This is a genomic window from Marinovum sp., from assembly GCF_034669705.1.
Lineage (GTDB): Bacteria > Pseudomonadota > Alphaproteobacteria > Rhodobacterales > Rhodobacteraceae > Marinovum.
In genome coordinates, this window is sequence record NZ_JAXMOR010000004.1 from 55260 (window position 1) to 111442 (window position 56183).

A 56183-nucleotide genomic window follows, 5' to 3' on the forward strand; every position below is an offset into this window, starting at 1 on the left:
TTCCGCCAGGGTCTGGTAGCGCCGCGCCGGCAAGCCGGGCGTCGCGCCGACGATCGACGGCGGGTTGAGCGTGCAGGCCGCGAAGCTCTCGGTCGCCAGCGCCCGCGCGCCCTCATCCGCCAGCTGACGGGCGCGGATATAGGTCGATACACGGGCCAGGTCGGGACGGACCTGATGGTAATAGCTGCCGACCTGCACGAAGCGCCGGACCCCTGCGTCGCGCGCCAGCGCCGCAAAAACCGGCACGCTGTCGGACTGGGTGCGGCGATAGAAGTCCTCCGGGTCCTCGCCAGCGGGCATGTGCCGCGGATCGTTGCCTGCGGCAAAGACCACCGCATCGAACGGCGCCAGATCGGCCTTGGTGAACTCGCCCCGGGTGAAATCGCGGGTCAGGATCGGGAATTGCGCCGCCGGGTGATCGACTTCGGGCGTGTTGCGCGCCGCCAGGGCCACGTCATGGCCGCGCGCCTGCAGATGCAGCGCGGAGTTGATGCCGATCATACCGGTGCCGCCGACGATCAAGATATTCATGGGGTCGTCCTCCTTCGTTTTTCAGGTTGTGGTGCGGCCCGCCGCCGCAGGGTCCGCCAACAGCCGGTCGATCGCGACGCGGGTTTCGGAGTCGAGCCGCCAGCCCGCCGCCCGCGCGTTGGCCTTAACCTGCTCGGGGCGCGTGGCCCCGGCCATCACCGAGGCCACCTGCGGCTCGGACAGAAGCCACGCGAAGGCCAGTTCAAGCAGGGTCCTGCCCCGGTCTTCGGCAAACGTGGCCAAGGCCTCGATCCGCGCCAGACGCTCGGCGGAGAGGCCGTCCTTGAAATACGGCAGGTCGATGAGTCTTCCCTCGCTGGGTAACCGGCTCGCGCGGTACTTGCCGGTGAGCAGCCCGCTCGCCAGCGGGAAGTAAGGCAAGAGGCTCAGGCCGGTGGCCCGCAGGGCCGGCAGCAGCGTCTCTTCGGCGGTCCGGTCCAGAAGGTTGTATTCCGCCTGCGTCGCGGCAAAGCCGCCGATCCGATTGTATCGTGCCACCCAATGGGCTTCGACCAGCTGCCAAGCCGGCAGGTTGGAGCAGCCGATGTAGCGCACCTTGCCCGACCGCACGAGGTCCTCGAGCGCGCGCAGCGTCTCTTCGATCGGGGTGTCGGGATCGGGGAAATGATATTGGTAGAGGTCGATGTGATCGGTACCCAGCCGGCGCAGGCTGTCCTCGACCGCGCGCAGGATGTGGCGGCGCGAGCCGTCGTAGCCGCGCCTGCCGCTGCCGCCCAGCGGCGAGGCGAACTTGGTCGCCAGCACCACCTCGTGACGCCGGCCCTGCAAGGCACGGCCTAGCACCCTCTCTGACCCGCCGTCGGTGCCATAGCTGTCGGCGGAGTCGAAGAGCGTTATCCCGGTATCGAGCGCGGCATGGATTACGTCTTTCGCCGCGGCCTCGTCAAGGCCCGCCACCATGCCGCCGAAGTTGTTGCACCCCAAGCCCACGACCGAGACACGCAAGCCGGTCTGCCCCAGGCATCTGCTCTCCATCTTCGTCCTCCTATCCGGTCCCTGCGCCGGCGTCCTCGGCAATGAAGGCGGCGCCGCGTTCGGCGATCATCACGGTAGTGGCATAGGTGTTGGCGCTGACCACCCGCGGCATGACCGAAGCGTCGATCACCCGCAGCCCATCGACGCCCCGCACCCGCAACTGCGGATCCAGCACCGCGCCGGCGTCGTCGCCCATGCGACAGGTGCCGGCGACGTGGTAATTCGCCATGATCTCGCGCTTTATGGCGGCGCGCAGCGCCTCCGGCGTGTCGGTGTCGGGCCCCGGCGCGATCTCGCGCTCGATGATACCGCCGATCGGTGCAAGGCGCATCATCGCGCGCATTTGACAGGCCGCCTTGACCAGGATGTCGAGATCGCGCGGGTCGGCGAAGACCCCGGCTTCGATCACCGGATCGGCAAAGGGATCGGCGCTGGCAAGCCCCACGCGCCCCCGGCTGAACGGCACCGCCTGGTAGAGCAGCACCGAAAACCCATGCGCGCGCGGCAACATGTCGAGCACGCCGGGACCGCGGCGGATGGTGAGCGCCGGCGCCATGCAGAACTGCATCAGCGTGTCGGGATCGCCCGGGTCGGCCTCGAAGTAGCCGCCGATCGGGAACAGCCCGCTGGCCAGAACCCCGCGCCGCGCCAGCAGATAGGACAGTCCGGCCCGGAGCGCCGCCAGCGGTCTCAGATGCGCATAGGCGCTCAACGGGGCGTCGAGCGCAAACATCATCTTGAACATCGGGTGGTTCTGGTAGTTCTGCCCGACCTCGGGCGCGTCGACGATCACCGGGATGCCCAAAGCGTCCAGCCTCTCGGCATCGCCGATCCCCGAACGCAGCAGCAGCGCCGGGGAATTGATCGCACCGGCCGCGACGATCACCTCACGCCGGCACGACAGATGACGGTCTTGCCCAGCCTGCCGATAGGACACCCCCGTGGCGCGCCCGTCCCGCACCGCAATCCGGGTCACCTGCGCATTCCGGATCACCCGCAGCCCGTCGCGGCGCGCCACGCCTTTGAGGTAGGCTCCAGCGGTCGACACCCGCCGCCCCTTGCGGATCGACAGATCGACGTAGCCGGCCGAAGCGGGCCCGGCGCGGGTGACGTCTTCGCCAAGCGTCAGCCCATGGGCCTCCGCCGACGCGAGAAAGAAATCGCAGACCGGGGCCGTCGCTCGCCCGCGGGTGAGCGTGACCGGCCCCTCCGTCCCGCGCCCGGGTTGCGCGTCGGCCGCAAGCGTCTCGATCTTGCGAAACCACGGGCGCACCTCCTCGGCCGACCAGCCGGTCGTCGCCCAGGCATCGAAGTCCCGGTCCCAGCCGCGCAGGAACATCATGCCGTTGATCGAGGCCGAGCCGCCCATCACCCGGCCCTGCGACATGTACAGCCGTCGCCCGTCCAACGCCGGCTCGGGCGCGGTCTCGAAGTTCCAGTTCAGCGAGGGGTTGGTGCCGGTGGCGAAGTTGGCGCCGGGGATGTGGACCAGCGGATTGCGGTCGGCGCCGCCTGCCTCAATCAGCGCCACCCGGACCCCCGGCATCCGCGACAGCCGCGCCGCCACGACACAGCCCGCCGCGCCGGCGCCGACCACGATGTAATCCACCGCCTGCCCATCCTGTCCGCTTCGCCGCACTGTGCTGCCTTTCGTCCTGCCTGCGCGGACGAGGATGGACTGGGGGCCGCGATGGCGTATCGTCCAAACGGATCATGCCGCCCGGTCCCGGACGGCTATCCTGCGAAGAGCCCGCCGCGCGGGACCTGCGGTGCGCCGCCGCGGAAAACCGGCTATCCAGGGATCACCATCGCGAGGAATACGTCTATGTCTCTGGTTTCAAATGATTACCTTACGACGAGCGACATGCAGGAAAAGTTCGGGGTCACCGCCCGCACCCTGCGGTACTACGAATTCCTCGAGTTGCTCGCGCCGTTGAAGCACAAGCGTCAAAGGTTCTACACGGCGAAGGATCAGGCGCGCATGGCCCTGGTGCGGCGCGGCCGCCAGTTCGGCCTGCGGCTCGAGGAAATTCGGCAATGGCTGCAAATATACGAAGAACAGGGCCAGGAAAGCCAGCTACGGGAATGGCTGCGCATCGCCGAACGGCAGGTTCCGGTTCTCGAACGCGAGCTTGAGGACCGCCGGGACGCGCTGACAGACCTGGTCGCCTCGATGAAGCAGGCCGAGGCCGAGCTGACCTGGCGCAAGAGACAGTCGGCATAGGGCGAGGCTGCCCGGTGCTGCTGCCCGTTCGGCTTGACCCTGTTCACCCCTGCGCGACGGCCTCCGGATCAGGGTAGCCGTCGTCAATCGCTTCGAGTCGGCGCCCTAATCCATCAGCCCCGGCAAGCCCGTTGCGAGGATCGGGAAGGTGCACACAAGGATCAGGACCACGATGGGCGGCAGCAGCCAGGGCACGATGGCGCGGGCGAGGTTCTGAAACGGGATGTCACCGACTTGCGCCACCACGAAAAGCGCCATGCCCATCGGCGGCGTCAGGATCGAGATCATCAGGTTCAGCACCACGATGATACCGAAATGCACCGGGTCGATGCCAAAGCCCATCGCCACCGGAACCAGCGTCGGCACAACAATTAGCAGGATCACCAGCGATTCGACGAAGGCGCCGAGCACGAAGATCATCAGATTGACCGCGATCAGGAACGCCAGCTTGCTGTCGGCAATCGACAGGAACAGCTGGGCGATCTGCTGTGGCGCCTGTTCGCGCGCCAGCACCCAGCCCAGCAAACCAACACCTGCGATGATCGTGGCAATCGCCGAGGCGGTGATAGTGGTTTCATAGATCGCGTCCCAGAGCCTGCGGAAAGTCAGTTCGCGATAGAACAGAAGGTCGATAAGGATCGCATAGAGCACCGTGACCGCCGCCGCCTCGGTCGGTGAAAACCAGCCCGAGAAGATGCCGCCGACAATCACAGCAGGCGTCAGCAGCGCGGGCAGTGATCCAGCCCCCGTTTCACCGAACACTTAAGCGGTTTCGGTTTTGGCCCTGATGAACTCGCGGGGCGAGCGCCATTTCAGGCCGCTGTGTGGGTGGTTCTCGTTATAGTCTTCGATCCAGTCTCCTATCAATGGCAGCACGCGTGTTGCGTCCGGCAAGGGGTTCACGCGGACGTAGTCGCGCTTGAGGGTCTTCACGAACGCCTCTGACATGCCGTTGGATTGCGGGCTCTTGACCGGCGTAAAGCAGGACTTGAGACCAAGCTGCTGGGTGAAGATGCGGGTGTCCTTGGCCGTGTAGGCGCTGCCGTTGTCCGACAGCACCTCGACCTTTTCCGGCGCGCGGTGGGTGCTGAACCTGGTCTAGACGGCTTCGAGCAGCATGTCGCGGACATCGGACCCGCTGATCCCGGCATTTGCCACGGCCCGCCAGGAGATGATCTCGCGGTCGTGGGCGTCGATCAGGAAAGCCAGACGGATTACGTCACCATTCCAGCAGGTGAACTCCAAGCCATCGCTGCACCAGCGTAGGTTCGACCGCATCATGATGACCTTGCCGTCATGACTGCGCTCGGGCCGATCGAACCCGGAGCGCTCCAGCAGCAGGCTGTTTCTGGCCATAATGCGATAGACGCGCTTGTGGTTAACAGGCGGTAAACCCTGCGCGCGCAGTTCCCGGTTCAACAACGCGGTGATCCGGCGATAGCCATAGGTCGGGCGCTTCGCCACCAGCCGCTCGATGCGTGGCAGGACCGCCGCATCTTGGGCTTTGTGATAGCCCCGACGCGGCTTCGTGCTCCCGTTCAGCCGGTCGTGCAGGTTGGAGCGGGACACGCCCAGGGCGGTGGCGACCGCCTTCATCGGGAACCGTCCGGTTTCAGCGACTGCGCAAGCAAGGTCGGTTTTTTTGCCCGCGACTTGTCCAGAGCTTCCTTCAGGATCTCGACTTCCAAGGTCTTGCGCCCGAGCTGGCGCTCGAGCTCCCGGATGCGACTTTCCATCTCGCGGACGGTCCTGTTGCTGGTCACACTGTCGTCTTCGGCCACAGCAATACTTCCCCCTTCCAGCATCAACTTTCGCCAACGATACAGAAGATTGGGCGCCACGCCATTGCGCCGCGCGACAGCGGAAATGCTCTCGCCGTCATACAGGGTCTCCTCGACGATCCGCAGCTTCTCCGTCGCAGGCCAGCGTCGACGGCGGCCGCCATCGGTGATGATTTCAATCTCAGACATATGCACGTGCTTAAGGCTGTCCTTAAGCCTCCTTGGTCAGGCCAAGGTGTCCGGTCGAAATGGGGGCCAGTTCAGGCAGAGACTTGATGAACAACCTACCAATCTCGGGCAGCGGCGTGACCACGTCGCGCGGGTAACCGCGTTTGCGCGCGATCAGGTAAACCATGACCATCAGCGAAAGCGCACAGAGCACTCCGGGGATGATTCCGCCGAGAAACAGCTTGCCGATCGAGGTGTTCGAGATCACGCCATAGAGGACCATGGTGATCGACGGCGGCACCAGCGGGCCGATCATCGACGAGGCGGCGGTGACGGAGCCTGCGAATTCATCGTCGTAGCCTGCGTTGCGCATGGCCTCGATCTCCATCTTGCCCAGGCCCCCCGCATCGGCGATGGCCGAGCCGGACATGCCGGAAAAGAACAGCGAGGCCAGCACGTTGACATGGCCCAGCCCGCCTGTGAACCGACCCACGAGCGCGCGGGCGAAACCGAACAGGTGGTTGGTGATGCCGGCCGAGTTCAGGATCGCGGCGGCGAGGATGAAGAGCGGCACCGCCAGCATAGGAAAGCTGTTCAGCCCGTCCACCATGCGCTGCGATGCAAACGCAAGGCCCAGGCCCGAGTAATAGAAATACCCCATGGACACCATGATCATGGCGATGCCGATCGGCACGTTCAAAAGGACCAGCAGAAGCCAGCCGATGACGACGGAAGCAAGCACCATGGATCAGGACTCCGGTTCGGGGCGCGGCCCGGCCAACGTGCCGTAAAGGCGGCGCAGGATGCGGTGCACGATAAGGATCATGGCAACAAGGGCCGAGGCATAGAGCACCGCGTCGGTTGTAGGCAGCGACACGGATTCGTAGTTCCAGGTGCGCAGCACGGATTTCCACGCGATCCAGATCAGATGCCCGGCAAGGCCGAGGTAGACAAGGTCGGTCAGCACCGAAAGGCCACGCTGCGCGGCCTGAGGCAGAAGTGCGGTCAGAAAACCCATGCGCAGATGCGCGTCGCGCTTTTCGACCGCGCCGATGCCGATCAGCGCCATCCAGACCCAGAGCCAGCGGGCCAGTTCCTCGGTCCAGACCGGGCCGGTCAGGATCGGCGTGCGGCCAAAGACCTGCCACAGGATGATGAAGAACAGCACGATGAAGATCGCGGAGGCGACAACCGCCTCGGTCACGTATTTTCCGAACATCTTGCCCCCCGGTATGAAAAGTGGGGGCCGGTCAGAACCCGGCCCCCGACTGGATCACTTGCCGCGCACGGCTGCGATGGCGCCTTCGCCGAACTCGGCTTCAAGCTCGTCGTAATAGGGCTGCATCGCGTCGCGGAACGGGCCCGTGTCGGGTTCGGTGATGGTCAGCCCGCGTTCCTTGAAGGTTTCGACCAGGTCGGCTTCGGCTTGGAAGGTCAGCTCATCCGAGACGTCGCCGCCCTTTTCGATTGCCTGCTGGACCCAGCCCTTTTCCTCGTCGCTGAGGCTGTCCCAGGTCGAGGTGCCGATCTGGATCGCGCCGGAGGCGACAAAGTGGTTGGTCATAGCGATGTGGCTCTGGACTTCGTAGAACTTCATCGCCTCGATCGTGGGCAGCGGGTTCTCTTCGGCATCGACCTGGTTGGTTTGCAGCGCCAGGTAGACCTCGGCAAATGCCACCGGGGCCGGCACTGCGCCGGTGTTTTCGGCATAGGCGATCAGGAACGGCACGTTGGGCGTGCGCAGGCGCAGACCTTCCATGTCGGCCAATTCGTTGATGGCGCGGTTCGACGTGGTCTGGCGGGTGCCGTAGTACCAGACATCGAGCAGGTGAATGCCCTGCTCTTTCATTTTGCCCGTGATACCCTGGCCCCAGTCGCCCGCGACGATCTCTTCGAGATGCGCGAAATCTTCGACCACATAGGGCGCGCCCACAAGTTTCAGCTCGGGTATGATATAGGACATGTCCGGATAACCGGTCATCACCATGTCCAACTCACCCGCCTGAACCTGCTGCACCATGGCCTTGAAATCGCCAAGCGCCGAGGACGGGAAGATTTGCACGGTCATCTCGCCGCCCGAGAGGCTTTCCAGCTCTTCGGCAAAGGCCTGCGCGCCCTTGTAGACGTTGGAGACCTCGTTGTCCTGCATACCGAAGGTCAGTTCGCGCGCATCGGCGGCTCCGGCGATCAGGGCCATTGCGGCGGCGACCGAAAATAGTTGATGTTTCATCTTTCTTTCCTCCTGAAGATTGTCTGAGAGTTGTTTCTGCCCGGTGGCTCAGCTCGCCCCGGGAAGGGCCAGTCGCTTGCGGTAGGACCGCGCGAGATGTTGGTCCAGCAAGTCGGTCGCCCGCGCCGCATCGCCATCCAGAATCGCCTGGTAGACGGCTCGGTGCTCCTCGAACGTGCGGGCGTCTTCGGCGGTACGGTCGGTGCCGTGGTCCGGGGACAGGGCGCGCAGCTTCAGCACTTCGGACACGAACATTTCGTGAAGCGACAGGACGACCGGGTTTCCCAACACGTCAACAAGGGCTTGGTGAAAGGCGATGTCGGTGGGGCCGAAGTCGGGCGTGCCAATGGCCGCCCGATTACGCTCAAGTGCTACTTTCAACTTGGCGGCCTGCACCCCGGTGGCGCGGTTGGCGGCCTCGCGCGCGGCGCCGGCCTCGATGAACTGGCGCATCTGCTCCAGGTAGGCCCCGGTTTCGGTGTCGCCGAGGATGTGGCGCAGATGCTCGCCCGCGCCGCGCAGAATCGCCATGACCGATGGCTTCGACGCACGCGGACGCTTGCCGTTTCCGGCGCTGACGAACCCCCGGATCTGAAGGCTCATCAGCGCCTCGCGTACGGTTGGCCGGGAGGCGCCGAACCGTTCGCAAAGCTCTCTTTCCGTCGGCAGCGGAGTGTCCGCCACAATTCGGCCCGTGCGGATGTCCTCTGCCAGCGCCTCGGCGATGGAGGAGGCAGTGTGACGGGTGGTGTCAGCATTTTGGTCCACTTTAGGTCCAACCTATCTGATTTACCAAACTTGCCTTCTTGTAAGCTTAAAGGGGGGCATATTGTCAAGCCATGTGGTTTCAGCTTACAATGGCATGGACAAAACAATGTACCACTACCAGACCAAAACTTCAGAAAAAGAGGCCAGATTACATGACTAAGGCGCTTTCGGGAATGTATGCGGCCCTGATGACCGGGCTTGAGGATAACGGGGCGTTTTCGCCCGACCGTCAGCGCGCGCTGACGGCTTACGTGTTCGGGCAGGGGCTGACGGGGCTCTATATTGGCGGCAGCAGTGGCGAATCCGGGGTGCTGGAGCGCGCCGCCCTGACCGAGCAGCAGGCTGTTGTCGCCGATGTCGCCAAGGGCAGCGATCAGATCCTAATCGCCCATGTGGGCCTGCCCGCACTCGCCGATTCGGTGGCGCTGGCGCGTAACGCGGCAAAGCTGGGATACGACGCGCTCTCGGCGCTGCCGCCCCATGCCTATCCGTTCAGCGACGACGAGATCTTCGCCTATTATCAGGCGCTCGCCGCCGCCACCGAACTGCCGCTGATCGTCTACGAGATTCCGCTGCGTACCGGCCGGCCGCTACCGCTGAACCTGCTTGTTCGGCTGCTGGACCTACCCAATGTAGTTGGAATCAAGTTCACCTCGGAAGACCTGTTCAAGCTTTCAATGCTGCGCCGCCGCCGCCCCGAGGCCACGTATTACTTCGGCTTTGACGAGATTTTTGCCGGCGCTGCGACGCTGGGCGTCGATGGCGGCATCGGCACCACATACAACCTTTTCGGCAAGCTCTATCAGGCGCTGTGGCAGGCGGTGAAGGCGGGCGACCTGGCCGAAATGCAGAAATTGCAGGCCATTTCGCAGGAATTTGTCGAGATCCTGGTACAAACCGGCGTGTTGCCCGGCATGAAGTCCGCGCTGCGTCTGATCGGTGTCGAATGCGGCCCGGTGCGCGCTCCGCTCGCGCCACGGTCAGAGAAGGCCGAGGCGCTGCTGCGCCCGTTTCTCGATCGCGCCGACGTAGCCTGCTGGATCGCCCGCTGAGCCGGGTGGCGGACGGCGTGTTTTCGGGATGCCGCCGGGGCCCAGTCAGTCTAGAGTCTGTTCAGGCACCAGAGGCAAGCGATGGGAGGCGGTTCTGAAGGACGATCTGATAGGCTCATTGCAAGCCGCGCTGGCGCAGGACAGCGCCGGGGGCGAATTGCTTTACCGTGCGCTGGCCGAGGCGATCGGCCAGAAGATCACCGACGGCCAACTGCCCCGGGGCGCACGCCTGCCCAGCGAACGCATCCTGGCCGAGGAACTGGGCATCGCCCGCGGCACCGTGCGTCAGGCCATCGACGAGTTGGTCGAGCGCTGCATGTTGGAACGCAAGCGCGGCTCGGGCACCCATGTGGCGCAACGGTTTGAAAAGTCGTTGACCCATCTCACCGGTTTTTCCGAAGAAATGCGCCAACGCGGCATGGTGCCGGGGTTTCGCTGGCTGGGGCGCGAAAAGGGCCTGCCATCCTATGCCGAGGCGGCGGCGCTGGAGATCCCGGCCACCGCGACGGTGCTGCGGCTGCGCCGTTTGCGCAGCGCCGACGACACGCCCATCGCCATCGAGCAGACCGTGGTTCCGGCCGAATTCCTGCCCTCTCCGGACCTGATCGAAGACTCGCTCTATGCCGCGCTGCGCACGCGCAACGCAACGCCCGTGCGCGGCTGGCAACGCATTCGCGCCGACATCATGTCGGCATCGGAAGCGGAATTGATGCAGGCCAGCCCCGGCGCGCCGATGCTGGTGGTGGAACGCCGCTGTCTCATTGCCGACGGCCGCCCGGTGGAACTTACCGAAACCCGTTACAACGGCGCCTATTACGATTTCTCCACCGGGTTGCAGGCCTGAGCTTTCAGCCGTAGCGGCGCAACGCGCTGCCGTCCTGGCCAAAAAGGTGCATGTCGGCGGGATCGAAGCACAGCCCCACCTGTCCCCCCTGCTTGGGCAAAGCCCGCCCTGCGCCCCGCAGGTTCACCACCCGATCGCCCGCAACGGTGACAAAGACACTGGCATCGGCGCCGAGGTATTCCACGTGGCTGACCTGGCCGGTCAACATCCCCTCTTCCGGCGCGCAGAGCGACAGATGTTCAGGGCGGATACCCAGTTCGGCCACCGTGTCGTCATAGCCTCCCGGCACCTCCAGCGATTTGCCGTCCAGCGTCACCCGCACGCCGTCCGCGCCCGACGCGGGCAGCACGTTCATCTTGGGACTGCCGATGAATTGCGCCACGAAGCGGTTGACCGGGCGTTCATAAAGCCGCTGGGGCGTGTCGCATTGCATCAGCCGCCCCTCGGACAGCACCGCGATGCGGTCAGCCAGGGTCATCGCCTCCACCTGATCGTGGGTGACATAGATGATTGTCCCCGCGAGCGTCTCGTGGATGCGCGCGATCTCGAGCCGGGTTTCGGTGCGCAGCGCCGCGTCGAGGTTCGACAGCGGTTCATCAAAGAGAAAGGCCGAGGGCTCGCGCACGATGGCGCGGCCAATGGCGACCCGCTGGCGCTGGCCGCCCGAAAGTGCGGCGGGCTTGCGGTCGAGATAGGGTCCCAGCTGAAGGATGCGCGCGGCTTCGGCGGTGCGGGCTGCGATCTCGTCCTTGGGCATCTTGATGGTTTTCAGCGCAAACTCGATATTCTGGCGCACGGTCATATGCGGGTAGAGCGCGTAGGACTGGAACACCATGGCCATCTGCCGGTCGAAAGGTGGCAGACGGGTGACATCCTTGCCATCGCTGACGATCTGGCCCGAGGTCACGCCTTCTAGCCCGGCGATCAACCGCAACAGCGTGGACTTGCCGCAGCCCGAGGGGCCGACGAAGACCATGAACTCGCCGTCGCGGACTTCGAGGTCGACGCCCTTGATGATATCCACTTCGCCAAAGGATTTGCGCACGTCTTTCAGGTGAATGCTGCCCATTGGGTCCTCTTTTCGATCTCGGGGGACAGGTGCAGAAGCACGCCGTCGCTGATGGTCGCCGTGGCGTTCAGTGTGTCGTCGCAGATGGCAAGGCTAGCGCGGAAGCCCGGGGCGATCCGGCCCAGTTCCGCCTCCAGTCCCAGCGCGCGGGCGGGTGTGGTGGCGGCCATCGCCAGCGCCTGCTGGGGCGACAGGCCAGCGAAACGGATCATGTTGCGCACCGCCTCGTCCATCGCCAGATGCGCGCCGCCCAGCCGTCCGTCCGCATCGGCCAGCCGCCCGCCGCGCAGGGTTACGGTCTTGGCGCCAATCGTGAATTCGGTCGCGGTGCCGCCCAGGGTCAGCATCGCATCGGTCACAAGGCAAAGCCGGTCCCAGCCTGCGACGGCACAGGCCAGGGCAAGATTGGCGGGATGCACATGGATACCGTCGGCAATGATCCCGGCAAGGGGCAACGTGCCGTCCAGCACCGCGCCCACCGGCCCCGGCGCGCGGCCCGCAAGCGGCGGCATGGCGTTGAACAGATGCGTTGCGCCGGTCATTCCCGCCGCAACGGCCCGCTCTACGGTTTCGTAATCCGCCATCGAATGACCGAGGAACACCCGCCACCCGGCTTCGGTCAGCCGGGCTATCGTGTCCGCGTCGCATTCCTCGGGCGCGAGGGTAATCAGGCGGGGGTGATCCGCCGTCGTACAAAGCGCCGCAAGATCTTCGGCGTCCAGCTGCCGGATCGCTCCGGGCGGATGAATGCCCGGCCGCTGGGGCGAGATGAACGGCCCTTCCAGATGCAGCCCGAGCAGGCCGGGCAGACCGGAGCGAACCGCCTCGGATACCGCGGCCATCGCCGTCTGATACCCCAGCCCCGGCGCGGTGATATAGGTCGCCAAAAGATGCGCCGTGCCGCCCTTGGCCGCGCCCTGCACCATGCCGCTCAGCCCGTCGCGATAAGGGCTTTCGTTGAACTGCCGGTCGCCTGCGCCGTTGATCTGGATGTCGATGAAGCCGGGCGCTGCCACGTCGCAGGCGATCCGGGGCAGCCCGTCGAAAGCGCCCCGCGCGCCCAGAGCCTCGATCCGGCCTCCGCGCACCAGCACGGACCTGTCGGGCAGTGGTTCGGCACCGGCTCCGGGAAAAAGCGTCGCGGCTTCGAGGATGAAATCAGGAGCGGTCGGCAAAATACACCTCCTGCCCGCCGGGATGGATGTCTTCGTAGAAGTCGCGCCATTTCAATTCGGCGGCGGCCTCCTGGTCGAGGATCACCGTGGCCTCGGGATGGAATTGCAGGATCGACGCCGGGCAGGACGCCGTGACCGGCCCTTCCAGCGCGGCGGCGACGGCCTCGGCCTTGCCGTTGCCGGTGGCCAGCATCAAGAGCCTGCGAGCTTTCATGATGGTGCCGATCCCCATGGTGATCGCATGGGTCGGCACCTGTTCACCCGCGCCGAAGAACCGCGCATTGGCCTCGATCGTCGAGCGGGCCAGCCGCTTGATCCGGGTGCGCGACGCCAGCGAAGACGACGGTTCGTTGAAGCCCACGTGCCCGTTGGCCCCGATGCCCAGCAATTGCAGGTCGATGCCGCCCGCGGCTTCGATCTGGGCCTCGTAATCGAAGGCCTCGGTCGCCGGGTCGGTGGCATCGCCGCGCGGAAGATGGGTCTGGTCGTGCGGGATATCGACGTGGTCGAACAGCAGCCGGTCCATGGTGGTGCGATAGGATTGCGGGTGATCCCCCGCCAGCCCGATATATTCGTCAAGGTTGAAGGTGTGCAGCCCGGCAAGCGACTGGCCCGTCTCGGCCGCGCGGGCAATCAGCGCGGTATAGACCGGCTCCATCGTGCCGCCGGTGGCCATGCCCAGCACGGCGGCCGGATTGGCGCGGATCGTGGCCAGCAGGCGTTCGGCGGTGGCCCGGGTCGCGGATGCGGTGTCGGGGTGAATGAGAATGGTGGCCATGGTCTATCCTTTCACCGCCCCGGCCAGCATCGAGCGGCCGATCTGGCGGTACATCACAAGTCCCAGAAGCACCGGCGGCGCCGATGCCACGACGATCACCGCGGCGGCCACGCCCCATTGCACGCCACCACCGCCCGCGGAAAAGAAGAACGAGGCCCCGACCGTCATCGGCACCGCATCGCGGGTGGTCAGCATCAGGCCGAACAGGAATTCGTTCCATGCGGTGATGAAACCGAAGACAAAGGTGGTGGCCAGCGCCGGTCGCACCAGCGGCAGGACGAGATGGCTCAGCACGCGGGGGGTGCGGGCACCGTCCATCTCCGCCGCCTCGTCGATGTCGCGCGGGATCTCGGCCACCGCGTTGACCAGCAGCACCAGCGCCAGCGGCAGGTTGACCACCGCCAGGATCAGCCCCAGCCCGATCCGCGTATCGAGAAGCCCCAGCGTCTGATACATCATGTAAAGCGGGATCGCGAAGATGATCAGCGGCATGGCGCGCAGGTTCACCACCAGCGGCAGCAGGATCTCGCGCCCATAGCCGCGCCGCGCGATGGCATAGGCCAGCGGCAGGCAAAGCAGGATCGGCAGGATCGCCCCGATCAGCGATGCGGCGAGCGAGTTCCACAGGTAGGCCCAGATATTCAGCCGGTCCGAGACGGTAAAGACCGTGGCGAAATTCTCCAGCGTGAAGGACGCCGGAACAAGGCTGGGATTGCGGGCGATGTCGGCGGGTGTCTTGACGGCTGTGACCAGTGTCGCGATCACCGGAAAGTTCATCGCAAAGGCCGCGACGGCAAAGACGATCCAGCGCAGCAGGGTCATGTCTTGGCCCTCCGTTTCAGAAGTCGGCCCACCAGCCACAGCGCGCCAAAGGCCACGGCAAAGAGCAGCACCGAGGCCGCCAGCGCCTTGCCGATATCGGCGGCCTTGAAGAACGCGGTATAGATATAGATCGACAGCGAGGTGCTGGATCCACCCGCGCCCGACCCGATCAGCACGTAGATGTTGTCGAACACCCGAAAGCCGTCGATGAAGCGGATGCCGAAGGCCACGACCAGCGTCGGCAAGAGCATCGGCAGTTCGATATGGGTGAAGAGCCGCCAGCCGCGGGTACCATCGACCTGCGCCGCTTCGCGGATATCGCCGGGAATGGCGGTATAGGCGGTATAGAACAGCAAAAGCGTGAACGGCGTCCATTGCAGCGTCTCGATCACCACCAGCGTGGTAAAGGCTGATTTCGGGCTCAGGAAGCTGGGGCTGAGGCGGAACCATTCGTAGAGGTAATAGGGCAAGGGGCCGACGAATTCGTGCAGCACCAGCCGGTACATCAGGCCCATCAGCGAGGGCGCGATGATCATCGGCATCATCAGCACCGCCATCAGCCAGAACCGTTTCTGGATCAGCGGCGCGAGGAACACGGCGAGAAACAGGCCAAGCGCGGTTTCCAGCGCCGCGGTCAACAGCCCGAAACGGGTGGAAAAGCTGACCGCGCTCCAGAACTCGTCATCGGCCAGAACCGCACGGTAATTGCCGAAGCCAGACAGTTCCGGCGCACGCAGATTCTCGAAACTGACGGTCGAAACCGAATAGATCAGGTCCAGCACAGCCGGAAAGCCCAGCATGGCCAGCAGAAAGATCACCACCGGCGCGGCGAGGATGCGGTTTTCCCTAGTCGGTGTCTCGATCACGGCGGTCTCTCCGTTTGGTGTGGATCGCGGCCCCGGCGGGGCCGCGACAGGTCAGGCGGTTATTTCAGAAGGTCGGCCATGCCGGTCTCGGCTTCGCTCAGCGCCTCGTCGAGGCTTTGCACGTCGCCCCAGTAGCCGGTGAAGGCCTTGGCTTGCAGCTCATAGACCGTCAGCGCCGATCCGGAGGTCGCACCGTTCATCACGTAGCCGTACTGCGAGGCATAGCTGCCCAGCGGCACCAGGTCGGGCCGTGCGTCGGCAACTGCGTCAAGCGCCGCGCCACTCAGGCCGGGCGCACCGCCCGCTGTCGCGTAAGCTTGCATCGCTTCCGGCGTGGCCAGCCATTGCAGGAAGGCTTCGGCGCCCGCCTTGTTGGGCGCGGCCTTGTTGATGCCAAGGCCCAGACCGTGGACATGGGTGAACCTTCCCTCGGGGCCGCTGGGCGGTGCCACCGTCTTGGTCACATCGGCCACGACCGGATTGGTTTCCGCGTTCATAAGATCGCCTGCAGCCGCGTTCCACTGCACCATGGTCGCCACCCGGCCCGAGCCGAAGGCGGCGTTGGCCTCGGCGTATTCATACGACAGCGAGTCGCGCGGCGTGGCACCGGCGTCCAGCAGCATCCGGTACATCTCAAGCCCCGTGCGATAGGCGTCGCTGTCCACGGTGATATTGCCATCCGCATCCATCCAGTCGGCCCCGTAGGCGCGCGGCAACGACTGGAAGATCATCATGTTGAAGAGCAGGTTCTTCATCTGCAGGACGGTGCCGTAGCGCGTCGGGCTGTCGGGGTTGACGGCCTCGGTGAAATAAAGCGCGGTCGCGGCCCAGTCTTCCCAGGTCCAGTCATCCGGCGCCTTGGGCTCCAGCGCGGTGCCCAGATATTCCTGCGCGATTTCCGCGTAGCGCGCCTTGGCGGCATCGTCTGACAGAAGCTCGGCGATCAGGTCGTCGCGGTAATACATGAAATGCAGCGACAGATCGGTCGGCACGCCGTATTGCTGGCCCTCGAACTGCATGGTCGACAGCACCGCCTCGCCAAACACATCTGTCGCATCCGCGCCAAGGTCGATCGGCTCCATGAAAGGTGCGTAGCGGCCGATGGAATAGGTGGCGATCAGGTTGACGTCGAAGGCATCGGTTCCGGCGGCAAGATCCGCGGCCAGCTTGTCGAAGAACCCGTCGCGCGAAAAGAACAACAGGTCTACCTTGTTGTCGTCCGCAACGTCCGATTTGGCGTTATAGGCTTCGGCGGCGGCGCGTAGCGCGGTCTCCTCCGGTCCGCCGGGCCAGCCCAGCACCGTGACCTCGGCCGATGCGGTCAGCCCGGTCAGGGTCAGGGCGCCGCTCATCGCCGCCCCCAGCAGATATTTTCCCCACAAGGTCTTACAAGTCATGACAATCTCCTCCGTTGTCGCCTGGTTCGTCAGTCAGTTTCCAGATCGGCCAGCGCCGCGGCGCCCATGATCCCGGCCTCGGCGCCCAATTGCGCCGGCACGAGGCAGGGCTGGGCGTAGTCCGGAAGGGCCGCGCATTTCTCTTCGATCCGCGAAAGATACCCCGGCGCCATTCCGATGCCGCCGCCCAGCACGATCACATCGGGATCGAGCGTAACCTGAATATTGCTCATCAGCCCCGCCATGCGGGTCGCAGATTGATCGACGATCGCCTCGGCCCAGAGGGCACCCCCGGCAGCGGCGTCAAAGACGGTGCGGGCATCGGCGCCCGGCCCCGCGCCTGCACGCGCCGCCTCGGCGGCCATCCAGCGGCCCGAGACGCGATCCTCGAAAATGCCCGGGCCCAGCCGGTCGGTGATACCGAAATGCCCGGCAATGCCGCCGCGCCCGGCCAGAAGCCGCCCGCCCAGCACGATGCCGCCGCCCACGCCGGTCGAAACGGTGAGGAACACCATGTCCTTGCCTGCGCCCGCGCCGTGACGGTACTCGGCCCATGCCGCCGCCTGCGCGTCATTCACCGCCAGTCCCGGCAGGCCGAAACGGCTTTCCAGCCGTGCGACCAGTGGAAAGCCCCGTGGCACGTCGAGCGTCGCCGCGTTCAGCGCCGACCAGGCGCCATCCTTGATCCGCCCGGTCACCGCAGCCGCCACGCGATTGGCTGAATCGCGCATGTCCCCGGCCAGATCCGCCGCGCCGGACACCCAGTCGTCGGGCGTGGCGCCGACCCTGGTCGGCGCGACCCGCCGTTCCAGGATCGAGCCGTCTTCGATCAGCGCCACCATGGTCTTGGTGCCGCCGATATCAATGCTCAGCACTTTGCCGCGATGCGCTTCGCTCATGTCCCCGCGGCCCCTGATACGGCATCGGCGAACCAGCCGGTCGCAATTTCGGTGCGCGTCAACGCCGTTCCGACCACCACAGCATCGGCGCCACAGGTGATCGCACGGGCGACCTGTTCGGGCGTGTAATAGCGGCCTTCCGCAATGGTGAATGCACCGAGACGCGAGATCTTGGTCACAAGGTCGAAATCCGGCGCGTTTGGTATTGTTTCGCCAGTATAGCCGGACATCGTACTGCCCAGGACCTCGGCCCCTGCGGCATGTGCCGCGCGGGCGTCGGCCTGCGTGGCGCAATCCGCCATGGCGATGCATCCGGCGGCATGGATCGCGGCGATCAGCTCGGCCACCGGCACCGGGCGCGGCCGGTCGGTGGCGTCAATGGCGATGATGTCGGCCCCGGCTCCGGCCAGCGCGGCAATGTCTTCGAGGTAGGGCGTGATCCGCACCGGCGAACCGTCAAGATCACGCTTGATCAACCCGATCACCGGCGCGGCGCCAAGCGCCCGAAACGCACGAATGTTTGCGATGCCTTCCAGCCGCACGCCTGCCGCGCCCCCGGCGTGCGCCGCCTGCGCGGTGGCCGCGACGATGTCGGGTCTGTCCATCGGCCCGCCCGGAACGGGCTGGCAGGACACGATCAGCCGTCGGCTCAAGATGTTCAGTCGATCCAGTGTCACGCGAATCCTCCAGTTAAACTGTGTGTACCATTAATGATCCAATTTTACAATTGTCTATTATTGGTTTATCTAGTGGATCGGGTCCGTTGCATCAACGCCAGAGGGCCGTGTTTGTCGTCGCTATCGCTCGGCGATCATGCAGCCACCGGGAACAGTTTGGCGATGAAGGCGATCTCGTTGATCACCCCAGTCTCACAAGTCTCGAATTGGCCATTTCGAATGGTGCGGAAGGATTCGATACCGGCGAGCGCGGCCTAGGCTCCGGCCAGCGTCTGGAACCCCGCATGGGACGCAATCGCTGCTTTAGCGCGGCATGATCACTCTCGATCCGATTGTTAAAATACTTGCGGTCAATCTGGCGGATAGCCATTTTCAGGCCCGAGCCGACTGTTGATCTGCCGCCCTGCGAGGGTCAGATCGACCTCAAAGCCTTCGTTGCCGCCCTGCCCCGCGACCTGCCGCTGGCGTTGGAGGTTCCGATGACCCGACTGGCTGCGATCGAGGGGCCTGAGGTCGTCATCAGAGAGGTTATGGCAGGCGCGAAAAGGCTCCTCGGCTGACGCCAACGATGCTGTCAAACGCTACTCCGATCCAGCCTTGCAGCAAGTACGACAAGGAGGAACGCTGCAACAAGCCGGTTCTGTGCCTTCCCAAAAACGATTCAGTTTGGTGCGCCCAACACGCTCAGCTTGGAACAAGTCAGCACGCTTCCAAGGAAGGTTACCCACAAGCCAAGCTAGAGTGCCGCGTGTGCGGAGTTAGGGTTTTCGTCGCTTTATCAAGGACTTAATTTCTTGCAGGTCGCGCCACCGACGCACATATCACCTAGATGTCAATATTTTCTGGATCTGGCCCGCAATCGTGATATAGACAAGAAAAAAGGATAAAAAGAGTAGAGGCGATGGCGGCAGGACTACTAGCTTCCGAGCAGTTGATGAATTTCAGTGAAATCATCGATACAGCGTTGGCACAACAACGAGCGCTCCTTCATGCGCCCGACAGTCGTAAATCGGACACTCCCTTGCGGTCCTTTTCCGTGCGGGAAGTGTCGCATGCGTTGAGGTTCAAGTATAACTCCCTTCGCCAGTATCTCAATACGCTGGAAGGCATGCCCGACGGCACTGTCGAACCCGGCAATCGCAAATACTTCACGGCAGAAGAGATCAACCAGATCCTCGAAGTTTTGCGCAGATCGGGCAAGCTGGAAGACAGCCGATACCCGCGACGTTTGCCTAGCGACCCCCAGGCAAGACTGGTGGTCTACAATCTCAAGGGGGGCGTCTCCAAGACATCGCTGTCGGTCAATCTCGCGCAATTCCTTGCGCTGAGCGGCTATCGGATTCTGGCCATCGATCTCGACCCTCAAGCCAGCTTCTCCGACATGTTCGATATCCAAGCCGACGTCGAGGGATTGCCCTCAATCTACGATGTTCTTCGATATTCCGATCCGGAAAGCGGTGAAGGACCGATCCCCATCACTCAGGCCATTCAGGCGACGTATATGCCGAATATCGACATAGTGCCCGGTTCGATGTCGATGACCGAGTTTGAGTTCGAAACTTCGGCCAATTTCCGATCAGGGTCGGAGGGCAGCCCATTCCACAGGCGGATCTCGGATGCGCTTGAAATGGTGGACGATTACTATGACTTGGTCATATTCGACACCCCTCCACACATGAGTTTTGCTGTTATTTCAGCAGTTTATGCAGCCACAGGCATGCTCATTCCCCTGTCCGCGGGCATGTTGGATGTGGTGTCGCTTGCCAAGTTTCTGGAGTTGGCCGCGAGTACGATGCAGGTTGTCGAACAGCATCAAGACAAGCGCTACGACTTTATCCGCTTTGTTTTGACGCGATATTCCGCGTCGGACCCGGCGCAGCTTCAGCTTTCGTCTTTCCTGAGGTCGCATCTCAGCGGATCGATGTTGAAGCATGATTTCGTCAGTTCGACGGCGGTCGCAGACGCCGGCAACACAATGAACCCGCTGTTGGAGCTGCCACCCTCCAGCTTTCACCGACGCACCTACGATCGCATCTTCGAGTCCCTCTCGGGCATAGCGGATGAAGTCGACGCCGAAATCATGCGGGCCTGGAGCCGGGACCCATTTCAAAGGGAGGCTGACTGATGGCACGAAAACCTAGACCGGTGTTTCCTGATCCCCCCGAAAGTGGTGCGGCCGCGACTGTCACCCCCAAACCCATGCGACGCGCACCGATGTTCGCCAAGGGGGCTGCAAGCCTTGAAAACGCGGCGAAGTCCGCTGCTGCCGAAGAGCGGATGTACCGCAATCTTTCGGTCGACCTGATTGATCCGTCTCCCATTCGCGACCGGATAGATTTGACCGAAGGTCTGGAAGACCTCAAGGCAAGCCTTGCTTCCGAAGGTCAGCAAATCCCGATCCTCGTTCGTTCCAAACCGGACAGTGATCGTTTCGAAATCGTAACAGGGCGGCGACGACTTCAGGCCACCAAAGACCTCGGTCGCGACACGATCCAGGCCTTCGTTCGTCGTATGAGCGACGAAGAGGCCTTTATCGCGCAAGGTGTGGAAAACAACGCGCGTCTTGAGACGTCCTTTATCGAAAGGGCTCGAACGATCGTGACGGCGCTCGATGCGGGCTTCACCCAGGTCCAGGTCGAGAAATTTCTCGGTGTGGACCAAAGCATGATCTCACGAATGAAATCGATCTATTCCGGTCTTGGCGAGGACTTGGTTCTGGCCATTGGCCCGGCACGCGGGACCGGCCGCCGGAAATGGGAGCGCCTTCAGAAGATCGTTAGCGAGATCGGCTTGGACAAGGCCACAGAATGCGCCTTGTCATTGGCCGGTGAGAGTTCCGAGCGGTTCGACGCTCTTATCAAGAAACTCGAAGAGAGATTCGGGTCGCGTCCATCGAAGCGCGCACCCTCCCCTTCCCCGCTGGAACCGCTCACCGCAACGCGGCGCGGAAAGCAATTGGTCATCCGGACGACAACGGCGCCAGAAGGGTTTCTGGACTACCTGCAAGAGCAACTTCAGCACCTGCTGGAGCAATACGAGAAACAACGAAAATGAGGCGTCACCCGCGGCTTCGAGATGGCAAAAAGCCACACGGAGCCGCCAACATTAACCGAGCATGAGGGAGCAGACAACAGGCATAAGAAAACCCCCCAAAACCGGAGTTCTGAAGGGTTCTCAAGTCGATTAGCACCTACTTGATATCCCGCAAACGAATCACTTTCAACATCGATCTTCGGTGAACGGGTAAATTTTGCCGTCTGAAATGAAGAATGACGACACAAACCACCGCGCGGACGACGCGGGGGCCGGGCAACTTTGTGCCTGCTTACGCCTTCGTCGACCGTTGGGCCGTTCTGCAATTGGTGAAGGACACCGCGGAAATTACCGGCATTCGAGAACGCGAGATTTCGATCCTTGCAGCGCATCTCAGTGTACTTCCCAAGGGTAAACTGAACCCCGGGCAGATGCTGATTTCGTATGCGCAGGTCACCGGCATTCTTGAGCGCGCCAATTGCATGGACGAGCGGCGATTTCGGCGTGGCGAAGCAAGGTTGGAGGAGCTCGGCTTGGTCGTCCGGAAACTGTCAGGCAATGGCCGCCGATTTCCGGTCCGTGATGGCAAGGGCAGAGTCATAGACGCTTATGGCATCGACTTGGCCCCGTTGTTTTCCCGCATTGCGGAGTTACAACACGCGCTGCAGCAACATCGCGATCAGATGGCCGAAATGCGGTCCATTCGCAGTCGCATCAGCGCTACCTTGTCCACGATCAAGCGGCATGCGATTGACGAAATGTCGAATGGCTTGGCAGAAAGACTCGCCGACTTTCGAAACCGGCTACGTCGGCGAAATGTGCCGCTTGTTGAACTTGCCGATATTGAGACTGAAGTCATGACGCTGTCTCGTAAATATCGCGGCTCGGACCCCAAATATTGTAGAAACGACCACATCGGTTGTGACCAAAATTCGGCGAAAGAGTCCGCCGATAGCGGTCAAATTGTCCGGCACATAGAGTCTCCAAAAAAAGAATATTCAATAGATGCCTCCATCGATGATCCGAAGAAGGTCTGGCAACGGTGTTCTGTTCTATCGCAATTCTACCCGGAAACGCCAACGACCCTTCCGACAATGATCCGCGCGCTATTCGATTTTCTCGGATACTTGGGGTTACGGCAAACTTGGAGAGAAACCTTGGTCAAGTCCTTTGGGCTATCGAATGCTTTGCGGGTCGCCAACTACTTGGCCGAACACATCGAGTCGATTTCGGAGGTCGATGCTTACATCAAACAGATGATTGCAGAGTATCGAAGAGGAAACGCGGTGGCCGCGGGAACAGTCGGTCTGCCGTTAACCGCGCAATTATGACCGCGGTCATACTACACTATTTCGCCTCATATGACCGCGGTCATAACTTCGGGCGAAATATCTAAGAGTGAGAGAGTTGCTGTGGAAGGTTTGACGGGTTTGAGGATCGGGAGAGAGGCTTCCGGCGCCCGTCGAGGAGAAGACCAGATGGCCAAAGCGCCCCAGAAAATCACCCTCTCGCCGTCCCGCGATATCGCTTTCGACAAGCTCGTGCTGAGCCAGTCCAATGTTCGGAAGATCAAGGCGGGCGTCTCCGTCGAAGAACTCGCGGAAGACATCGCCCGGCGAGGTCTCCTTCAGAGCCTGCATGCGCGGCCGGTTTTGAATGCCCGCGGGCAGGAAAGCGGCAAATACGAGATCCCTGCCGGTGGGCGGCGGTACCAAGCCCTCGCCTTGCTGGTGAAACAAAAGCGGCTTGCGAAGAACACGCCAATTCCCTGCATTGTCCGCGATGCCAACAGTGAGATCACCGCCGAAGATGACTCGCTCGCCGAGAACCTGCAACGCGCCGCGCTGCATCCGCTGGACCAATTTCGGGCCTTCGTGGCGTTGCGCGAGAAAGGGCAGAGCGAGGAGGAGATCGCGGCCGCGTTCTTCGTGGCGTCTCAGGTGGTCCGGCAGCGGCTCAAACTTGCGGCCGTGGCCCCTGCCCTGCTCGACGTTTACACCGAGGACGACATGACTCTCGAACAGCTCATGGCCTTCACGGTGAATCCGGATCATGACCGTCAGTGCCAGGTCTGGGAGGCGCTCAAATCGTCCTGGTCGAAGGACCCCTACCAGATCCGGCGCATGCTGACGGAGACCAGTGTGCGCGCCGAAGACAGTCGCGCCGCGTTCGTAGGTGCCGCGGCTTACGAAGCGGCTGGGGGCACCATTCTGCGCGATCTCTTCGAAAGCGATCGGGGCGGCTGGTTCGAGGACGTGGCCTTGCTCGACAAGCTCGTGGCGGAGAAACTGACCGCCTGCGCCGAGGCGGTGGCGGAAGAAGGCTGGAAGTGGATCGAAGTGGCTGTCGACCTGCCGTATGGCTTCGGCATGGGCCTGCGGAAGCTGGCCGGTGTCTCGCGCCCGATGTCGGACGAGGAAAGAGCGGCGCTGGCGAAGCTGCAGGACGAATTCCAGGCGCTGGAAGCCGAATACGCCCAGGCCGAGGAGTATCCCGACGAGATCGATGAGCGGTTGGGCGAACTCGAAGACGCCATAGAGGCCCTGGAGCAACGGCCGATCGACTATGACCTGAAGGAGATCGCGCGGGCCGGGGCCTTTGTGACCATCGACAGGGCAGGGGAATTGTCGGTTCACCGCGGTTACGTGCGGGTCGAAGATGAGCCTGCTGCTGAACCCGATGTCCATGAGGTTGCAGAGGATGCACAGGGCGTGACCGCGGACTGGCGGGGCGGGCACCGTGATCACCACTTTCGGGCGGACGGAAGAGACAGTGTCGGACGAGGAGCGCGAGGACGTGCTGAAGCCCCTGCCCGAGCGTCTGATGTCGGAACTCACCGCGCACCGGACGCTGGCCTTGCGCGACGCCATTGGCGGCCACCCCGACTCGGCCCTGACCCTGTTGCTCATGAAACTTGTGAACGACTGTTTCGGGTCGTCCACTTCGGCGGGCAGCTGCCTGGAGGCCAGCGTGCGTCAGGTCTACCTTGCGGCGCAGGCCCCCGATCTCGCGGAAAGCGCTGTTGCCAAGTCCGTCGATGCACGGCACACCGGGTGGACAGAGACCTTGCCCCTGGGGGACGACGCGATGCTCTGGAGCTACCTGGCGGGTCTCGACCAAGAGCGGCGCCTGGCGCTTTTGGCGCATTGCCTCAGCTTCGGCATCAACACACTGCATGAGAAGGTGAACCCTTATGGTGCCGGGATCACGGAGGGTGGTCTCTCGCGTCGCATGGCTCAGGCCGATATTGCTGCGCGGGCGACCGGGCTCGACATGGTCGATGCGGGATGGGAGCCGACGGTGGAAAACTACCTCGGCCGGGTGCCGAAGGCGCGTATCCTCGAGGCGGTCCGCGAGGCGAAGGGCGAGGGCGCCGCGCAGTTGATCGACCATCTCAAGAAGGACGAGATGGCGAAAGAGGCCGAGCGGCTGTTGAAGGGCAGTGGCTGGCTGCCGGACCCATTGCGCCTGGCCGAGCCCGATACGGGCACCGGTTCGGATGACTTGGTGGGCGAAGTTGAAGACGACGACCTGCCGGCCTTCCTTACCGAGGTGGCAAGCGACGAAATGCCTGCGGTGGCCGCCGAGTAGCGGCAGGGCAGGGGAGGGGTCCTTCAAGCTGCGGGCCCCTTCCCGATCTCGACCCAGGCCGCGGTCTCTCTTGCACCGGGACCGCGGTCAATTCTCCGGTGACGCCATCTCATTTTGACCATGAGTGCGGTCAGCAGGCTAATGCGGCTGCTGCTTCTCGGAGATCCGGCACCTGCTTGCGGAGGTCCAACCCCCGCGTCTGACATTCCCTTTCCTTGGTCCAAAGCCGGTCTTTGCGTTCAACCCGTAAAGGGTCGGACGACGCCAGAGGCGTGCCGCCGCGCGGATTCGGGGTGCATGCCCCCCGAACGCACGCGGTGATCGCAGACCGGTTTCGTACACTTCGGGGTCCTGTCAGGCGCGGGGGATGGTCCTCCGCCACAAGCAGGAGCCAGAACATGTCCCGCAAAGATGCACACGCCTTCGCCGCCAGCCTCGCCACCACGCTGATGGTCTCCATCGTTGTCTTCTAGGCCGGAGACGGAACCTACGGCGCAATCCCCGCCGACGAGATCGATGGCGACGAGGTTTCGGTGATCTCGGAAATCGATCCCTACGGGTGAGGCCCCTGGCCTCACCGCCTCGCTGGTCCGGTGCGGACCGGCGGGGCAGGTCTCTTGCGGCGTACGTACGATGTATGTACGCTAGTCGCAAGGAGACCTGAATGACCCCGACGCAGGACGCCGCCGACGCCATTTCCGAGGCGAAATCGCTGCGCAAGGATTTGCGCCTGAAACCCTCGGTCATGGCGGCCATCGAACGTGCGGCCCTGGCCGTGGGCATGGACACCAGCACCTTCATCACCTCGGCGGCCTACCGGGAAGCCCTGGCGGTCGAGGCGGCGCAGTACCGCACGGTCCTGCCGCAAGAGGCCTTTGATGCCTTCGCCGAGGCCGTGCATCGCCCGGGTGAGCGCCTGGACTCCCTGAAAGACCTTCTGAAGGCCAGACAGTCGCTTCGGTCGGATGGATGAGCCTGCCCTCCAGGTCTGCGAATTCGACAGGTCCGTTCACGACCTGAGCGGGTTCAGCAGTGGCGTTCCGGCGCTGGACAGCTGGATCAGGGCAGGCATGTTGCAGCAAGTCGACAAGGGGCGGCTGCATGTCTGGTGCATGACCCGAGGAGCCAGCGCGGTGCTCGGGCTCTACGGGCTGGCCTTGCACGTCGTCGAATGCGATGCCGCGACCGGGATAGAGCACCGACAACGGGCACCAATCCCGGCGATCACCCTGTCCCTCCTGAGCACGGATGTTGCGGTCCGGGGGCAAGGCCTGGGATCGGCGCTGATGGCGGATGCGGTGGCGCGGGTGCACAGGCTTTCGGCAGGAATTGGCGCTGCGGCGCTGGTGCTGGACGTCTGGCCCAATGCGACGGCAGAGAACCATGCGGCCTGGTATGCGCGGCTCGGATTCAGACCGATTGAGCCGGGCGGTCGCTCGCAACGTCTTTGGCTATCAATGACCGACATTGGTGCGGCGCTCTGATCCTCTGTCGGAAAGATTCCGAGCTCGGTGGTCTAGCTGCCGCTTCGTGTCAAGGTCTGCCGTGCGCTCCTGTATCGGACCAGTCCCTTCCTTCACATTTTTCAGCCAGCATCTTGCCGACGTGGAAACCGTTTGAGAGCGGCTGCAGGTCGACACCCATTGGCCGCGGTTTTCCTTTCACGGGTCTTCATCACGGCAGGGCAGGGGGCCACGATCTGAAGCATAATGGTGCCCATGCGCAAGGTGAGGTCACCCACGGGCTGCCCGACCTCCTCCGCGAAACTCCGACAGCCCGGCATCAGCCCCTGTCCCATCCGGCCTCGGAAACATCCCTTCGACTGACAATCCCCTAAGCCTGTTCGGCCTCTGGCGCGCAACCCCGCTCGGGGCCGGGCCGTGTCGGGCGTGTTCCACGCCCAGCCCGCACCACCCCGGCCCTCGGGGGTGTCCGCCGGTCGTGCCTCCCGTCGTGCACGCCTCACCCGACAGGCTTTGCCCGGGTCTTGTCGAAGGGACGGTCCCAAGGACAGAACACACAGGAGCTAATCATGCAGAACATCGTCATCCTCGCCGGCAACATCGGTCAGACCCCGGAGGTCCGCACCACCCAAAGCGGCACCAAGATCACCAGCTTCAGCCTCGCCACCTCGCGCCCCCGCCTCAAGGAAGGCCGTGTTCTGCGGGACGACAACGGCTACCGGGTGATGGACACCGAATGGCACCGCATCACCTGCTTCAACGGCCTCGGCAAAACGGTCGCGGATCATTGCGAGAAGGGCATGAAGGTCCTCGTCCAGGGCCGCATCCACTACACCAAGTGGATCGACAGCGCCGGCAACGACCGCTATGGCTGCGAGATCATCGCGGACAAGGTGGACTTCCTCTCGCGCCCCAAATCCTCCGAAGGCGAAAGCCCGGAACTGGTCGACCGCCACGACGACATCCCGTTCTGAGACCGACAGACCACGGGCCCGGCAGGTCAGCTGCCGGGCCTGATTTCCGTTCAGCACCTACCACCAAGCAGCTCAACTTGAATAGTGTCAGAAGGAAAGCTATTTTTCTGACATCAGGAGATTGCGACATGGCCCAACTGACCGAACGACTGAGCGAAAAAATCCTGGCGCATGCGCGGGCTTTACCCGAAGGGGTTCCGGTAACCGCCAAGGGACTGCTGCATCTCGGAAATCGGGCCGCCGTCGATCAGGCGCTGTCGCGCCTCAGCAAGCGCGGTTCCCTTCTGCGTGCCGGGCGCGGAGCCTATGTCCGGTCCGTCGAAAGCCGCTTCGGCAAACGCGCGCCGTCGGTCGAGAAGACCGTGAAAGCCCTGGCCGAGCATCGCGGTGAACGCGTCTCCGGGAGCGGAGCCATGGCCGCCAACGCGCTCGGCCTCACCACGCAGGTGCCGACCCGGCCTGTCTACCTGACATCTGGCGCATCGCGGCGTCTCTGGCTTGGGCAGCAGGAGGTGGAACTGCGTCACGCTCCGAACTGGCAACTGGCACTTGGCAATTCCCAACCGGGACAGGTGATTCGTGCGCTGGCCTGGCTTGGTCCGGAAAAAGCCGAAGCTGCGGTCAAACGCCTCCGGCGATCCCTGAGCGACGAGGATCGCGCGGAACTGGCCCGGGTTGCGGGGCGCATGCCCGACTGGCTGGCCGCTGTCCTGGGCCGCATGGCCCATGGCTGAGACCTATTTCGACCTGTCAGCGCGTGACCGGCGCGAGGCGCTGACGGTGGCCGCCAACGCTTCGGGGCGACCCGTGCACCTTCTTGAAAAGGATATCTGGGTCGTTTGGTGCCTGGAGACGTTGTTCGGTAACGAGATCGGCGCGCCGCTCGTGTTCAAGGGCGGCACGTCGCTCTCCAAGGCGTATCGGGTGATCCGCCGGCTCTCCGAGGATGTGGACCTCACATACGATATGGTCGAGGACGGCCTGCTCATGGATGAGGCCCATTCTTTCGATGAAATGATGGCTGCCTGCGCCGATCTGGAAGCCAAGGCGCGCGGTTCCGTGGCGGGTTGATCGCGATATCTGACGGCCCTCGGCCCCCCTCTGCACCGGACCGAAGAGAGCGAGAGAAATGTGGGGCTTTGGTGACGGGTTTGGGGTTGAGAGAAAGGCTCTCGACGCCCGTCGCGGAGTAGACCACATGAACACGATCGAAGTCCTCGACCCCGTGCGCCCCGCGCATGGCGGTTACAAGGTGGATGTCAGCCGGGGTGAGCGAAACGGGCGGGTGTCCTCGGAATGGTTCAACCGGCCGGATGACGAGCGCTACCTGTCGCTGGATGATCTCTGGGCCAGCGTCAAGGGCCGGTCCGAGCGCAGCCGCAGCCGGGTGGTGCAGACCGCCGACATCCGGGTCGAGGCGCCGCGCGACAGTGCCGAGCGGCTGCAACTGATGCTGCCCGGGGCAGGGGAACCCGCCGCGCCGACGCATTGGGCCTTTGGTCAGCTTGCGAGCATCGTTGGTGCTCCGGCCTCTTACCTGCGGCAACTGCCCGCGCCGCTGGCCGGGATCAACCTGCAATACGGGCTGACCGACCACCGCGCCGAGCAGATCAAGACCTTCGAGACCGCAGATGGCCGCACCGAGTTGCGCGCGGTGACCGGCCCTGACTATGGCCGCATCCACGATTTCGAACTGGTGGAGGCAGTGCAGCGCATTGCGGGCAATGGCACGGGCGACACCCGCTGGAAGGTGCCGGGCGTGCTCGATTGGTCGACCGGTATCTACAACCCCGATGTCGAGATCAGCCGTGACACGACCACGCTCTATGCCTCGGACCGCGATGTCTTCCTGTTCCTGGTCGATGACCGCAACCCGATCGAAGCAGGCAAGTTGCCGGATGGCTCGCCAGACCTGTTCTTCCGGGGATTTTATTGCTGGAATTCTGAGGTGGGGGCCAAGACGCTCGGTATGGCGAGCTTCTACCTGCGCGCGGTGTGCCAGAACCGCAATCTGTGGGGCGTCGAGGAGTTCCAGGAAATCCGCATCCGCCACTCGAAATACGCCGCGTCCCGTTTTGCCCATGAAGCGGCCCCGGCGCTGACGCGGTTCGCCAATTCCTCGCCGCAAGGGTTCGTGAACGGGATCAGGGCTGCACGACAGCAGGTCGTCGCACGCTCGGACGAGGACCGGAGCGACTTCCTGCGCAAACGTGGCTTTTCGAAAGCCGAGAGCGCCAAGGTGATCGACGCTGTCCTGATGGAGACCCATCGCCCGCCCGAGAGTATCTTCGATTTCGTGCAGGGGATCACGCGGCTTGCCCGCGACAAAACCCAGCAGGATGCACGCCTCGACATGGAAGGGCGCGCGAAGAAGCTGCTCGACAAGGTCGCTTGAGTGTCTGGGTCGAGGCGACATGCATGTCGCTTCGGCCCGGAACATCCCTGAGCATGCCCGACGAAGTAATCGCTTTGCTCCGCTGATGCCCGTGACCGGGTCTACTCGGTTGCTTCGGTATTGGTTTCCGGCGCGGGGGCATCACCGCCGCCCCCGGAAAAAACGGCAATCAGTATGATCAGGACAACCACAGCACCAGCGATAATGAGAGTGTTTCGAGACATAGCGCATCGTTTCCTTTTTTCAGCGGGTCTACCGCCAGATCACGATAGCCAAGTCCCGACGTCGATGAAGCGATTCCCGTCCCTGCCCCGGGAACGGCGGAAATGCGCTGCTAAGGCGAGCTACATAATCGCCTTTGGGCTATTGGCGAAAGGCGCTGGTGAGCCGCGAGAAACGACATTCCAACACTCGGTGATCAGGCGGACTCGTCGAGGGCCCTGAGACGCTTCAACCACGCTGCTGCCGCTCTCGAGGAAGAGGGTAGCAGTTCGAGCTTTGACGGAAGAAGCGGGAAGAGAGGCTTTCCGCGCCGTCGGAGGCCTTCACATGTTCGATCTTCCCGTATCTGCTCATCTGACTGCGCATTCTGGCCGTTGTGGCCAGAAGTGGGCAGACGTTGCCGCCAAACAGGACTTCCCGTTCGTCCTGACATTATCCGCTCGCTCTGCCGCGGACGCGATGTCCGGGCAGGCGGAGCCCGACGCCCTCGACCGTTTCGCTACCTTGGCCGAAGCCATGCACGCCGCGATCGAGTTTGCTGAAAACCTGGATTCCATTAGCACGCAGCAAATCCTCGCGATCCTCGATCGCGACGAACGCCTGGTTCTTGCCGGAAGAGCTTCGGGGGAGCGATGTCCTGGTGTCACCCCGTGGCGAACGCCCCTGAGGCGCGCTCGGCAGTGCGCGAAGCCAGCGAGCTGCGGGCGCAGGCCATACGCGCCGCTGACTGGGGTGAGCCTGAGCTTGCGGGGCGGTTGCGGCACCGCGCCGATCTCCTTGATGCTCGGCTGGTCGATCCGCTGTGGCGTGGTTTCTCGGCCCACGCTCTGCAGATCGCCGCGTGACACCTGAGAGACAGAGGAGGGCAGGGAGGTGTTGAGCCTTCTGGGTACGAGGCAAAGTGCCCCGCGGTTCGACCTTTCCACCCTTCACGGAGAACCTCATGAAACAATCCGAACCCACCCTCCCGGCGCCGTTGGCGCCCTCCAGGATCGATTCCGCCGCCCTGCAGGCGCGGCAGGCCAAGCGTGACGCGCGTATCGCGGCATTGCGACCGGCCAACAGGGATCGCCTCTTCGACGCTCTCACCACAGCTGGCATCACCCATGTCACCATTGGCTTCGACGGCTATGGAGACAGCGGACAGATCGAAAGCATTTCTGCCTACGCCGACGGGACCGAGGAGGCTTTCCCTGAGACCCAAGTCGCCTTCGCGGCATTGACCTGGGACGCCCCGGAGGTCGAGATGCGGGCGCTTTCGCTCGAAGATGCCGTCGAGCAATTGGCCTACGACTTCCTGTCCGACACCCACGGCAGTTGGGAAAACAACGACGGGGCCTATGGCGAATTCTGCTTCGACGCGAGTGCCCGCACCATCCACCTCGAGTTCAACGAGCGCTTCACCTCGTCCGAACTCACCACCCACGATTTCTGAGGGCGGCGGCGATGACACATCCCTGTCACCCCGCCCTCTCCACGGTGAAAAAATGGGGCGGCACGGTCGAGGATTACCTCGGCACATGCAAAACCATCGGCTGGACTGGCACGCACGAATGGCTGGCCTCGGCGATGTACAGGGAGGATTTCGATGCCTGAGCTCATCTGCACAACGGTCTACCAGTTCCCTGAACTCTCCGACGTCGCCAAGGAAAAGGCGCGCAGCTGGAATCGCGACCTCGGCCCCCATGAGGACTGGTGGGACGCGGTCTACGAGGATTTCGAGCGGATCTGCGATATTCTCGGCGTCCGGCTCAAAACCACCCCCGTGCGGCTGATGGGCGGAGGGACGCGGGCCAAACCCTGCATCTGGTTTTCCGGGTTCTGGAGCCAGGGCGATGGGGCCTGTTTTGAAGCATACCTCATCCACGCCAAGGGCGCGGCCGCGCGTATCCGGGACTATGCCCCGACCGACACAATTCTGCACGGCATCGCCGACCGCCTGCAGGCCATCCAGCGGCGGAACTTCTACCAGCTCGCTGCCGAGGTCAGCCATCGGGGCCGCTACTACCACGAATACACCATGTCCGTTGACGTCACGCGCGACAGCCCAAGCTGGCAGCCGCCCACGAAGGACGCGGAAGAGATCGCGACCGAGGCGCTGCGCGATCTCGCCCGCTGGCTCTACCGTCAGCTTCAAAGCGAATACGACCACCTGACCTCGGACGAGGTCGTTGACGACGGCATCATCGCCAATGAATACACCTTCACCGCAGGGGGGCGGCGGTTCGGTTGACACATGGGAGGGCTCAACCCAACTCTTGCAGAATATCCAGAATATACGTATATTCTGGGCAAATGGAGACCCAGATCATGCATGAGCTTCCCGAGTTCAAGGCGGCCGACCTGACGCGGCACACAAGTGACCTGTTTGACGCGGCCATTCGGTCGCCAATCGCGATCACCAAGCATCGCAAGCCGAAATTCGTGCTTATGAGCATGGATCAGTACCAGCAGCTCGCGCGGGGGGCCACGCAGCAGGCTCACATGGTCGACGAGATGCCCGAGGATCTCAAGGCGCTGATGATAGAAGGGCTCCAGCGGGATTTGACGCAGGCGGATGACTAAGCCGAGCGCGGGAGAGGTTTTCCGCTATCCGTTCCTGTGGAAACGCGAGCAGTTGGCGGGCGAGACCGAGGGCCGCAAGACGCGGCCTGTCTGTATCGCTGTCACTGTCGCCAAGTCCGATAGCGAGACCGTGGTGTTCATCCTGCCGATTACCACGCAGCCACCCTTGCCCTCGCGCAAGTTCATCGAGGTGCCACAAATCGAGTCGCAGCGCGTAGGGTTGGAGACCCATGTCCGCAAATGGGTCATGCTGGACGAGATCAACACGGATATTCTGGAGCGGTCCTATGTCTGGGAGGACCGCACGCCCATCGGCACGTTCAGTTCTGTCTTCACATCCAGGATCCAGTCCAACCTGATCGCGCTTGCCAGGTCGGGCGGGACATCCGTTGTCGATCGGCTGAAGTAATCTCGATCACAGCAGGGTCTGCCCAGCTTCACTTGTTCCCGTCGATCCACTTCGACATCAGCCCCTTGTCGCGGAAACACTCATCTGGCACGGCGCGCCGCTTGATCCGGGCGAGGCGTTCGGCAAAGGCCACCTGCTTCGAGGTCGGGCGGTTGTCCTGTCGTGCCGTTCTGAGCTTGGCCTGGGCATCGATCCAGGCACTGAGCGAACGTCGATCCTGCTGGACCTCCCAGGGCAGGGGGGTCTCATTTCGTTGTGCCAGTGCGCGGGCATAAGCGATTTGCCTTGGCGTTGCAGGCAGGACATGGGGGTTGTGTTCCATTGCGACGACTCCCTTGGCGCGTCGCCAAAGATATAGAACAAATAGAGAACAAAATCAAGTTTCCGGTGTGAACGGTGCGTTTGAAAGAGGAAGAGGTGGGCCGGGGAGGGTCAGGCCTGAGGGTGCTCGAAAGAGGGTGTCCGGGCCTCATCCTGTTCCTCATTCCGGAGTTTCCCGATGTCCCATCTCGCCCCTGTTGTTCAAACGCGCGTGCATGCGCCCGGTGTCCCCATCCCGTCCCCCGATACGGCCGCTGCGGTCTTGAGTGTGGCCGAGGCGCTGCAGCCTGATCTGGCGCAGGGTTTTCAGATCGACGCGCTGCGCCTGCGCGTCGAGATGGAGCGCGCCTTTGGCGGCTCGGATGCGGACGGCGCCTGGGACTGGAAACTGGCCTATGAGGCGGGCGAGGCAGCGCTGATCCTGTTCCTGCGGAAGTATGGCCGTGCGCTTCTGGCCAAGGCCGGCTCGCCCGCGGCGCTGCTGCCGATCCTTGCCAAGGTGTCCGGCCTTTTGCCGACCCATACGCGGCGATCCGAGGAGATGGAGCGATTCCAGCAATTCTCGACGCCTTTACCCATGGGGCTGGCAGCACTGGCGGCGGCACAGATCACCGCGTGCGATCTGGTCCTCGAGCCATCGGCCGGAACGGGCCTTCTGGCCATCCTCGCGGAAATCGCGGGCGGCAACCTGGTGCTGAACGAGCTTGCCGCAACCCGCGCCGACCTTCTGCGTCGCCTGTTTCCCGGCCGACCAGTCACGGGCTTCGACGCGGCGCAGATCGACGATCATCTCGACGCGGACCTTCGTCCCAGCGTGATTGTGATGAACCCGCCGTTCTCGGTTGTGGCCAAAGTCGATGGTCGGACGACCGAGGCGACAGCGCGGCATCTGCGCTCGGCGCTGGCGCGGCTGACCCCCGGCGGACGGCTCGTCGCCATCACAGGTGCCGGTTTCGCGCCCGACGCGCCCGCCTGGGCTGACAATTTCGCCCGCCTGACCGAGACCGCGCATCTGGTGTTCACAGGCGCCGTGTCCGGTGCCGCGTTTGCCAAGCACGGCACCAGCTTTGAAACCCGCCTGTCTGTCTTCGACAAATGCCGCGGTGGCGAGCGGGGCGGCATCACTGCCCATCTGGCGCGCCCGATTTCGCCTGATGTGGCCAGCCTGCTGTCTTTGATCACCACCCATGTCCCCCCGCGCCTCGAACTGGATCAGGTCGCGGCAGAGGGGCAGAGTCGATCTTCCTTCTTCCCGGGAAATCCTGCCCGCACCGCGCGCACGGCTATCAGCACATCCCGCGCAACAGCAGCAACGACCCCCAGCGACACCGCCACGCAGATCGATGCCGCGGACCTCGCCTATACCCTGCGTGATGCGACCGAGGACGGTGGCAGTGCGCGCTTGTCGGATGCCATTTATGAGACCTTCCAACTCCAGGCGATCGATATCCCCGGGGCGGAACCGCACCCGACCAAGCTGGTGCAATCGGCGGCCATGGCTTCGGTCGCGCCCCCGAAACCGACCTATCGCCCCAAGCTGCCTGCGGCCATCTTGCGCGATGGCCTGCTGTCCGACGCGCAGCTTGAGACCGTGATCTATGCCGGCGAGTCGCATTCTGCGCATCTCGCCGGGTCTTGGTGCGTGGATGAGACCGGCGATATGGTCTCGGCCGCCACGGACGACGATCTCGACGCCATCCGTTTTCGGCGGGGGTTTTTCCTCGGCGACGGTACCGGTGCGGGCAAGGGCCGCCAGTCTGCTGGCATCCTGCTCGACAACTGGTGCCAGGGCCGGCGCAAGGCGCTCTGGATCTCGAAGAGCGACAAGCTCCTGGAGGATGCGCAGCGCGACTGGTCCGCACTTGGCCAGGAGCGCTTGCTGGTGACGCCGCTCTCACGGTTCTCGCAAGGTCGCGACATCCCGCTGGCCGAAGGCATCCTGTTCACCACCTATGCGACGCTGCGGACGGAAGAGCGGGGCGCGAAGAAATCCCGGGTCGATCAGATCGTCGACTGGCTCGGCGCGGAGTTCGACGGGGTGATCCTCTTCGACGAAAGCCATGCCATGGCCAATGCCGCGGCATCGAAAGGCGATCGCGGCGAACAGGAAGCCTCGCAGCAGGGCAGGGCGGGCCTGCGGCTCCAGCACAAGCTACCCAATGCCCGCGTTGTCTATGTCTCTGCGACCGGTGCCACGAATGTGCACAACCTGGCCTACGCCCAACGGCTCGGGCTCTGGGGCGGCGAGGATTTTCCGTTTGCCACAAGGTCGGAATTCGTCGAAGCCATCGAGGCGGGTGGCGTCGCAGCGATGGAAGTCCTGGCCCGCGATCTGCGCGCGCTGGGGCTCTACACGGCGCGGTCGCTGTCCTACGATGGTGTTGAATACCGGATGCTGGAACACATGCTGACGCGTGAGCAGCGCAGCATCTACGATGCCTATGCCTCGGCCTTCGAAGTCATCCATTCGAATTTGAGTGCAGCGCTGGAAGCCTCGAACATCACCGGCGAAAGCGGCGGCACGCTGAACCGCCAGGCCAAATCCGCGGCACGCTCGGCCTTCGAGAGCGCCAAGCAACGTTTCTTCGGCCACCTTCTGACCAGCATGAAATGTCCGACTTTGATCCAAGCCATCGATGCCGACCTGGCGGCGGGTCATGCGGCGGTCATCCAGATCGTCTCGACCGGCGAGGCGCTGATGGACCGGCGGTTGGCCGACATCCCGACTGAGGAGTGGAACGACGTCCGGGTCGACATCACGCCCAGGGAATACGTCCTGGATTACCTCGCCCATTCCTTTCCGGTGCAACTCTACGAGCCGTTCACCGACAGCGAGGGCAATCTCTCGTCACGGCCAGTGACGCGTGACGGTCAACCGGTGGAATGCCGCGAGGCGGTCCGGCGGCGCGATGCACTGATAGAGCACCTGGCTTCCCTGCCGCCGGTGCCGGGGGCACTCGACCAGATCGTGCAGCGCTTCAGCACCGACCAGGTGGCCGAAGTCACCGGTCGGTCGCGGCGTATCGTGCGCAAGGGCGAGGGGGCAGAGGCCCGGTTGGTCGTGGAAACCCGCGCCGGTGCCGCCAACCTGTCCGAAACCCAGGCGTTCATGGATGACCAGAAACGCATCCTGATCTTCTCCGATGCCGGCGGCATCGGACGCAGCTATCACGCCGATCTCGGGGCGAAGAACCAGCGGCTCAGGGTGCATTACCTGCTGGAGCCCGGCTGGAAGGCCGATGCGGCGATTCAGGGGCTTGGGCGGACCAACCGCACCAACCAGGCGAAACCGCCGCTGTTTCGCCCGGTGGCCACCGATGTGAAGGCGGAGAAACGGTTCCTCTCGACCATCGCGCGGCGGCTCGACACGCTGGGTGCCATCACCCGCGGTCAGCGTCAGACCGGCGGGCAGGGGCTGTTCCGGCCGGAGGACAATCTGGAATCACCTTACGCCCGCGATGCCCTGCGCCAGCTCTACCGGCAGATCTTCCGCGGCGCTGTGCCGGGCTGCTCGCTGCAGCGCTTCGAGGAGGCGACGGGGCTGAAGCTCGCCGACGACACCGGGCTGAAGGAGGACCTGCCGCCGATTACCACCTTCCTCAACCGCCTCCTGGCGCTGAAGCTCGACCTGCAAAGCGCGCTGTTCACCGCCTTCGAAGACTTGCTTGAGCAAAGGATCGAAGGCGCGATGGCCGCCGGTGTCTACGACCTCGGGCTCGAGACCTTGCAGGCCGAGAGTTTCCAGGTCACCGATCGGGCGACGATCTACACCCATCCGGGCAGCGGGGCTGAGACCCAGCTCCTGACACTCACACAGAAGACCCGCAATCGGCCGCTGTCGCTGGCCGATGCGTTCGACTGGCTGCAGGACCCGAAAGCGCAGCTTCTGGTCAATGACCGCTCCGGCCGGGCGGCGGTGCAGGTGCCCGCGACCGCGTTGATGCTGGACGACGGCAGTATCGAGCCGCGGGTCCGGCTGGTGCGCCCTTCGGACAACCCCTCGGTGCCGTTGAAAGCGATGGAGGATAGCCATTGGCAGACGGCGGACCGCGGTCGCTTTTCCGCGGCCTGGACTTCGGAACTGGCGGAGACCCCGGAGTTCAGCGAGACCACTTTGCACATGGTCTCCGGCCTGCTGCTGCCGATCTGGAAGCAGCTGCCGCAGGACGAAACCCGGGTCTACCGGCTGCAGACCGATGACGGCGAACGCCTGATCGGGCGGCGGGTTTCGCCGACCTGGGTCGCCAACACGTTGGCCGCCGAGGCGCCGGAGGTTTCCGCCGTGGACCTGCACGCGCTGCTCCTGGCGGGCAAGACACGGGCCGAGCTGGCAGACGGGCTGGAGCTGATCCGGGCGCGGGTCGTGGGTGTGGACCGGATCGAGCTTGTCGGCTTCACGCCGGACCAGAAAGACCGCCTCAAGGCGCAAGGGTTCTTTTCCGAGATCATCGCCTGGAAGCTGCGGCTCTTCTGCCCGGTGGATCACACGGGCGTGGCCGTGCTTACGCGGTTGCTTGCACAGGCCCCGGTGCGCGGCCTACATGCACGCAAAAGTTGTTGAGGGATTGTCCCATGTCATCGGAAACCGAGGCGCTCCTGCGCGAGCTTGCGCAGGACGCGGAGAATGTCTGCCGCCGTTACCTTCCCGCCGGGCGGCGGGAGGGCAACTACTGGCTGGTGGGCGATCTGCAGAACAATCCCGGCCGGTCGCTCTACGTGCGGCTGACCGGGCCGGAGGCGGGCAAAGGTGCCCGCGGGAGATGGACCGATGCGGCCTCGGGCGAGTTCGGCGATCTCCTGGACATCATCCGGGCGCGAACCGGGATTGCGACGTTCCCCGAACTTCTGGAGGAAGCCCGGGCGCATCTCGGGCGGCCTTCCCCGGTCCAATCCGTGAACGCAACCAAGACGCCTCGCGCTTCCCTTAGCGACAAGCGCGATGCGGCGAAACGCCTCTTCGCCGCCTCGCAGCCGGTGGCGGGCAGCCTGGCGGAGACCTACCTGCGGGCCCGCGGCCTTCGCCGACCGGTTCCCGGCACCGTTCTGCGCTTCCATCCGACCTGCTGGCATCGGGAGGACGGACGAGCGAAAGCCGTGCCGCGCCCGGCGCTGATCGCGGCGGTGACCGACGGGGCAGGGGACCTTCAGGGTGTGCATCGCACCTGGCTGGCGGCGGATGGCAGGGGAAAGGCCCCGGTCGAGGTGCCGCGCCGGGCCATGGGGCAGATCCTCGGCAATGCGGTCCGCATCGATCCGGTCTCCAACTGTCTGGCGGTCGGCGAAGGGATCGAGACCATGCTGTCCTTGCGAGAGGCACTGCCCGAAGTGCCGGTCTGGGCGGCACTCTCCGCGGGCCATCTCGGGGGTGTCCTGCTGCCCGAAGGGCTCAGACGCCTCTACATTGCCTGCGACAGCGATCCGGCAGGCGCGCGCGCGGCGGAGCGGTTGCATGCCCGCGCCGCCGAGGCCGGGATTGCCGTGCGGGTGCTCGCGCCGCGGCTCGGGGATTTCAACGACGATCTCCTGGCGGATGGCCGCGAGGCGCTAAGGCAGAGGCTCCAGGCGCAGATCGGTCCCGAAGACCGGGTGCGGCTCAAGCGGACAGCCTGAGCGCAAGGGACGGGGCGGAGGCTCTATGCGCTGGTCCCGTCGGTTTGGCGGAGCGGGACCTGTCTCAAACTCCGGCAAACTCCGGCTCCGGCGGGGCCCTGCACGGCCTTCACGTGATGGGCAGGCCGTCAAAGGCGCCGCCCCCTCAAGGCCGGGGGGCAACTGATTTCCGCCGGCGGCAGAGCCGCCTTTGCATCGCGAGGCAAATCAGCCGCCCCCCGGTCTCCTCCACATGCGTTCCGGCCCCTGCGGGGTGAAGGGGCGCCGCCCGTGACGGCGAGGGCTGCCCATGAAGGCCGCGCGAGACCCCGCGCGGACCAGACCAGCCGGAGGCAAGAGAGCCATGACCACGTTAACCCACGACGATTTCGAACCCGCGCAGATCGTATCCCAAACCGCCCACGCGCTGCAGGAACTGCAACTCTACGGCTACCGCCCCTTCCAGGACGAACCCGACCCGCGCCCGATGCCCGACGGGCAGCGCCTTGCCACCGCGGTGGCGGATGTCTTCGACGCCCTCGTCGCGACGCTCGCCGACACCCGCATGGAGCCCGACCTCGAAGAGCTTCTCTGGGGCAGCGTCAACCTCTTCCACCGCGCGTCGGCCCGGATCGACCGGACGCTCGATGACAACGAACAGGCGCAGCGCCGCCTGGGCCGCGAGCAGGACGGCTCCGAGGTCAAGGCCGGCGAGCTTGAACGCCTGACCGCCGAAGGGGTGAGCCTCGTCGAACGGCGCAGCTGCATGGACCTGTTCCGCGAAATCGCCGCCGAGCAGTTCGAACTGCACACCGGCTCCGCCTGGCGTCCGCGCTCGGGGTCCACGATCAGCCACCGGGGCCTGACCTCGGCGATGATCGACAGCCGGGATTTCCTGAAAGCCCGCCGCCGCGCCGAGGCCGAGCAACTCCTTCCCGAAGGTACCAAAGTGGCCCTGACCGGCGGCACGGAATTCAACGATCACCAGTTGATCTGGGCCAAGCTCGACCAGGTCCACGCCAAGTATCCCGACATGGTGCTGATGCATGGCGGCAGTCCGCGCGGCGCCGAGCGCATCGCCGCCAAATGGGCCGAGACCCGCAAGGTGACCCAGATCGCCTTCAAACCCGATTGGACCAAGCACGCCAAGGCGGCGCCCTTCAAACGCAACGACGCGATGCTCGAGGTTCTGCCGGTGGGTGTCCTGGTCTTCCCGGGCACCGGCATCCAGGAAAACCTCGCCGACAAGGCCCGCAAGCTGGGCATCCCGGTGATGAAGTTCGGAGCGGGGGCGTAAGCCCCCTAATTATCCTGTCGGAGTCGTTGGGCCATTTCCGTGTATCCGCGCCTTTCGGCATGTTGCAGCGGGGTAAGGCCTTCGCGGTCCGCAAGCGTTCGGTCGGCCCTGGCATCAAGCAGGGCGTCGAGCACGGCCTGATGGTCCGGACCGCCATCGCCCAGCACCACCGCCTCCATCACCGCCGTCCAGTGCAGGTTGTTGACGTGGTCGAGCGGAGCGCCGGCGGCGATCAGGCGGCGGACGACCTCGACATGGCCGAGGTGCGCCGCGGCGATCAGCGCAGTGCCGTCATAAGGACTGGTGACAAGGCCGGGATCGTTGCCGAGTTCGATGGCCAGCGACATCAGCTCGGGGTCGTCGGCCACTGCGGCGATGGTGACCACGTCATAGGCCTGATGCTCCAGCGCGTTCATATCGGCCCCGGCCTCGGCAAGCGCGCGCAGGGCGGCATCCTGCGAGGCGAAGGCCGCTACATGGGCCGGGGTGCGGCCGCGGAGATCACGGGCATTCAGGTCGGCGCCATTGGCGGCAAGTCGGCGGATGGCGGCGGTATCACCCTCATGCGCGGCGCGGAACAGCCCGTCGTAGCTGGCGATTTCGCTGGATGACGGCGCAGTCTGTGCCGTGGCCGTCGCGGCAACGGCGGCGAGGAGAAGGGCGAAGATGAAACGCATGGCAAGACCTTCCATTCAAGGCTGGGAAGGGGCCGCGGCAGGTGCGCGCGGCCTCGTCTCGTTGATTTATCATCAAGCTACGCCTGACGAAATTTACATAAAACGGATTACGCGCGAATAAAAATAACGTAATATCAACTAGTTGATGTCGAACTCGTACGCTTTTCGTGTCTCCCCGGTCGTCATTCAGTCATGCCCACCAAAAGCCACCAAAGCGATGAACAGACAATCAGCTTTTGCGTCAGGTCGAAATACGATCGTGATCCGACGACCTCGTCCGCCGTGCCGGACCAGCCAGCCGTCCGACGGAGAAGAAAGTCGCGTACCAGACATGGGGTTCCGGACGATGTCGGAAACAAGAGCGTCGATCTCGTCAAGTCGGCGGCTCGCGGCTGCGAAATCGCCTTCCGTTACTTCGACGATGTGATCCACCAGAGCATCAAGATCTCGCGCGACCAAAGGGTGGCGGACGACGCGCATTACGAGGAGCCGTGATCGCCCGCCCGCGCGCGTTGTTTTAGATACTCCCTGGCATTGGTGGTTATGGTTTCGCCCGTCCGCACTGGCTCCCAGGAATCTGGCGGCAACGCGAGACGCCGCTGCACTTCGGCCTCAAACAGCGTTCGCTCGCGTTCCCGGGCTGTCCGCGCGCGCGCCAATTCGCCAGAGACCGCCGCGCTGATGTTTGGATACTCGCCGCTTTCGACCAATTCGCGTGCGAAGGCAAAGGCGGCCTCGGTGAAGCTGACGCTCTGTTTGTGGGCACCCATGCGTTTCTCCATGCGCCGGTAGTCTGTTGGAGCACCATAAGCTATCGGTACTTCAGTTGCAATCGGGCTGAGAGTTTGATGGGTCGCTCACAAATCCTCGGAAACGTTTTCAGAGTGCGCAAAGTTCGCGGCTTGTCACGCCGCCGCGCCCATCGGTTCATATATGACGCCATGGACTTCCTCGCCGAACCAGGCGGGTTCGCGATCACCGTTGTTCCATTCATAGAGATAGCCGACCAGTTCGCCTGATGATCTGGCGTAGATTCGCATGATTGGGGTGCCGGTCAAACGGGGCGATTGGGACATTCTGCTTTCCTCTGAACTCGTTACACAATGCAGTTGTTCTGCAACGAATAGCCTTTCTTGCGAATGTCTTAGGAAGGTTATACTGCAGCTGCAACATGCAATTTTGAGTTGTTCACAGCATAACGCGAGTTCTTGCCTAGATTGGAAAAAGCGTTCGATTTCAAAGGCTAAGAGCTTTGATCTGCTTCGGCGTCGACTGTCGGTCGCAGCTACTCTTTGTCCCGTGTCGCGGCCTCCGCCAGCTCTTCAAGAATCCGGTCGATCTCGGCCCAGACCAGTGGTTCCAGTTGGCCGCGGATGAGCGACCACTTGCTGCAGACGCCCAGCGGGTCTTCGGTGCTTTGGATCGTCGCCAGCGATTGCGCATCGACAGCCACGGTCGTCCGCATGCGCCATGCGGGAGGTTTGGCGGTCCGTTCCTCCAGCGGTGTTATGAGTTCAGGGCGCAATGTCCAGGCCTTGGTCGCCCGGCGCAATGCGGCTCGCACGACATGGGCCGGATTGAGCCCACACTCCTGCAGAGCGCTTGCCTGCCGTTCCAGCGCAGTCACCCTGACATCCACTTTCCGGGTATTTGCGGGCGCCTGAAAATGAACCGCCGGTGCGCTTCGTTCTGACGCCGCTGTTTGTAGCCCCGACCGTGATGGGTCCGGGGCTGGCAGTCGTCGTGGCGTGTCCTCGCGTTCGGGCGTAGATCGGCTATCAGACCGAGGCCCGTGATTCACCTCTTCATCTCCGAGCGCGACTGGCGGCGCGGAGTGGAGACCGGAGGCGTAGGCGGGGTCAGGCTTGGTAATAGACGGTATCTTCTTGCGCATGATCGATCAGGCCGCGAGCACGTTGTTCAGGATATCGGTTGCCTCTTCCAGCGCTTCGACCACGTGCCGGACATGCGGTCGCATCAGCGGGTTGGGATCGGCCTGTTTCTGCAGCGCGATCGCGTGCAGCATCCCCTTCTGATCCATTTCCTTGTAGGCATTCCGGCGCAGCATCACTGTCTCAATGAGCGGGAACACCCCGACTGCCTGCTCGATCAGCGCGGCATCCGCCTTGGTGGATTTCGGATCGACCATGTTCAGGACGACATGGTGTTGCGGCAGCGCGGAGGGATCGTCGACCCGCCCAGCAAGATTGCGGAACCAGCTCACGGTCTGTCCGCCAACGTCGAAATCCGACGTCGAAAGCATGACGGGCGTCACGATGTGATCGGCCAGAACCGCGATGTCGTCCGACCATTCGGCCCCTACCCCGGCCGTATCGATGAAGACGAAGTCTGCTGATGCCGCCTCGTAGGCCTGCTCGATCATCTGATCGACCTCGGCGACGCTTTGCGCGACAGCAGAGGTGAGCAGTGGTGACGCCAGCCCGGCCGCGTCCGCCCGGCTGTGCCAGGCCGAAAGGACGCCGGTACTGTCGGTATCGATCAACAAAACGCGGCGGTTGGCAGCCACCGCCGCGCTGATCAACGCGCGGGAGAGCGTGGTTTTCCCGCTCCCTCCTTTCCGGGCCATCGCAGCGATCACCACAAGGTTGTCATTGGGCATTTTCGAAGATCCATCGAAAGTAGTGTAGTGAGACAAAAATAGTGAAGTGCGGATAGCGCGGAAGCCTCCGAGCGTCAAGCATTTGGCAGCGAACGGGACGCATAAAGCGTTCCGCACTTTATGAACCGCCACTCTGCATATCGCAGAACACGGGAAACGCCGGGCGGGCGCCACGGTGCACCACGCATTCCACATCTCGCAAGGAGCGCTCGACATTCCGCGTGAGCCACCCGTCATCTGCCAGTCAGCAGACGACGGGATGCATACGTCAGAATGCGGTCCGCGTACCGCGGAAGACGGGATGCAAAGCGCACTCGACGGGCTTCGTTCCGCAGCCTGCGGGGTGCACTCCGCAGAGGACGTGAAATCGCCCCTCCGGGGCGATTTTCTACATTGAGTACAAGCCCTTATGTCCGACTCCACTTGCGTTGGGAGTCGGTGGGCTTGTACGAAGTTGGCAAGAAATAGGAACGTTAACTTCAAAATGAAGCGTCGCCGCAGATTGTCAGAAATCGATCGATCGAACATCGTTCGTGAGCGCCGTGATGGCGTTTCCGTGGCGTGCCTCGCGTCACGCTACGGCGTCAGCCTGAAGACCATTTACAACACGCTGAACCACGCCGAGGCGCGCCAAGTCGCGAATGGAAGCCGCTCACAAGTGGTCGGCATCCGTGTCTCTGAGTCAGACTTGCGCCGCTTCGATGCCGCTCTTTCGCGGCGGGGCCTCAAGCACCGCTCGGATGCGATGCGCAAACTGATGCTTGCGGCGGAGGGTGTTTTCCTGCCCGACGACGAGATGTGCGACGAGCTGCGAAATCTTGGAGCAGCGCTCAATCGCGTTGGCAACAACGTGAACCAGATCGCCCGGCGGTTGAACGAGGCCAAGCTGCGCGGCGAGCGCCTGCCCTGGTCCGAGACAAGCCATCGTGACATCCGCACCCTCGCCGGGCTGGTCTTCGATATGGCGGACCAGATCCAGGAAATGTCGCGCGCGCGCCGCAGTGCGCTTGATCTCGAAATTGAATCCGTCCTCAGCGGCCTTGGCGAGACCGACGATCATGGCGCGGGTTGACGCGATCCGGAATATCGACCCCGCCCTGTTCGACCGGGGCTGGAGCCGGGTGTCCGGATCCTGGCAGGGATTGTCGAAAGGTGCCCAGATGGTCCGGGCCGCGCGAGGCTACTCGCCAGCCATCTTCAAGGCCATCTCGAAAGGCGGCTGCCACACTGGCGCACAGCTGCGGGCGCAGCTTTCCTACCTGACCACCAAGTCGTCGCACATCCTCGACTCCCGGGGCACCCACGACGGCAAGAAAACATTGAGCGCGGCCGAGATCGACCGTGTCGTTCGTCGGTTTGAGAACCAGTGGGGCGAGCGGCATGCCCCGAAGCTCGGCCACACCACCCATCTTCTGATGGCGTTTCCGGTCAGCACGGACGGCGATCATGTGCGCGATGTCGCGCAAACGGTCTGCGAGAAATTCTTTCAGGGAGAGGGCTCGCATTTCGACTATATTGCTGCAATACACCAAGATCGCGCGCATCCACATGTGCATATCGTTTTGAACCGCCGCAGCAAGGATGGCGAAATGTTCTTCCTCCGGAAGGATCATCACTTCAACTACGACGCCTTTCGCGAGGCGATGGTCGAGGCCGCCCGGCCGCATGGCATTCGTCTCGAAGCCACGCGCCGCCTGGATCGCGGCATCGTCACCCGCGCGGCCGAAACCGAGGAATTCCGGAAGGCACAAGAGGATGGCCGAACTCCGATCGAGACGGAACGGACAGGAGCCGACCTGAAAACCGCGCTCGCCCATGTCGCGAAAAGCGCGCTGACCTACCGCGGGCTCGCCGCCGAGGCCTCCCGCTCGAACTTCGAAGACGTCGCCGAGGCCCTGGATCGCGCCAGCACCATCCTTGACCGCGGCGGTTACATCCAGGCAGACGGAGCCATCTACATGACTGACGACGAGTCGCGTTTCGATACGCTGATCACCGAATTCTCCCAGAACGTCCGCGAGATCGAGGCGGCCATCGACCAGGCACCGGCCACGGAAAAGCCGGTGATCGAGCGCAAGCTGACCGAGGTTCTGCGCTCTGTCGCGCATCTCAATCCCCTGGGTGAGCAATCCGCCTCCCTGCTGGATGCGGCCTCGCGCGATGGAACCTATTCCAGCGCAGCCCAAAGCGCGGACCATGTCGCGCGGCTGGATGCAGACGGGCTAAAAGCACGGCTCTCCGAGACCCTGAAGGACAGCGGGATCGACCCCGAGGCCGTCACCGCGCGCATAAAGGAAGGTGCCGGCACCGCGGCGCTCGAGAGGGAATGGCTGGCGCAGGATTTGCGCGCTATCGCCAGGGAAGCTGACCTCGACCTGGATGATCCCGTGGACCGGGAAGACGCGCTTGACCGACTGGAAGCCGTGCATGTCCAATTGGGTGATGTCCTCGCGGATGCGCGCGTTTTGCGAGCGGTCGACGCAGTGGACGAGGCTGACCTGCCGGACCGCTCAGCAAGCGATCCGGATGTATTCAGTGCACAGGAGCGGCAGGAATTCCAGCAGCTGGTGGCGCAGTTCCGGCGAACGGATTTCAACCACCCGTTCTCGGGTGATCCTGCTGTGCGGCGCGCAGGTGCGATCGAAGCAGAAAAAGCCCATGTTGCGTTCGACGACTATGCACAGCGGTCCCCCCAACATGCCGAGCTGGCATCGATGGCCTGGGAACAAGTGACCGACAGCCCAATGCCGCCAAAATTCGCGGTCGCCGAACAGCATCGCAATCTACATGCCGGCGACATGAACCTCGCATTGCGGGATCCGTCGGAACCCCTCGGTCCGATCACGGAAGAACTTCGAACACTCGCCCGCTATCGCACCGAAATGCCGGATGACGAGTTCGGCGCGGCGGTCCAGGCCGAGATCGATCACCTGCGCGCATCGGGCGCCTCACGCGCCTATATCAGCGAGCGGAGCTTCCAAATCGAAGACGGCGTACGCCAGGAATACGCCGAGCGGCGCTACCTGAGCGAGGCCGCCCCGGCTGTCATGGCTTTCGTCCGCAAAGCCGATGCCAATGAGCCGATATCCGAGGCAGAGCAACAGGGTATCGCCCGCCAGATAGACGAGCGCCTGTCACCCGACGCGATCAGGGCGTTGAGGTCCGGCGAGGCGCATGTGCTGGAAAGGTTCACCGAAGATCCGCTTCGCCAGCTCGAGCTTGCCAAGACCTATCTTCAGGGCGACGAGGTCACCGCCAATAGCCCGGCCATGGAGCGCGTGCTCGATGCGCTGGCCGAGGAAAAGATCAGCGTGCAGCGTCAGCGCCACGAACAGTCTGACGGCGGGAAAGGCATCACACATGGATAGGCGCAAGATCGTCGGGGCCATCCTGACCCTGACATTGCTGGGCGCTGCGATCGGCTATGTGTTGGCGACGGGCTATCTGTCTTTCCGGCATGGGCTGTCGACAAGGGATGTGGATTTTACCTTGCTGGCCCGAAGCTATCCCGGCTTGCAGGCCAGCCATCCCAAGGATTTCCTCTGGGTGAATCTGATCGTTGGTGGCGCGAGCGTCGCTGCGCTCCTGCTCAGCACCACGCTTCTCGGCGACGCGCTGACCCGCTTCGGCACGACCCACTGGCAAACGCGGGCCGAGATGAAGCGCGCCGGGTTTTTCGCCCCGCCCGGGGGCGGGTTCCTGCTTGGCAAGATGGGCGAACCCCGAAGCGGGAAGCCCTTCATCATCTCGCGGACCTTCCCGCATGCGCTCGTCGTCGCGCCGACCGGACGCGGCAAGGGCGTCGGCTTCGTGATCCCGAACCTCCTGACCTACAAGGGCTCGGCGGTCATCCTTGACGTCAAGGGCGAGAACTTCCGAGAGACAGCCCGCTATCGCTCAACCTCTGGCGACAAGGTTTCCCGCTTCGCGCCCACCGACTGGGACCGCCCGACCCATCGCTACAATCCGCTGGCCCGGATCGCCGCGATGACCAATCCCGACCGGCAGCAGATGGAGTTGAAACTCACCGCGAAGCTCTTCCTGCAGACCGACAACGAAAAGCTGAGCGGGCTTCTGGCCGGCGGGATCGATCTCTTTGTCGCGGCCGGTCTCCTGGCGTTCGAGCGCGGCGTTCCCACCATCGGCGAAATCTACCGCATCACCGCTTCGGGCGGCGACAAGCAGAAGGAATACCTCAAGCGTGCGCATGAGGTGAAGAACCCCTCAGCCAGGCTGATCTTCGAGCGCATGGCCTCGACCAATAACGACACGCTGACCTCCTACCTGTCTCTGCTGATGACCTCAGGACTCGATACCTGGGACAACAGGGCCATCGATGCGGCGACATCGACATCGGATTTTTCCTTTCGGGACATCCGACGGCTGCCGCATTCGATCTACCTGGTGGTCGAGCCGGAGGTGGTTCGGCCGCTGGCACCGCTGATCCGACTCTTCTTCTCCGATCTCATCGCATCGCTGCAGACCAGCGAGCCCGGACCGGACGAGCCTTGGCCGGTGATGATCATGCTCGACGAATTCGACCGCATCGGAAAGATGCCGATCGTGGTCGAAAGCATCAAGACGCTCCGCTCTTACGGCGGCAATCTCGCCATCGTGACGCAGACAATCCCTGCCCTCGACGAGATTTATGGCGAGAACACGCGGCGTTCCCTGCAAGGCGGCGCCGGTGTCAAACTCTACCTGACACCCTCGGAGCAGAAGACCATCGAGGAATTGAGCCAGGCCGTCGGCAAGACCACCAAACGCGTTGTCACCCGGTCCCGGGCCGTCGGCCGCAACCCCTTCGAAGGCCGCAGCGTGTCCGAACGCACGGAAGATACGCCGCTGCTTACCGAGGATGAGGCGCGGCGTATGAATCTGGACGAAGTCATCCTCGTCGTCGACGCGCAAATGCCAATCCGGGCGAAACGGATCAAGTATTACGAAGACACACTTCTCAAAACCCTGCACGAAGGACAATCCGGCAGCTTCCCCTACCCCGACGCGGACAAGCTGCGCCAGGATCGGCAATTGAGCGAAACAATGGAAACGGTCGAAATGCTGCGCCGGGAACTGCGTGCGGTGAAAGCATCGGGCGGTGAGACAGAGCCACAGCCAGTCGCCGGGCAAGCAGAAGCTTCCCGATCAACCAGCCGCGGCAGAGCGGCGCGCGCGGCGGTCGCGCGAGGCACCGTCCCTCTCAAACTCGATCTGGGCACCTTGGGGCTGGATAAAGGCAACAGCGCGGCGCTTGAGAACGCGGTTCAAACCACGAGGTCGATCATTGAGGAACATGCGTGAGCGACCATCTCGCCCTTCACCAGGCCATTTGTGGCGCTGCGAGGTTGCCTCACCGAAGCGGCCAATCATGTAGAGGGCAACGCGGCGGCCTACGGACGAAATGGCAACGATCCCTTCCTTTCTCATTCGCTTCCCTCTCGTTTCAAGCCAATGGAAAAGATCCTTGCCTTTTGATGCCGTCTTGCCTTATCTGGCCATACATGAAAACGATCTTTTCCATTTGAGGCGACGCATGGCCGCAGTTCCACTCCCGATCTCAGATGCAGCGTCTCTCGGCGCAATTCTGCGAGGAACGCGAAAAGCACTCGGAATCACGCAAGAGACGCTCTCGCTTCAGACCGGGATATCCCGCCCGACGATCCGGAGCATCGAGCACGGCAAGGAGACCGCCCACCTGGGTCTTGTCCTTCAGATTTGCCGTGACCTCGGCGTGACCCTCGAGGTCACACCGCCCGAAGGCGTGGACTGAAGATGACCATCCTGGACGTCTATCTCGAGGCCGTGTCAGACCCGATCGGAAAACTCTCCGCGGCGACGGATGGCACGATGTCATTCGCCTACACCACAAACGACCTTCCCCATCCGGTTTCAATGTCGATGCCGATACGGGAAGAGCCCTATGGCGACGTTGTCACCCGCGGATATTTCTCCAACCTCCTCTTCGAGAACGAGATGCGCGACCAGGTCATGCAACGCCACGGCATTGCCGAGCGCGACATCGTCGGGCTTCTCTACCATCTCGGGGCCGACTGCCCCGGTGCGATCAGTTGCGTGCCGGAAGGGTCCACGCCAGCAAAGCGGCCGGGACGGCTCGACGTGGACTATAGCGCACTCGACGGAGCGCCGGTGCTGCCCGAAGCCCTGTCTTCCGTGACTGACCCGTTACCCGTCGGCGCGTCTCTGGCGGAAATCATGACCTCCTTGCGGGATCATCGGCGGCTTCCTCCAGAATCGGAAGATCCGTCGCCACTGGCTGGCGTGCAGGGGAAAATCGCGCTCACGCGACTGCCAGACGGGCGCCTCGGATTGCCCGTGCCGGGCAGCGGTTCGCCCACGACACATATCCTGAAGGTGCCGCGGGCGGCGGCCATGACTTCGGTCAGACGCGAGCACCTTGCCACGCGCCTCATGGCCAAGGCCCAGGATCACCCTGTGGCCGAGACTTGCGTTTTGGGCGAGGGTGACCTGCAGGGCCTTCTCGTGGCGCGCTTCGACCGCCGCCTTGAGGGGGCCGAGGTGCATCGGGTGCACCAGGAAGATTTCTGTCAGGCGCTGGGCTTCGGCCATTGGCTGAAATACGAACGTAATGGCGAGGAAGGCCGGGCTTTCACGGCGGATGCGATCGGCCATCTTCTCGATTCAACCCGCGTTCCGGCGAAGGCGCGGCAGGCCTTTTTCGAGATCACGCTGGTGAATCTCCTGCTCGGCAACTCCGACAACCACGCGAAAAACCACGCCCTTCTCTATACCGCTTCGAAACCCGAGCTGGCTCCGGCCTACGACGTCGATCCGGTCCTGCTCGACGACGTGACCCACGAGATGTCGTTCCGCATCGGGGACGCACGGGTTGCCGACGACATCACCGTGGAAGATCTGGACCGCTTCCTGAAAGCCCTTGGCGGGCGTAGCTTCGGCAAGCCTCAACAGCGGCGGGTCGCGTCGATCATCAAGACACTTGTAAAAGCCGCCGACGCGCTCCCGCGCCCTGCCGGAAAAGGCCTCTGCGACGTGATCCGCCAGCAGGCATACCACCTGTCCGGCAATCTCGCGCTTGGCCTCGATGTTCCGGAATTCGACGCGGTTCCGGTCAACCGCCCTTGAGGCACGGCACGAACCGTCTCGTCCTCCTCAGCTATCGGCCAGCGGCTTCGTTTGCGGGCTGGTCGGGTGCCGTGTCTGGCACTGTGCCCTCCGGTTCGGTACGCGGGTCGAGCGCCATTGCTGCCGGAGAGATATCGGGCAACGGCACAAACTTCTCGCGGCCTTCGGTTGGCAAAGCCTGCCCGACCCTGATGCTGACGAGGACGAAGAGCGCATAGGCGATTGCCACGGCGGATTCGAACAGGAAAAACGACCGTGGACCGTAGATCGACATCAGCGTCGAGGCCAGCAGCGGGCCGATTGTGGCACCGATGGAGTAGACCATCAGCAACCGGCCAGACGCGGCGACGTAGTACTTCCGTTCCAGCCGGTCGAAGGTCTGGGCCACACAGAGCGGATAGACACTGCTGATCGCACCGCCGAAGGCCAGCGCCATGATCATCAGTGCCGCCAAGGGCAGACCATTGGCAATCGAGTTCGACAGCAGCCCCCAGGACGTGCCGACGGCGATCAACATGCACGACATGACGATGCGCCGGTCGAACCTGTCGGCCAGCATACCCACCGGCACCTGCGCGGCGAGACCGCCGATCACCACAGTGCTCATGAACAGGGCGGCCTCGGACACACCCAGACCGATCTGGCGGGCGAAGACGACCCCGAGGGCATAGAACGATCCAACGAGAATCCCCGCAACGCCGGCGCCGATGACCCCGACCCGCGATGCTTCGAACAGCGCCGTCACGCCAAGAACGCGCAGGTCGCCGAGGTTGGGCTCGCCCAGGCGCGTCATCGCGATCGGAACGAGAGACAGCCCGACAAGCGCGGAGGCGATCATCAGGTGATCGCTGCCGCCCACGGGTGCCACGTTTACCAATGTCTGGCCCAGGGCAATCGCCAGGTAGAAAGCCAGCATGTAATAGCCGAGCACGCGGCCGCGGGTCGCGTTGCTGCTGCGTTCGTTTAGCCAGCTTTCGATCGAGGTGGTCATCCCCGCGATACAGAATCCGTTGACGATCCGCAGGATCACCCAGGCGGCAGGGTGGAAGAAGAAGTCATAGGCCAGACAAGTGGCCGCCGTCAGCGCTGCAAAGGTCGAGAATGCGCGGATATGACCGATCCGAAGGATGACATGTTTACCCTTGAGCCCGCCATAGGCGAGGCCGAGATAATAGGCCGCCATGATCGCGCCGATCAGCGCCACCGAGTAATCCGCCGCCTGCATGCGCAGCGGCAGGACGACGCCCAAGAGGCTGTTGCCGGCCATGAACGTGACCGTACCGGCCAGCAGGGATTTCACGGGGGCCAAAAGGCCGCGAAGGGTCTGAGCCATTGAATTCGGATCCGAAAACTTTGCCCGTGGACCTCTGGGGCGGGACGGATTGAAGGGTCTCGGCAGAGAACGGTGCAGGTGCGGAGCAATGCAAAACGCCCCGGCGCCGGGCCGGGGCTGATCTGCTTATCAGTGTTGATGGTAGCGCCTGGAGCGCGCCGCATGCAACCCGGGCTTGTTGCCCGGGCGTGAGCGGGATGCCCTCAGGACGCCGTCGCACGGAGCATCCAGGCGGCTTTTTCGTGGAACGCTGCGCGCTCGGTGGCGAGATCGGCGGTCACCGGATCGCCCGCGGCCTCGGCGGTGAGGACAAGGGCGCGCATACGCTGCTCCAGCGCGTCATGGTCCGCCAGCAGATCGCGGACCATGTCTTCTGCACTCAGGTCGGCGTTCGGATCCTGCTTGCCTGGCGCCGCAGTCAAACCGGCCAGGTTGATCAGTGCAGGCTTGCCAAGGGCACGGCTCCGCTCCGCCAGCACATCCGCAGCGGCGAACATGTCGGTATACTGGGCCTCGGTCATTTCGTGGATCGAGTAGAACAACGGGCCGGTCACGTTCCAGTGGTAGGTGTGGGATTTCAAGACAAGCCGATAGGTGTCTGTCAGAACCTCGGCCAGGGCTTCGGTCACCGACGGGATGTCGAGCTTGTCGGTCTCGGCGACATGGGCTTTCGGGGTTTTTTGCAAAGTGGTCGTCATGGTGGTCTCCTATATTGCGAGTGGTGGCATGGTGCCGACGGATTGCACGGCAGCTGGGTCACGTTGGGCGACGGCATCGGGAACTTGCGTCGCGGGCAGACGGCCGATCAGCACGTCGCACCCCGCATTGCGCAACAACTGCCGCATGACGCCGCCGATGAAGACCCGCCTGAGCAGCCCGGACCGGTTGGGACCGAGCGCGATCAGGTCGACATCGGGCGCGTGGGTCACGCGGGAAAGTTCTTGCGCCGGGTCACCGCGCAGCACCTGCCAGGTCACGCCCGGCGAAAGCTCGGGAGTCAGCGATGCCAACCGCGCTTCGGCGTCCTGCGCCAGCACGTCGTGGTGCGTTGTCAGATCGCTGCGCGCCAGTCCGACGCGCAGCATCGACTGTTCGAGCTGTGGCGAGACGGCGACGGCCTGAACCATATGCACCTTGGCGTCCGGCAGAAGGGCCGAGACAAAGGACAGCGCAGCGGGCGCTGTGTCGGGGCCATCGATCGCCAGAAGCACGCGATCGTAAGGCTTGTCCACGGTCGGCTTTACAACCAGCACGGTGGCGTGACCGGCAGCCATCACCTTCTCGGTGGTGGAGCCAAGCAGCTTCGTGACGATCCAGGGCTTGTGATGCGCCCGCATGACCACAAGCATCGGCTCGAGTTCCTTGCAGATCTTGATCAGCCGTTCGGCTGGTATGCCGGTATCGATGCATACCCCGACTTCAGCCGGATCCACGCCGTGCCGACGCAGTGCCGCGTCGATCCGGTCTCGGGCGGCAAATTCCGCCTGGCCGCGAAAGGTCGTGATCAACGCCGCCGAGGCCGCATGATCCGGCAGGTCAACAATATGCACAATGGTCAGCGCAACACCGTGACGCGCTGCGACCTCGAGACCGCGCAGCAGGACTGCGTCGTCTTCCGGAAACCGGTCGATCGCCGCGAGGATGCGAATGGCTTTCACGGTGTGTACTCCTCTTCTCAAACCAGTGTGACAGGCCAGGGGTCAGAACATCACATCTCGGCGGGTGGTCATATGGTCGTAGGCCGAAAACAGCGCGCTGGCCGCGGCAAAGGTCGCGACGGCGGGCGCGGTGGCTGCAATCGCGCCGGCCGTGGTCATTCGCTCGATGCCGTAGTCGGAAGTGGGGCTGCGGACCGGAGCACTACGAGGCGGCGGGGCGGCTTGGATGTGCAATCCGCCGTCATCCTCCCAGCGGGCAATGCATTCGGTGCTCGGTGCTTTGGCTATTGGCTGCGCAGCAGAAGCGGTGGCGGGTTGGAACAGGTCGGGGAACAGCTCTTCGAAGTCGGCGGCACAGATCATCATCTCCTGGATCCTCTCTGAACGAAAAAAAGTCTGAACGCGGGCGTACCGTGCCGCCGGAACCCGGCGGCACGGAAACCTGCGGCGTGACGCTCACCTCACTGGACGGCGGGCACCGCCCTTACCACCTGCGTGCGTCGTCAGTCGCCGCGACGGGCACCTTTCTCAGGTCGTGATCGTCGAACCCGTCGACGATGCTTTCGACTCGCCGCGGAAGACCCCGATATCGCGCAGCGTCGCGTCGTCGAGCGAATGGAAGGCAGCAATCATCTTGTTTCGCTGCCACTTCCGATAAGCGGTCCGGACCCATTCGCGAAAGCCGCCACCGGCGTCTCTTTTGGCGCGAAAAGCCTTTGCGTAGGGCGGCTTGGAAGAAAGGTAGTTATGATGCGTCAGGTAAGGATGCATGTCATTCTCCATGTCGAGATTGCTGGAACCACGAAGGACGCGCCCACATCAGCCGGACTGCCCACGGATTTCCGCAAAGGGCTGTCGGACGACGCAAACGCCTTCGTCTTTCGGTGTGATCAAGGGAAGATCGAATGAAGCCCCGTGGCGCAGGCCGACAAAGCAGCCAGCCCCGCCCGGGGTTACCGGCGGTTCAGCAGATTTCCTGCGAAGAGCAGGAACCTCGTATGAAGCATGAACTTGGTCATGACGCTAAGATGGCCTGGTCAGGCAGGGCTTTCAAGCCTGCCGGGCAGGCTGCGACCTTATGGCCTGAAAGCGGCTGATGCGCACAATTGCGCTGCCGGGCACGATCGCAAGATTGACGCAGAGGTGCCGAATGCCTATCACCTCAGGTATGTTGGTACACGCAGATCATTTCCGATTTCTTCTGCTGAACCGCCCGATTCCCCGGGCGGTGTAGGCGCGTACGCGCCTCCTGAACCTCCCGGGGTCTCCTCACAATCCGAAAAACGTGATGTGGCGACGCTGTCGCCCGAGGAGAGATCATGACCGGTATCCACCACACCACCCTGTTCGCCGCCCAATCAATGATCCGCTTGGGCACCCGGCCGCCCGGCGGGACGCCTCTGCCGGTGTCGGATCATCGGCAGCTTCAGCGGCACCTGGAAAACTGCGAGCAATCCCGGCTTCCTGCCTGGAACCTGCTGGCCTATGTCCTGCGCGACAAGATCATGATGACGGACCCGGTCAGCGACTTTCATGCCCGCGATCTGGCGATCGGAGGATCCTGCGTGACCTATTCCGTGGACCGAGGGCCGGAAGAGACCGGCCTGTTGGCCCATCGCGCCAGATCGGCGTCCGGCATAAGCGTGATCCCGGTGGCCTCGCTGCTCGGCGCCACGCTGATCGGCATGTCGGTCGGGCAGCGGGCGCCGCTGTTGCTTGAGGGCGGCGCGATCAAGCCGGTCAGGGTCCTCGCCGTCGCGCCACCCGCCTGATCCGGAACCGAGAACCTACGCACGACCTCCAGGCCGTGGCCCACAAGCCACCCGCCCTTCGCCTTACTTCCAGAAGGAAATCGAAATGCATACCGAAATGACAAGAACCCTGCCGAAACGCAGCCCGCGCGCCCCGAAGATCGTGATCAATGCCGATGATCTGGCGCGTATCGAAGCGCTGGCCGAGGGCGCAATGGACCGCAACCCCGAACTGGCCGATCACCTACTGGATGAGATCGGGCGTGCCCGGATCGTCAAACCGGCCAGAATGCCGTCGAATGTCGTGGCCATCGGCAGCACCGTGACCTACCGGGACGAAACCACCGGTGGCGAGCGGACCGTAACGCTGACCTATCCGGAGGACGCCGATATCTCTCTGCATCGCATTTCGCTCGTGACGCCAATCGGTGTCGCGTTGCTGGGACTGGCCGAAGGCGCCGTTTTCTCGTGGAATACGCGCGCGGATCAACGAAAGATGCTGACGGTGATCCGGGTGGAAGCGCCCAATCCCCGCGAGAGATCGTGAATGGCGGACACGGCGGGCCGCGTCGCAGCATCATGGGCATCGTATAGCTTGCGGCTTTGGCAATCACGGCCCAATGCTGCCGTGGATAGCGGATCTGGACGCCGCGATGCAGCTTCACCAAACCTGCCGTTCGTGCGGAATGCGGCAATTTCGCCAGCCGAACGACGGATGCGGTATTGAGTACGCCTGTCAGGGGCCACAGCGTGCCTTGACTCACGCGCGTTGCTCTGAGAAAAGAATACCAAAAAAACGAAGCGTATACTAAATGCCTCCGAACGTAGATTTCACAACGCGGTCTCAGGCTTTGGAATCAGTGCGCGGGGTGCGAAACCGAAAGAA

The 56183-nt window shown here is 63.5% G+C and carries 57 protein-coding genes and 2 pseudogenes (1 of these 59 only partly in view); 30 read left to right on the forward strand and 29 right to left on the reverse strand.

Going from position 1 to position 56183, the window contains the following annotated elements; genetic code table 11:
• The 3 genes in view from VOI27_RS04030 to VOI27_RS04040 are tightly spaced (at most 21 nt apart) and all read right to left on the reverse strand, a layout consistent with a single transcriptional unit that may run on beyond the window.
• Positions 1-531, reverse strand: partial view of an NAD-dependent epimerase/dehydratase family protein gene (locus VOI27_RS04030; protein WP_323764015.1) — the 5' portion only. The gene continues 393 nt to the left of window position 1, outside the view; the window shows 531 of its 924 coding nt (coding positions 1-531); it begins with the start codon at positions 529-531; its stop codon lies beyond the left edge, outside the window.
• Positions 532-552: 21 nt separating this feature from the next.
• A complete protein-coding gene (locus VOI27_RS04035) occupies positions 553-1527 on the reverse strand; it encodes an aldo/keto reductase (RefSeq protein WP_323764016.1) in 975 nt (324 codons plus the stop codon).
• A 10-nt stretch (positions 1528-1537) separates the two neighbouring features.
• The gene (locus VOI27_RS04040) at positions 1538-3136 is read right to left on the reverse strand and encodes a GMC family oxidoreductase (RefSeq protein WP_323764017.1); all 1599 of its coding nucleotides are present in this window, start codon (positions 3134-3136) and stop codon (positions 1538-1540) included.
• Between the two features lie 255 nt (positions 3137-3391).
• Here VOI27_RS04040 and VOI27_RS04045 point away from each other — a divergent pair, with 255 nt between their 5' ends.
• Entirely contained in the window at positions 3392-3751 is a 360-nt protein-coding gene (locus VOI27_RS04045; RefSeq protein ID WP_323764018.1) for a MerR family transcriptional regulator, read from the forward strand.
• Positions 3752-3856: 105 nt separating this feature from the next.
• Here VOI27_RS04045 and VOI27_RS04050 read toward each other — a convergent pair whose 3' ends face one another.
• The 6 genes and pseudogenes from VOI27_RS04050 to VOI27_RS04075 all read right to left on the reverse strand — a co-directional run bounded on the left by VOI27_RS04050 (position 3857) and on the right by VOI27_RS04075 (position 8698).
• Positions 3857-4513, reverse strand: a complete 657-nt coding sequence (locus VOI27_RS04050; protein ID WP_323764019.1) for a TRAP transporter large permease — start codon at positions 4511-4513, stop codon at positions 3857-3859.
• Positions 4514-5721: pseudogene (locus VOI27_RS04055) on the reverse strand (IS3 family transposase). It abuts the gene before it with no gap.
• A gap of 22 nt (positions 5722-5743) precedes the next feature.
• Complete coding sequence (locus VOI27_RS04060) at positions 5744-6445, reverse strand: TRAP transporter large permease (RefSeq protein ID WP_323764020.1); 702 nt, start codon at positions 6443-6445, stop codon at positions 5744-5746.
• Positions 6446-6448: 3 nt separating this feature from the next.
• Positions 6449-6919 (reverse strand): TRAP transporter small permease, encoded by a 471-nt coding sequence (locus VOI27_RS04065; protein WP_323764021.1) that lies wholly within the window; start codon positions 6917-6919, stop codon positions 6449-6451.
• Between the two features lie 54 nt (positions 6920-6973).
• Positions 6974-7930: a sialic acid TRAP transporter substrate-binding protein SiaP gene (locus VOI27_RS04070; protein ID WP_323764022.1), complete on the reverse strand. Its 957-nt coding sequence runs from the start codon at positions 7928-7930 to the stop codon at positions 6974-6976.
• Between the two features lie 48 nt (positions 7931-7978).
• Positions 7979-8698 (reverse strand): FadR/GntR family transcriptional regulator, encoded by a 720-nt coding sequence (locus VOI27_RS04075; RefSeq protein ID WP_323764023.1) that lies wholly within the window; start codon positions 8696-8698, stop codon positions 7979-7981.
• A 152-nt stretch (positions 8699-8850) separates the two neighbouring features.
• On the opposite strand from VOI27_RS04075, the gene VOI27_RS04080 reads away from it, so the two are divergent.
• Together VOI27_RS04080 and VOI27_RS04085 are read left to right on the forward strand one after the other, a co-directional pair.
• On the forward strand, positions 8851-9750 hold the full coding sequence (locus VOI27_RS04080; protein ID WP_323764024.1) for a dihydrodipicolinate synthase family protein: 900 nt from the start codon (positions 8851-8853) through the stop codon (positions 9748-9750).
• Between the two features lie 118 nt (positions 9751-9868).
• The gene (locus tag VOI27_RS04085; RefSeq protein ID WP_323764025.1) at positions 9869-10594 is read left to right on the forward strand and encodes a GntR family transcriptional regulator; all 726 of its coding nucleotides are present in this window, start codon (positions 9869-9871) and stop codon (positions 10592-10594) included.
• A gap of 4 nt (positions 10595-10598) precedes the next feature.
• On the opposite strand, the gene VOI27_RS04090 is transcribed toward VOI27_RS04085, so the two are convergent.
• The 9 genes from VOI27_RS04090 to VOI27_RS23140 form a co-directional block, all read right to left on the reverse strand.
• Positions 10599-11663, reverse strand: a complete 1065-nt coding sequence (locus tag VOI27_RS04090) for an ABC transporter ATP-binding protein (protein ID WP_323764026.1) — start codon at positions 11661-11663, stop codon at positions 10599-10601.
• The gene (gene nagA, locus VOI27_RS04095) at positions 11645-12838 is read right to left on the reverse strand and encodes an N-acetylglucosamine-6-phosphate deacetylase (RefSeq protein WP_323764027.1); all 1194 of its coding nucleotides are present in this window, start codon (positions 12836-12838) and stop codon (positions 11645-11647) included. The genes VOI27_RS04090 and nagA overlap by 19 nt, the downstream gene beginning before the upstream one ends.
• Positions 12822-13616 (reverse strand): glucosamine-6-phosphate deaminase, encoded by a 795-nt coding sequence (gene nagB / locus VOI27_RS04100; RefSeq protein ID WP_323764028.1) that lies wholly within the window; start codon positions 13614-13616, stop codon positions 12822-12824. Before nagB ends, nagA begins: the two co-directional genes overlap by 17 nt.
• Positions 13617-13619: 3 nt before the next feature.
• Complete coding sequence (locus VOI27_RS04105; RefSeq protein WP_323764029.1) at positions 13620-14438, reverse strand: carbohydrate ABC transporter permease; 819 nt, start codon at positions 14436-14438, stop codon at positions 13620-13622.
• A complete protein-coding gene (locus VOI27_RS04110) occupies positions 14435-15304 on the reverse strand; it encodes a sugar ABC transporter permease (protein WP_323764030.1) in 870 nt (289 codons plus the stop codon). The genes VOI27_RS04105 and VOI27_RS04110 overlap by 4 nt, the downstream gene beginning before the upstream one ends.
• 59 nt (positions 15305-15363) lie before the next feature.
• Positions 15364-16701, reverse strand: a complete 1338-nt coding sequence (locus VOI27_RS04115) for an ABC transporter substrate-binding protein (RefSeq protein WP_323764031.1) — start codon at positions 16699-16701, stop codon at positions 15364-15366.
• A gap of 29 nt (positions 16702-16730) precedes the next feature.
• Positions 16731-17600, reverse strand: coding sequence for an ROK family protein (locus VOI27_RS04120; protein WP_323764032.1), 870 nt, complete (start codon positions 17598-17600; stop codon positions 16731-16733).
• Positions 17597-18277: a putative N-acetylmannosamine-6-phosphate 2-epimerase gene (locus VOI27_RS04125; RefSeq protein ID WP_323764033.1), complete on the reverse strand. Its 681-nt coding sequence runs from the start codon at positions 18275-18277 to the stop codon at positions 17597-17599. The genes VOI27_RS04120 and VOI27_RS04125 overlap by 4 nt, the downstream gene beginning before the upstream one ends.
• A 181-nt stretch (positions 18278-18458) precedes the next feature.
• The gene (locus tag VOI27_RS23140; RefSeq protein ID WP_416374641.1) at positions 18459-18647 is read right to left on the reverse strand and encodes a DDE-type integrase/transposase/recombinase; all 189 of its coding nucleotides are present in this window, start codon (positions 18645-18647) and stop codon (positions 18459-18461) included.
• Positions 18648-19178: 531 nt separating this feature from the next.
• On the opposite strand from VOI27_RS23140, the gene VOI27_RS04130 reads away from it, so the two are divergent.
• The 16 genes and pseudogenes from VOI27_RS04130 (at position 19179) to VOI27_RS04205 (ending at position 32929) form a co-directional block, all read left to right on the forward strand.
• The gene (locus VOI27_RS04130) at positions 19179-20402 is read left to right on the forward strand and encodes an AAA family ATPase (RefSeq protein ID WP_323764034.1); all 1224 of its coding nucleotides are present in this window, start codon (positions 19179-19181) and stop codon (positions 20400-20402) included.
• The gene (repB, locus tag VOI27_RS04135) at positions 20402-21331 is read left to right on the forward strand and encodes a plasmid partitioning protein RepB (protein ID WP_323764035.1); all 930 of its coding nucleotides are present in this window, start codon (positions 20402-20404) and stop codon (positions 21329-21331) included. The genes VOI27_RS04130 and repB overlap by 1 nt, the downstream gene beginning before the upstream one ends.
• Positions 21332-21546: 215 nt before the next feature.
• The gene (locus VOI27_RS04140) at positions 21547-22641 is read left to right on the forward strand and encodes a helix-turn-helix domain-containing protein (RefSeq protein WP_323764036.1); all 1095 of its coding nucleotides are present in this window, start codon (positions 21547-21549) and stop codon (positions 22639-22641) included.
• A gap of 147 nt (positions 22642-22788) precedes the next feature.
• Positions 22789-24901: pseudogene (locus VOI27_RS04145) on the forward strand (ParB/RepB/Spo0J family partition protein).
• Positions 24902-25565: 664 nt separating this feature from the next.
• Positions 25566-25874 (forward strand): DUF1778 domain-containing protein, encoded by a 309-nt coding sequence (locus tag VOI27_RS04150; RefSeq protein ID WP_323764037.1) that lies wholly within the window; start codon positions 25566-25568, stop codon positions 25872-25874.
• The gene (locus VOI27_RS04155; protein ID WP_323764038.1) at positions 25867-26385 is read left to right on the forward strand and encodes a GNAT family N-acetyltransferase; all 519 of its coding nucleotides are present in this window, start codon (positions 25867-25869) and stop codon (positions 26383-26385) included. The genes VOI27_RS04150 and VOI27_RS04155 overlap by 8 nt, the downstream gene beginning before the upstream one ends.
• Before the next feature lie 548 nt (positions 26386-26933).
• Positions 26934-27338: a single-stranded DNA-binding protein gene (locus VOI27_RS04160; protein ID WP_323764039.1), complete on the forward strand. Its 405-nt coding sequence runs from the start codon at positions 26934-26936 to the stop codon at positions 27336-27338.
• Positions 27339-27466: 128 nt separating this feature from the next.
• Positions 27467-28072, forward strand: a complete 606-nt coding sequence (locus VOI27_RS04165) for a DUF6088 family protein (protein ID WP_323764040.1) — start codon at positions 27467-27469, stop codon at positions 28070-28072.
• Entirely contained in the window at positions 28065-28409 is a 345-nt protein-coding gene (locus VOI27_RS04170; protein ID WP_323764041.1) for a nucleotidyl transferase AbiEii/AbiGii toxin family protein, read from the forward strand. The genes VOI27_RS04165 and VOI27_RS04170 overlap by 8 nt, the downstream gene beginning before the upstream one ends.
• A gap of 127 nt (positions 28410-28536) precedes the next feature.
• The gene (locus tag VOI27_RS04175; RefSeq protein ID WP_323764042.1) at positions 28537-29733 is read left to right on the forward strand and encodes a DUF932 domain-containing protein; all 1197 of its coding nucleotides are present in this window, start codon (positions 28537-28539) and stop codon (positions 29731-29733) included.
• A 549-nt stretch (positions 29734-30282) separates the two neighbouring features.
• Entirely contained in the window at positions 30283-30807 is a 525-nt protein-coding gene (locus VOI27_RS04180; protein ID WP_323764043.1) for a DNA repair protein RadC, read from the forward strand.
• Positions 30808-30898: 91 nt separating this feature from the next.
• Positions 30899-31390, forward strand: a complete 492-nt coding sequence (locus tag VOI27_RS04185) for a DUF6878 family protein (protein ID WP_323764044.1) — start codon at positions 30899-30901, stop codon at positions 31388-31390.
• Positions 31391-31401: 11 nt separating this feature from the next.
• Positions 31402-31551 carry a hypothetical protein gene (locus VOI27_RS04190; RefSeq protein WP_323764045.1) on the forward strand — a complete coding sequence of 50 codons (150 nt, stop codon included), beginning with the start codon at positions 31402-31404 and terminating at the stop codon, positions 31549-31551.
• Positions 31544-32188 (forward strand): antitoxin of toxin-antitoxin stability system, encoded by a 645-nt coding sequence (locus tag VOI27_RS04195; RefSeq protein ID WP_323764046.1) that lies wholly within the window; start codon positions 31544-31546, stop codon positions 32186-32188. The genes VOI27_RS04190 and VOI27_RS04195 overlap by 8 nt, the downstream gene beginning before the upstream one ends.
• 77 nt (positions 32189-32265) lie before the next feature.
• A complete protein-coding gene (locus VOI27_RS04200) occupies positions 32266-32520 on the forward strand; it encodes a type II toxin-antitoxin system prevent-host-death family antitoxin (RefSeq protein ID WP_323764047.1) in 255 nt (84 codons plus the stop codon).
• Positions 32513-32929: a hypothetical protein gene (locus VOI27_RS04205; RefSeq protein ID WP_323764048.1), complete on the forward strand. Its 417-nt coding sequence runs from the start codon at positions 32513-32515 to the stop codon at positions 32927-32929. Before VOI27_RS04200 ends, VOI27_RS04205 begins: the two co-directional genes overlap by 8 nt.
• Positions 32930-32957: 28 nt before the next feature.
• Here VOI27_RS04205 and VOI27_RS04210 read toward each other — a convergent pair whose 3' ends face one another.
• Entirely contained in the window at positions 32958-33251 is a 294-nt protein-coding gene (locus VOI27_RS04210) for a hypothetical protein (RefSeq protein ID WP_323764049.1), read from the reverse strand.
• A gap of 177 nt (positions 33252-33428) precedes the next feature.
• Between VOI27_RS04210 and VOI27_RS04215 the strand changes: the two genes are divergently transcribed.
• The 3 genes from VOI27_RS04215 to VOI27_RS04225 all read left to right on the forward strand — a co-directional run bounded on the left by VOI27_RS04215 (position 33429) and on the right by VOI27_RS04225 (position 40136).
• Positions 33429-37811, forward strand: coding sequence for a bifunctional class I SAM-dependent methyltransferase/DEAD/DEAH box helicase (locus tag VOI27_RS04215; RefSeq protein WP_323764050.1), 4383 nt, complete (start codon positions 33429-33431; stop codon positions 37809-37811).
• An 11-nt stretch (positions 37812-37822) separates the two neighbouring features.
• On the forward strand, positions 37823-38860 hold the full coding sequence (locus VOI27_RS04220) for a toprim domain-containing protein (protein WP_323764051.1): 1038 nt from the start codon (positions 37823-37825) through the stop codon (positions 38858-38860).
• Positions 38861-39203: 343 nt separating this feature from the next.
• Positions 39204-40136 carry a DUF2493 domain-containing protein gene (locus tag VOI27_RS04225; protein ID WP_323764052.1) on the forward strand — a complete coding sequence of 311 codons (933 nt, stop codon included), beginning with the start codon at positions 39204-39206 and terminating at the stop codon, positions 40134-40136.
• Between the two features lie 5 nt (positions 40137-40141).
• Here the strand turns inward: VOI27_RS04225 and VOI27_RS04230 are convergent, their stop codons facing one another.
• Positions 40142-40828, reverse strand: coding sequence for an ankyrin repeat domain-containing protein (locus tag VOI27_RS04230; protein WP_323764053.1), 687 nt, complete (start codon positions 40826-40828; stop codon positions 40142-40144).
• Between the two features lie 177 nt (positions 40829-41005).
• Between VOI27_RS04230 and VOI27_RS04235 the strand changes: the two genes are divergently transcribed.
• On the forward strand, positions 41006-41308 hold the full coding sequence (locus tag VOI27_RS04235) for a hypothetical protein (RefSeq protein WP_323764054.1): 303 nt from the start codon (positions 41006-41008) through the stop codon (positions 41306-41308).
• Here the strand turns inward: VOI27_RS04235 and VOI27_RS04240 are convergent.
• From VOI27_RS04240 to VOI27_RS04255, 4 genes are all read right to left on the reverse strand, one after another.
• Complete coding sequence (locus VOI27_RS04240) at positions 41293-41583, reverse strand: hypothetical protein (RefSeq protein WP_323764055.1); 291 nt, start codon at positions 41581-41583, stop codon at positions 41293-41295. The genes VOI27_RS04235 and VOI27_RS04240 overlap by 16 nt on opposite strands.
• 135 nt (positions 41584-41718) lie before the next feature.
• Entirely contained in the window at positions 41719-41889 is a 171-nt protein-coding gene (locus VOI27_RS04245; RefSeq protein ID WP_323764056.1) for a hypothetical protein, read from the reverse strand.
• Positions 41890-42098: 209 nt separating this feature from the next.
• Positions 42099-42440 (reverse strand): hypothetical protein, encoded by a 342-nt coding sequence (locus tag VOI27_RS04250; protein ID WP_323764057.1) that lies wholly within the window; start codon positions 42438-42440, stop codon positions 42099-42101.
• A 273-nt stretch (positions 42441-42713) separates the two neighbouring features.
• The gene (locus VOI27_RS04255) at positions 42714-43433 is read right to left on the reverse strand and encodes an AAA family ATPase (protein ID WP_323764058.1); all 720 of its coding nucleotides are present in this window, start codon (positions 43431-43433) and stop codon (positions 42714-42716) included.
• Between the two features lie 484 nt (positions 43434-43917).
• Between VOI27_RS04255 and mobC the strand changes: the two genes are divergently transcribed.
• From mobC to VOI27_RS04275, 5 genes are all read left to right on the forward strand, one after another.
• Positions 43918-44505 carry a plasmid mobilization relaxosome protein MobC gene (gene mobC / locus VOI27_RS04260; RefSeq protein ID WP_323764059.1) on the forward strand — a complete coding sequence of 196 codons (588 nt, stop codon included), beginning with the start codon at positions 43918-43920 and terminating at the stop codon, positions 44503-44505.
• Positions 44492-46801: a relaxase/mobilization nuclease domain-containing protein gene (locus VOI27_RS04265; protein ID WP_323764060.1), complete on the forward strand. Its 2310-nt coding sequence runs from the start codon at positions 44492-44494 to the stop codon at positions 46799-46801. Before mobC ends, VOI27_RS04265 begins: the two co-directional genes overlap by 14 nt.
• Positions 46794-48734: a type IV secretory system conjugative DNA transfer family protein gene (locus VOI27_RS04270; protein WP_323764061.1), complete on the forward strand. Its 1941-nt coding sequence runs from the start codon at positions 46794-46796 to the stop codon at positions 48732-48734. Before VOI27_RS04265 ends, VOI27_RS04270 begins: the two co-directional genes overlap by 8 nt.
• Positions 48735-48966: 232 nt before the next feature.
• A complete protein-coding gene (locus VOI27_RS23145) occupies positions 48967-49203 on the forward strand; it encodes a helix-turn-helix domain-containing protein (protein ID WP_416374644.1) in 237 nt (78 codons plus the stop codon).
• A gap of 2 nt (positions 49204-49205) precedes the next feature.
• Positions 49206-50555, forward strand: a complete 1350-nt coding sequence (locus tag VOI27_RS04275) for a HipA domain-containing protein (protein ID WP_323764062.1) — start codon at positions 49206-49208, stop codon at positions 50553-50555.
• A 31-nt stretch (positions 50556-50586) separates the two neighbouring features.
• Here VOI27_RS04275 and VOI27_RS04280 read toward each other — a convergent pair whose 3' ends face one another.
• The 5 genes from VOI27_RS04280 to VOI27_RS04300 form a co-directional block, all read right to left on the reverse strand.
• On the reverse strand, positions 50587-51888 hold the full coding sequence (locus tag VOI27_RS04280) for an MFS transporter (protein ID WP_323764063.1): 1302 nt from the start codon (positions 51886-51888) through the stop codon (positions 50587-50589).
• A gap of 203 nt (positions 51889-52091) precedes the next feature.
• The gene (locus tag VOI27_RS04285; RefSeq protein WP_323764064.1) at positions 52092-52586 is read right to left on the reverse strand and encodes a DNA starvation/stationary phase protection protein; all 495 of its coding nucleotides are present in this window, start codon (positions 52584-52586) and stop codon (positions 52092-52094) included.
• Positions 52587-52595: 9 nt separating this feature from the next.
• The gene (locus VOI27_RS04290; RefSeq protein ID WP_323764065.1) at positions 52596-53546 is read right to left on the reverse strand and encodes a universal stress protein; all 951 of its coding nucleotides are present in this window, start codon (positions 53544-53546) and stop codon (positions 52596-52598) included.
• 42 nt (positions 53547-53588) lie between these two features.
• The gene (locus VOI27_RS04295; protein ID WP_323764066.1) at positions 53589-53912 is read right to left on the reverse strand and encodes a hypothetical protein; all 324 of its coding nucleotides are present in this window, start codon (positions 53910-53912) and stop codon (positions 53589-53591) included.
• A 162-nt stretch (positions 53913-54074) separates the two neighbouring features.
• Entirely contained in the window at positions 54075-54317 is a 243-nt protein-coding gene (locus VOI27_RS04300) for a hypothetical protein (RefSeq protein ID WP_323764067.1), read from the reverse strand.
• 548 nt (positions 54318-54865) lie between these two features.
• On the opposite strand from VOI27_RS04300, the gene VOI27_RS04305 reads away from it, so the two are divergent.
• Positions 54866-55318, forward strand: a complete 453-nt coding sequence (locus VOI27_RS04305; RefSeq protein WP_323764068.1) for a hypothetical protein — start codon at positions 54866-54868, stop codon at positions 55316-55318.
• 85 nt (positions 55319-55403) lie between these two features.
• Positions 55404-55844: a nucleoside diphosphate kinase regulator gene (gene rnk / locus VOI27_RS04310; protein ID WP_323764069.1), complete on the forward strand. Its 441-nt coding sequence runs from the start codon at positions 55404-55406 to the stop codon at positions 55842-55844.
• The last annotated feature ends 339 nt before the right edge of the window (positions 55845-56183 follow it).

Excerpts from the sequence above, each read along its gene's own strand:
- VOI27_RS04230 (WP_323764053.1), bottom strand. The coding sequence starts at position 40,828 with ATGGAAGGTCTTGCCATGCGTTTCATCTTCGCCCTTCTCCTCGCCGCC.
- VOI27_RS04190 (WP_323764045.1), top strand. The coding sequence starts at position 31,402 with ATGACACATCCCTGTCACCCCGCCCTCTCCACGGTGAAAAAATGGGGC.
- VOI27_RS04045 (WP_323764018.1), top strand. The coding sequence starts at position 3,392 with ATGCAGGAAAAGTTCGGGGTCACCGCCCGCACCCTGCGGTACTACGAA.
- nagB (WP_323764028.1), bottom strand. The coding sequence starts at position 13,616 with ATGGCCACCATTCTCATTCACCCCGACACCGCATCCGCGACCCGGGCC.
- VOI27_RS04170 (WP_323764041.1), top strand. The coding sequence starts at position 28,065 with ATGGCTGAGACCTATTTCGACCTGTCAGCGCGTGACCGGCGCGAGGCG.
- VOI27_RS04225 (WP_323764052.1), top strand. The coding sequence starts at position 39,204 with ATGACCACGTTAACCCACGACGATTTCGAACCCGCGCAGATCGTATCC.
- VOI27_RS04265 (WP_323764060.1), top strand. The coding sequence starts at position 44,492 with ATGGCGCGGGTTGACGCGATCCGGAATATCGACCCCGCCCTGTTCGAC.
- VOI27_RS04160 (WP_323764039.1), top strand. The coding sequence starts at position 26,934 with ATGCAGAACATCGTCATCCTCGCCGGCAACATCGGTCAGACCCCGGAG.
- VOI27_RS04065 (WP_323764021.1), bottom strand. The coding sequence starts at position 6,919 with ATGTTCGGAAAATACGTGACCGAGGCGGTTGTCGCCTCCGCGATCTTC.
- VOI27_RS04165 (WP_323764040.1), top strand. The coding sequence starts at position 27,467 with ATGGCCCAACTGACCGAACGACTGAGCGAAAAAATCCTGGCGCATGCG.
- VOI27_RS04275 (WP_323764062.1), top strand. The coding sequence starts at position 49,206 with ATGACCATCCTGGACGTCTATCTCGAGGCCGTGTCAGACCCGATCGGA.
- rnk (WP_323764069.1), top strand. The coding sequence starts at position 55,404 with ATGCATACCGAAATGACAAGAACCCTGCCGAAACGCAGCCCGCGCGCC.
- VOI27_RS04175 (WP_323764042.1), top strand. The coding sequence starts at position 28,537 with ATGAACACGATCGAAGTCCTCGACCCCGTGCGCCCCGCGCATGGCGGT.
- VOI27_RS04280 (WP_323764063.1), bottom strand. The coding sequence starts at position 51,888 with ATGGCTCAGACCCTTCGCGGCCTTTTGGCCCCCGTGAAATCCCTGCTG.
- VOI27_RS04210 (WP_323764049.1), bottom strand. The coding sequence starts at position 33,251 with ATGGAACACAACCCCCATGTCCTGCCTGCAACGCCAAGGCAAATCGCT.
- VOI27_RS04185 (WP_323764044.1), top strand. The coding sequence starts at position 30,899 with ATGAAACAATCCGAACCCACCCTCCCGGCGCCGTTGGCGCCCTCCAGG.
- VOI27_RS04300 (WP_323764067.1), bottom strand. The coding sequence starts at position 54,317 with ATGCATCCTTACCTGACGCATCATAACTACCTTTCTTCCAAGCCGCCC.
- VOI27_RS04295 (WP_323764066.1), bottom strand. The coding sequence starts at position 53,912 with ATGATGATCTGTGCCGCCGACTTCGAAGAGCTGTTCCCCGACCTGTTC.
- VOI27_RS04120 (WP_323764032.1), bottom strand. The coding sequence starts at position 17,600 with ATGAGCGAAGCGCATCGCGGCAAAGTGCTGAGCATTGATATCGGCGGC.
- VOI27_RS04205 (WP_323764048.1), top strand. The coding sequence starts at position 32,513 with ATGACTAAGCCGAGCGCGGGAGAGGTTTTCCGCTATCCGTTCCTGTGG.
- VOI27_RS04305 (WP_323764068.1), top strand. The coding sequence starts at position 54,866 with ATGACCGGTATCCACCACACCACCCTGTTCGCCGCCCAATCAATGATC.
- VOI27_RS04215 (WP_323764050.1), top strand. The coding sequence starts at position 33,429 with ATGTCCCATCTCGCCCCTGTTGTTCAAACGCGCGTGCATGCGCCCGGT.
- VOI27_RS04240 (WP_323764055.1), bottom strand. The coding sequence starts at position 41,583 with ATGGGTGCCCACAAACAGAGCGTCAGCTTCACCGAGGCCGCCTTTGCC.
- VOI27_RS04235 (WP_323764054.1), top strand. The coding sequence starts at position 41,006 with ATGCCCACCAAAAGCCACCAAAGCGATGAACAGACAATCAGCTTTTGC.
- VOI27_RS23140 (WP_416374641.1), bottom strand. The coding sequence starts at position 18,647 with ATGGCTATCCGCCAGATTGACCGCAAGTATTTTAACAATCGGATCGAG.
- VOI27_RS04285 (WP_323764064.1), bottom strand. The coding sequence starts at position 52,586 with ATGACGACCACTTTGCAAAAAACCCCGAAAGCCCATGTCGCCGAGACC.
- VOI27_RS04150 (WP_323764037.1), top strand. The coding sequence starts at position 25,566 with ATGACCCCGACGCAGGACGCCGCCGACGCCATTTCCGAGGCGAAATCG.
- VOI27_RS04080 (WP_323764024.1), top strand. The coding sequence starts at position 8,851 with ATGACTAAGGCGCTTTCGGGAATGTATGCGGCCCTGATGACCGGGCTT.
- VOI27_RS04270 (WP_323764061.1), top strand. The coding sequence starts at position 46,794 with ATGGATAGGCGCAAGATCGTCGGGGCCATCCTGACCCTGACATTGCTG.
- VOI27_RS04180 (WP_323764043.1), top strand. The coding sequence starts at position 30,283 with ATGTTCGATCTTCCCGTATCTGCTCATCTGACTGCGCATTCTGGCCGT.
- VOI27_RS04035 (WP_323764016.1), bottom strand. The coding sequence starts at position 1,527 with ATGGAGAGCAGATGCCTGGGGCAGACCGGCTTGCGTGTCTCGGTCGTG.
- VOI27_RS04195 (WP_323764046.1), top strand. The coding sequence starts at position 31,544 with ATGCCTGAGCTCATCTGCACAACGGTCTACCAGTTCCCTGAACTCTCC.
- VOI27_RS04105 (WP_323764029.1), bottom strand. The coding sequence starts at position 14,438 with ATGACCCTGCTGCGCTGGATCGTCTTTGCCGTCGCGGCCTTTGCGATG.
- VOI27_RS04090 (WP_323764026.1), bottom strand. The coding sequence starts at position 11,663 with ATGGGCAGCATTCACCTGAAAGACGTGCGCAAATCCTTTGGCGAAGTG.
- VOI27_RS04140 (WP_323764036.1), top strand. The coding sequence starts at position 21,547 with ATGACGACACAAACCACCGCGCGGACGACGCGGGGGCCGGGCAACTTT.
- repB (WP_323764035.1), top strand. The coding sequence starts at position 20,402 with ATGGCACGAAAACCTAGACCGGTGTTTCCTGATCCCCCCGAAAGTGGT.
- VOI27_RS04130 (WP_323764034.1), top strand. The coding sequence starts at position 19,179 with ATGGCGGCAGGACTACTAGCTTCCGAGCAGTTGATGAATTTCAGTGAA.
- VOI27_RS04060 (WP_323764020.1), bottom strand. The coding sequence starts at position 6,445 with ATGGTGCTTGCTTCCGTCGTCATCGGCTGGCTTCTGCTGGTCCTTTTG.
- VOI27_RS04155 (WP_323764038.1), top strand. The coding sequence starts at position 25,867 with ATGGATGAGCCTGCCCTCCAGGTCTGCGAATTCGACAGGTCCGTTCAC.
- VOI27_RS04115 (WP_323764031.1), bottom strand. The coding sequence starts at position 16,701 with ATGACTTGTAAGACCTTGTGGGGAAAATATCTGCTGGGGGCGGCGATG.
- VOI27_RS23145 (WP_416374644.1), top strand. The coding sequence starts at position 48,967 with ATGGCCGCAGTTCCACTCCCGATCTCAGATGCAGCGTCTCTCGGCGCA.
- VOI27_RS04200 (WP_323764047.1), top strand. The coding sequence starts at position 32,266 with ATGCATGAGCTTCCCGAGTTCAAGGCGGCCGACCTGACGCGGCACACA.
- VOI27_RS04245 (WP_323764056.1), bottom strand. The coding sequence starts at position 41,889 with ATGTCCCAATCGCCCCGTTTGACCGGCACCCCAATCATGCGAATCTAC.
- mobC (WP_323764059.1), top strand. The coding sequence starts at position 43,918 with ATGAAGCGTCGCCGCAGATTGTCAGAAATCGATCGATCGAACATCGTT.
- VOI27_RS04070 (WP_323764022.1), bottom strand. The coding sequence starts at position 7,930 with ATGAAACATCAACTATTTTCGGTCGCCGCCGCAATGGCCCTGATCGCC.
- VOI27_RS04220 (WP_323764051.1), top strand. The coding sequence starts at position 37,823 with ATGTCATCGGAAACCGAGGCGCTCCTGCGCGAGCTTGCGCAGGACGCG.
- VOI27_RS04255 (WP_323764058.1), bottom strand. The coding sequence starts at position 43,433 with ATGCCCAATGACAACCTTGTGGTGATCGCTGCGATGGCCCGGAAAGGA.